The organism is Occallatibacter gabretensis (assembly GCF_001449115.1).
GTDB classification, from domain to species: Bacteria; Acidobacteriota; Terriglobia; order Terriglobales; family Acidobacteriaceae; genus Telmatobacter; species Telmatobacter gabretensis.
Genome location: NZ_LAIJ01000002.1, coordinates 1 through 57,671, shown reverse-complemented (window position 1 = coordinate 57,671; position 57,671 = coordinate 1). Strand labels below are relative to the sequence as shown.

Here is a 57,671-nt window from a genome sequence, read left to right as displayed (position 1 = left end):
CCCATGCCGGCAGCGGCGCGGCCGTTTTTGGGATCCTTCTGGAGCAAGGCGGTGAAGCGCTGTTCGGCTTCCGCGAGCTTTTTGGCGTTGAGCGCGGCGAAGGCTGCGCGCTCTTCGGGAGTGCGGGCGATGCCAGAGTTCATCTGAGCCAGCTTCTGCTCGGCGTCTTTGAGCTTGGCTGCCAGCTCGGTGTCGTTCGGATGCGTCTTGAGGTAGTCGTGCAGCTGTCCGGCGGAGTTGGGATTGTCTGACTCCCAGACAAGCGCCTGGCGGAGCGCTTCTGCGGCATCGGGGTCGGACTGGCGGGTCATGAGGATGCGGACGCCTTCGGCACGCGTTCCGGGATCGTAGGTGAGCATTTTGCCTAGAGCGATGGCGTAGCGGGGATCGCCGGGATTGCGCTGCATAAGGCCGCGCATGCCGGAGATGGCCGGCTGCTTGCCGGCGGTGGCGCCGTAGAGGGTTTGATAGTAGGCCATGGCGATGTCGCCGTCGGGTGGATGATCGCCATAGAGAGCGCGATAGACGCGCATGGAGTCATCGTTCTTCCCTGCCCTGGCAAGATCGCCGGCCTGGCGAAGCTGATCGCCCTGCGCGCGAACGCTGGAGAGCGCCTGGATTTTAGCGATATTGGGATCGTTGGGATAGGCGGCGCGGAGGCGGTCGAGTGCGGCGTTCGCCTCGTCGGTTTGGCCGAGGAGCTTGTAGTCGCGGGCCACACCGGCAAGGGCTTCCGCGTTCTTTGCATCGGAGAAGAGGACCTGCTGCCAGACCTGCACGGCCATGTCGGGGCGGCCGCGGCCTTCAAGTGCGTGAGCATTACTGATGAGCGTCTGGCGTGTCTTTTCCGGGCCTGTGACCGGTGCAGTACGCTGCGCCGCGGCGAAAGATATTGCGAACAACCACACCACGCAGAGCCATGCGGAAAGAAGGCGAAGGCCGATTGCCGGATTGCGCCGAAGTGTCATCAATATGTCCACTGTACCTTTAATTCGCCCTCCGGGCCGAAGCTGAACTTACTCTGATCAAATCCGGAGGCAAAGAGAATCAGGTTCTGATCGTAATACGCCGGGTCCTTGCCGTAGAGGCCGGTGGCCGGGTTCAACTGCGCGTCAATTCGCTGCTTCTGCTGCGCAGCAGACTTGCTCGCTTGCGGCAGTGCACGAAGATACGGTAACACCGCAGCGGAAAAGCCTATTGGTCCATCTTGAAGGATCGGAATGCCTTCGTCACTTACCTTTTCAGGCGGGGCACCATGATCAGCAAGATAACTCGCCATGGAGGGAACGGCGGCTAGCAACTGTGAGCGCATTGGTCCGGCAGGGTTTTCCATGCCTGCCCAGAGATAGACGCGAATGGCATCGTAGCCTCCGACTGCGGGCGGCGTGGGTTTGGTGGGGTCCGACGGCGCGGGACCGGAGGCTGGCTTGAATCCTGTGCCCGGTGTGTAGGTGACCCAATCCATGATGTATCCACTACGCGTGCTCTGCTTGAGGAAGCGGGGGGTGTTGGCGGCGATTGCGGGCCAGGGACCTGTGGGATCGACGACGGCAAAGCGCGCGAAGAGGAAGTGCGGCACGTAGCTTGGGTTGAGCGTGTAGGCCTGGCCGTGGATGAAGCTATCGCTGAGGCCGGGCATGAGCATGAGGCCAAAACCGGACAGATCTTCGACTTCGGCGTTGGCAATCTGGCCCAACATGGCCTGGCCAAGATGGGTGTACTGGTCGTTCTTCCAGAGCCGGCCGGCCTCGATGAGTGAGTAGGCAATCCAGCAGTCGGAATCCGCCGCTTGACCTTTATCGAGGAGCTTCCATTTTCCATCCGGCGCCTTACCCCACATCCAGCCGGGCAGGTGCGTGCTGAGATCGCCGGCAGCGAGGTTGGCTTGCGTCCATTTGAGCAGCAGGTCAAAGCGCGCGCGGTCATTGTTGATCAGCGCGAAGAAGAGCGCATAACTCTGGCCTTCCGATGTAGTGATGTCGCCGCGCATGGGATCAACAACACGGCCGTCGGCGCTGATAAATCGCCCGGCGTACTTTTCCCAGAGTGGCCAGGACTGCACGGCGGCGGATCTGCAGCCGTCGGCAGCCATCAGGAAAGGCAATATTGACAGCAGAATCCGAAGCCGCGACCGCGTCCACCACGCACTCATCGATCTGATTCTCCGCTAAGGGATTGCAGCTCTGGCCCGTTGGATGCCATGGAAAGCACAAGTGTAGGGTATCTGCCCCGGCTTTCCAAATACTGCGTTTTAACAGACCGACTTCTGCCAGCCGTAACAGATGCTTCGGACTAACCCATCTTCAAACGCCGGCGCGCGTGGTGACCCAGCCATTGCCTGACCCAGATCTCCATCAGGAACGCGAAGATCAGCACGATGAGGAAATTTAGCTTCGATTCTCAAGAATTCGAAATGATTTTTCCTAATTCGCAACCTATGTGCGTAAGCGAGCCAAAGCGGGCAGAGGGGGTGAAAATAGAGCACTGCCTGTGTTAGTTTAGAGATAATCGTAGTGTAACGAGCTCGTAGCTCAGTCGGTAGAGCAACGCACTTTTAATGCGTGGGTCCTGGGTTCGATTCCCAGCGAGCTCACCACAGCATTCAGCCCAATCCCACAACTTCAGACCAGGGATCTCTCATCGAAGCGACCGCACGTTCTGCGTGCAGTCGCGGTGAGTAGCACTGTTGATGGTCGCGGCGGGCATTTCTTCCCTTCCCGCTTTATTCTCTCGGCCAGAAATGGACTTCTGAGCAGTTGCGCAGCCGGTCGGCAGCGGCTTCGGGAGTGATGTCGCGCTGCGGCATTCCGAGCATTTCAAAACCCACCATGAATTTACGTACCGTGGCGGAGCGCAGCAGGGGCGGATAAAAGTGAATGTGGAAGTGCCACTCGGGATGGTTTTGACCATCTGTGGGCGACTGATGCAGGCCCATCGTATAGGGAAAGAGCGTTTCGAAGAGGTTGTCGTAGCGCGTGGTGGTGCGCTTGAGGATGTCGGCCAGGGCATCGCGTTCCTCTGAGGTGAGTTCCGGCAGCGCGCCCAGGTGGCGGCGGCTGAGGATCATGACCTCAAAGGGCCAGACGGCCCACCAGGGAACGAGGGCGAGGAAGTGATCGTTCTCAAAGAGAATGCGCTCGCCTGCGGCGCGCTCGGCTTCGACGTATTGGCAGAGCAGGCACTGGCCGGTTTTATGAAGGTGTTCGCGTTGCGCTTCGGTTTCAAGCGCTGGTTCATCGGGGACAAAACCTGTGGCCCAGATCTGGCCATGGGGATGCGGGTTGCTGGCTCCCATCATGGCGCCGCGATTTTCAAAGATCTGAACGTACTGAATCCAGCCGAGCGCGCTGAGTTCTTCGTACTGCTGCGTCCAGCCGTCGATAACCGGACGAATCTCTTCGCGCGTCATGCGGGCGAGGGTGAGGCTGTGATCGGGATGGAAGCAGAGAACCTTGCAGAGACCGCGCACGGCTTCGCCAGTGAGCAGCGAGCCAGGGGCTGATGGAGTTTCGGTTGAGGGCAACTCAGGCAGAAGTGCGGCGTAATCGTTTACAAAGGCGAAGACGCTTTTGTAGTCGGGGTTCACGGCTCCGCCGGCACGCGGATTTCCGGGGCAGAGATAGCACTGCGGATCGTGGTGAATTGCCGCGGGAAGCGTTTTTTCCGCGACCTCGCCTTGCCAGGGTCGCTGTGTGCGATGCGGCGAGACCATGACCCAGGATTTGCGAAGCGGATTCCAGCGCCGATGCGGGTATTGCCAGTTGTTCGACATTCTTGCCCCCGCGACAATTTTATCCGTGCGGGGGCATTGCGCATCAGATGAGTTTATTTGTTCCTGACAGTGAAGCTGTAGACAACGCCGTAGGAAAAGATGGGGTAAATGGTCGCTTCGCTGAGCGAGCGACGCCAGCGGGCTACTGCAGACTGAAGAGACTGTTGAAAGGCCGCGCCGACTGGATTGGTAGTATCGCCTACATCGCTGCACGTGGCTGGGGTTTCCGCAGCGGTAAGACAGGCTGTTCCGGAGACGTTGATGTTGAGTGATGGCGCGCCCATAAAGACGACCCCAAACTCCGATGGAAAGGACCAGTGGCGACCGGAGCGTGGAACGAAACGCCCGAAGCCGAAGCTGGCAGTAAAGGCCGGCTCATTGGTATGCAAGCCGACGACGCCGCTGCCGCCCACCGGATCTGAGTTCGACGAATAGTATGTCTGACCATCGAGCGTGAAGCTTGTTCCCGGCTGCTCAATTCCCTTTGCACTGATCTGATTTCCATTCCAGAGCAGCGCGCCGGCGCTGAGCCGCCAGATGCTGTTGCGCGGATAAAAATCGACCGCGGTCTGCAGCGAGGCGAGACGAAGGGTTCCAGTGGCTTTGGTTCCGTCTACGTCAAAATTGGGTGTGGTAAAGCTGAGGAAATTTCCCATCACCCGTGCATCGATGGTTCGCGTCAGGATGACCGCGCCCTTGATGCCGATACCGAGCGGTGAAATATCGGCGCCGATGCCGACGCGGGAAAGCGGCCCCCAGTGCTCCTCGCCTTGCCACGGAGCGCGATATTTTTCACCGCGCATGAGCGGAGGCGGATTCGGAGCGGGTACCGGGTAGGGGTTTTGATCCACCGGCGCTGCAGGTGACGGAGCAGCGGGCAACGGCTGCTGCGAAGTGCTGTCGATAGGAGGCTGCGGCTGTGTCGCGGGATTATCCGGCGCGGGTTGAGGCACAGGCGGCTGAGGATTGTCAGGCGAAGGCTTTTGCGGAGGCGCGGGCTGGGCTGGCGGTGGAGCGTCCTGTGCGAACGCTATGCTGCACGGAAATGCAAGTATTACTACGCACCAGAGAATAAACAGAGGCGCCAGACGGGAAAATTTCATGCACAGTCTCCATGGGCGCAGGAATTTTAAGGCATGAAATTCCGACGCCTGCAATTACACCGTGATTTAGAAGTACAAAAAAACCTACACACTGCGCCGGCATAGGCGAAGGGTCCGCCGCTGCCGTGATTTATCTATCGGCTCAAGAGCCGTTGTTGTTGGACTGATTTCAGTCCATTTGGCGCGCAAGATGTGCCGGCCTGTTGATTCAGGCAAGCACAGCTATGCTGTGGGTTTCTCTGGGGCTGGCATGGATGCCAGAAATAAACGCGCAAATTCTGCGCTATATGTGTCAACTAGTTCTTCCACCCGATCGGGTTCCTGTGAACGTACTATAAGCCCGGCGTGGTGGTGCTTTTTCATACGATGAACAATCTCCGGCGCGTTAAAGGCGCTTGTATCCGGATGTGATGTCTGCGCGAGGCAGAGAACACTACCGGCATACTCTGCATAATGCGCCGGGGGGTGATACGGGTTGCCTCGCAGCTGTTCGATTTCGATACGCGCCCACTCACGCCAGAGATTGACGCCTGTGGCGCTCGCGACTAAATCGGCAATAAAAGCTCCGCCGACGCGGGCGGCAACCTCGAGAAAATAGAAGCGCCCATCGGCGTGCGCTTTGATGTATTCGCCGTGCGTGACGCCTCGAACCATGCCGAGCGCGGGCACGAGACGCGCATTGAGGTCCGTCAGCTCCCGCCAGTCGCTACTGCCCCGGTCTACCGTGCGCGTGCTAAAGACACCGCCTTCATGCATGACCTGCATGGGCGGCTTGCCGTATTTGTGCGCAGCGGCGAAGACGATCTGGCGATCGCTGATGATGGAGTCGACGTGAAAGATCTCGCCGGGGACAAAGCGCTCGAGAACGAAGTGGCTTTGCTCGTCGCCAAGCTCGTCGAGCGCGCGCCAGAGCTGTTCCTCTTCCGCAATTTTGCGGATGCCGATGGCGGAGGCATTGGCGCGGGGCTTGAGCAGCCACGGTGCGGGAACGGTGGCCACGTAGCCACGCAGTTCGTCGTAGTTGATGACACGGGTAAATTCCGGGACAAGAAAGCCGGCTTCGCGGGCGCGCGTACGCATGGCGAGCTTGTCGCGAAAGGCATTGGCAAGTGTGATGCCCATGCCGGCAATTTGCATATGTTCGCGGAGATGCGCGCCCAGCTCCTGATCGAATTCATCGAGAGCGACAATGCGGTTAAAGTTGCGTCCGCGCGCCATCCAGCAAACGGTATTGGTGACCTGCTCTTTGGTCAGCCCCTCGGGCATGGTGGCCAGCTCTTCGAGAGCTTCGCGCGGCCAATCGCCATCGCGATGTTTTTCGAGCGTAAGCAGAGTGGTCTTTACGCCCATATCGGCGCACTGGAGCAGAAAGTCCTGCCCCTTCTCATATGTCGAAATACAGAGAATCCGATCTGCGTTATCGCTCATTGCGCCTTTCCCGGCATCGACCCGCGGATGAGATAGTTCTACCATAGACAATGCACTTCAAAAGTCTGATCAAAAATGAACAAGCGGGATGAAGCATTGAATTTTTCCGTAGCGCAAGTGATTACTATGCAGGACGAGCTGATCGCGATCTGGCACATGGCGCCGGATGCGGCTTTGTCGCTGGGAGATAAAATCGGGCAGCTCATTGGAGATCAGCATCGCGCGAACTTTGATCTGTGGCATACAGAGGACGAGGCGCGCACGCCAGGTGCGACTGACGCGCAGATTGCCGATGTGAAGCGGCGCATCGATACGACGAATCAGAAGCGAAACGATCTGTCCGAGCAGATCGATGCGTTTCTGCTGGAGGTTCTTGCCGAGCATGGGTTACCCGCGGAGAACGCTCCGCTGAATTCGGAGTCTCCGGGGCTGATGATTGACCGGCTTTCAATTCTGGCTCTGAAGATCTATCACACACGCGAAGAGTCTGAACGCACGGATGCACCGAACGGTCACGTGGAGCGGAATGTGGCTCGGCTTATGATTCTGGAAGACCAGCGGGCGGACCTGGCCTTGTGCCTGGACGCTCTGTGGAAGGAGACCATGGCAGGTACGCGGCGCTTCAAACTTTACCGGCAGCTGAAGATGTATAACGATCCCAGTCTCAATCCTGCGATTTACACCAAGCGCGTATAACGTACGCAGGGTATATTGAAGGCGCAGAGTGCCTGTCTTGACTCGTCGCGGCATTCTGCGTATAAAAGGTGGCTGAGCAAAGGACAACCAGGCAAGGACGCCCTTATGCCGCATTCGAATACGCGGCGCGTGGCTGGAGTGCCTCTCGAATCGGATAAAAACGAATGACGCAACAGGCCAGAAATGTTGTAGCAAGCCGCAAAAAAACTTCCGCGGAGCCTGCGAAATCGCAAGCGGCCAAAACAGCCGCGAATAACGCTGCCTATCAGCACTACCAGGCTGCCGTACAACTGGTGCAGCAGGGCAAGTATGAGAAGGCGCTTTCCGCTCTGCAAAAACTTCAGCCCGAGGCTCCGCACGAGATTGCAGAGCGCATTCGCATGTACATTGCCACCTGTCACCGGCAGCTGGAGCATGCGCGGATTACCTTTCAATCGGCGGAAGAACGGTACAACTATGCCGTGCTACAGCTGAACAACGGGCTGTACGAGGATGCGCGGGAGCACTTTCAGGGTGTGCTGGGCGATGTGCCGAAGGCAGACTATGCCTGGTACGGGCTGGCATTGCTGGAATGCATCACGAATCATCCGGAAGAGTGTCTGACGGCGCTGGAGAAGGCGATCCGCTTGAATTCGCGCAACCGCCTGCAGGCCAGGACGGACAATGATTTTCAGGCCATGGCAGACGATCCCCGCTTTACCGAGCTGCTCTACCCTGAGCCGTAGGGACCACGACGAGTCCCTGGAGAAACTTTTGCCAGTAGTTTCCTCTGTTGAAGAGATTCCCTCCGCCACGCGCCCCCTGCGCGTGGTTGCCATTGGCGGAGGCACAGGCCTCTCCACGCTGCTGCGCGGCCTTTGCAGCCATGTAACTTCGCCGGGCACGAGTGAGCCGGGACAGATTTCGGACCTGGCCGCCGTGGTGACGGTGACGGACGATGGAGGCTCCTCCGGGCGGCTTCGCAAAGACTTCAACATGCTTCCGCCGGGCGACCTGCGCAACTGCATGGTGGCGCTGAGCGAGGAGCACGACCTGCTGGCCAAGCTCTTCGATTATCGCTTTCGCTCTGGGACGAGCCTGGAAGGCCATAGCTTCGGAAATCTCTTTGTGGCCGCGCTGACGGACATCACCGGCGACTTCGGGCAGGCGATTCAGCTGGCCTCGAAGATTCTTGCCACGCGAGGCAAGATTTATCCCGTGACTACGGCGAATGCGACGCTGATTGCGCGCATGGATGACGGCTCCCTGGTGCGCGGCGAAACGAATATCACGGCAAGCAAGAGGCGCATTGAAGAGCTGATGCTGGAGCCGCCGGATGCCGCGGCGTTGCCGGAGACGCTGGAAGCAATTGCTCACGCGGACCTGATTACGGTGGGGCCGGGATCGCTCTATACTTCGCTCATTACCAACCTGCTGGTACAGGGGATTCCAACAGCGCTGGCATCGGCACGCGGTTTGCGTGTGTTTGTCTGCAACCTGATGACGCAGGCCAATGAGAGCCTGGGGCTCACGGCTTCACAGCATATTGAGCGCATCTACGAGCACACACGTGCGTCGATCTTTGATTATGCGCTGGTGAATGTCAGGCCATTTACGCCGGAGACGCTGGCCCGCTATGCGGCAGAAGGCGCTTCTCCGATTGAGGCAGATATTGAACGCGTCGAGGCGCTCGGTGTGAAGTGCATTGCCGGGGACTTCGCCACCGAAGAGACCTTTGTGCGCCACTCGGCATCGCGTGTCACGGGCGCATTGCTGGCGCTGGGACGGACTGCGCTGGTGCGGCAAAGCTAAGAATCTCTCCGCTGCTCGCGTAGAGTGGAAGCGCGCCGGCATCCCTTCTTCTGCTTGCCTGCCGCGCACACCCTGAGACAACAGGAGAATATTCATGCGTTCGATTCGAATTTCGGTGCTTCTGTGTTGCTGCCTTGCCGCTGCTATTGCTCTGGCGCAGGGCAGCAGAAAGCCCGGACTGTGGGAGATGACCACCTCGACAACCTGGCAGCAGCCGCCCATGCCTCCCGGCATGACCGCACCGGCTGGCTCTGCCTTCAGCGGTGCTCCGCACACCACGCAGATCTGCCTGACGCAGGCAATGATCGACAAATATGGCGCGCCCATGCCGCAATCGCATGGAGATTGCCAGGTTTCCAATGTGTCGATAGCCTCCGGCAGCATGTCTGCGGACTGGGTCTGCTCCGGCCAGATGAGCGGTAAAGGAACCATCGAGTCACATTGGACCGAAGACGGTCACGCCACTGGCAAGGTGCACTTTACCGGCACAATGCAGATGGGCTCCAGGTCCGCACCCATCGAATGGACTTCCGGTTCGACCTCTATGTACAAGGGGCCGGATTGCGGGAGCGTGAAACCGATGCCGATGCCGAACGGGAAGTAGGCGAAACTCTCCCCCTACCCCTCCACCGTCCGCTTGAGTTGTCCGCAGGCGGCGTAGATATCGCGGCCGCGCGGGCGGCGGAGGTAGGCTGTGATACCTTCAGCGGCCAGGGCGTTTTTGAAGGATTCAACGGCACCCTCGCGCGGCATTTGATACGCGATTCCCGGACCGGGATTCCAGGCGATCAGGTTGACTTTGGCTGCGAGGCCGGTGCGGCGAACGAGGCGGGCGACTTCATGAGCGTCCTGTGGGCGATCCGTGACTCCGCCCAGAAGAACGTACTCAAATGTGATACGCTCACGCGGGCGCAGGCGCACCTGCCGAACGGCGTCGATGAGCGCCTCAATGGGCCATTTGCGATTGATGGGCATGATCTCGCTTCGTACTTCGTCATTTGGCGCGTTGAGACTGATGGCCAGCTTGGGACGAACCGCATCCAGCTCCTGCGCGAAGCGTTCAATGCCGGGAACAATGCCGGAGGTGGAAACCGTCATTCTCTGCGGGCTTAAACCAGATTCTTCAACCAACAGTTTTACTGCGCCCATGAAGCTTTCGTAGTTCAGAAACGGCTCGCCCATGCCCATGAAGACGAGATTGATCCGATCGCGGCCCAGTTCCACGGCATGACGATCGAGCACGCTGATGACCTGCCCGGCGATTTCTCCGGCGGTGAGATTGCGCTGCAGACCCAGCTTGGCTGTAAGGCAGAACTGGCAGTTAACGGCGCAGCCTACCTGGCTGGAGACGCAGATGGTGGCGCGGTTCCAGTCTCGCTCTGGGCCCTTCCCCGTTTCTCCGGCTTCCGAGCCGTCGCCGGCCTCGCCACCGTCGCCCTCGGGCATCCAGACCGTCTCCACTGTGTCGCCTTTGGGAGTTTCAACAAGGTAGCGCTCGGTGCCGTCCACTGATTTGAAAACCTGCGCAATGCGCGCGCGAGCGATCGAAAACCCTTCGGTGCTGAGCCTTTCGCGGAGAGCTTTAGGGAATGTAGTAATTGCATCTAGTTCCGTAAGCCGCTGGCGATACATGGCTTCCGCCAGTTGACGGCTGCGCCATGCAGGTTCGCCGACGGTGGCCATGACTTCTGCCAGCCCAGCCGCATCTAATCCAAAAAGCGGCTTTGGCGCCGTTTCCTCCCCGGAAATCTGCACGAATTTGGCTTCGTTTTCGCCCACAGCCTTTTTCAAATAGCCGATAGTCAGCAACTTACGCCGAATCGGTCTCTCTGTTTCCCCCTGTCTTTTAGAATAAAGGTAAGACATGACGATTGAACGTAATCTCCGCCGCACCGTACTCCCGAATGGGCTCATTGTTCTCACTGAACGCATGGAGCATATGCGCTCCGTGGCAATGGGAGTGTGGATCAAATCCGGCTCCCGCGCTGAGGAAGCTGAAATCAACGGGATCTCGCACTTTGTGGAACACATGGTTTTCAAAGGCACCCGCAGCCGCTCCGCGCAGCACATTGCGCGCGAGATGGACTCGATCGGCGGCAATCTGGATGCCTTTACCGGCAAGGAAATGATTTGCTTCAACGTGAAGTCTCTGGCCGAGCATGTTCCGATTGCACTCGATGTGCTCTCAGACCTGGTGCTGAACCCCGTCTTCGCTTCGAACGACATTGAGCGCGAGCGCGGCGTGATTCTTGAAGAGATCAAGATTGACGAGGACAACCCGGACATTCTTGTCCACGAGCTGTTCACTCAGAACTTCTGGAAGGATCACCCGCTGGGCAAGCCGATCCTGGGCACTTCAACCACCGTGGCCAGGCTGGACCAGCAGCGGCTGCTGGACTACCACTTCGGCCGCTTCCACGCTGGGAACATGGTCTTCTCCGCAGCAGGTAATCTGCACCACGATGAGTTTGTGCAGGCAGTGACGGACAAGTTTGCAGGCTTGCATCCCGGCCAACCGACGACGGAGCTGCCCGCGCCGCTCTCGAGTGCGCGGATTCTGCTCAAGAACAAGAAGTCGCTGGAACAGGTGCAGATCTGCCTGGGTGTGCCTGCGCCGCCAGTAGCGGATGAGAGCCGCTTCACCACGCTGATTCTGAATACGGTGCTTGGCGGCGGCATGAGCTCGCGGCTCTTCCAGACCATCCGCGAAGAGCGCGGCATGGCTTACTCGGTCTACTCCGACATGACGCCTTACCGCGATACCGGCGCGTTTTGCGTCTATGCCGGAACTTCAGCGGGCAAGGCGCTGGAGTGCATCGACCTGATCATGACTGAGTTTGCCAAGCTGAAGCAGGAGCCGCTGAGCGCGGAAGAACTTACGCGCGCCAAGGACCAGCTCAAGGGCAATATCCTGATGGGGCTTGAAAGCTCGAACTCCCGCATGGCGAACCTGGCGCGGCAGGAGATTTATTTCGGGCACTTCTTCTCAAGTGACGAGATTATTGCGCGCGTGGAAGCCGTGCAGGCCGAGCAGGTACAGCGCATGGCGCAGCAGCTCTTTGATCCGGAGCGCATCGCGGTAACGCTGCTGGGCCGGCTGGATGGCATCAAGCTGAGCCGGTCAGGATTGGTCTGCTAACGAGATTGGCCTGCTAGCGCAAGGCCTTGCATCTTCCCACCCTGCCGTTGCATCCTTGCGTTGACATGAAAGCCATTCAGATTCGTGCTACGGGCGGACCGGAGGCGCTGGAGCTTGTGGAACTGCCGATTCCACAACCCGGCCCCGGGCAGGTGTTACTCCGCATTGAGGCCATCGGCGTCAACTTCCTTGAAGCCTACTTCCGCAGGGGACAATACAAGGCCACTCTGCCCATGACACCGGGCAGCGAGGCGGTGGGCGTGATTGAAGAGCTTGGTCCCGGCATATCAGGCTTTGCAGTAGGAGACACCGTCGTCTCGGTTGCCGTGATGGGCAGCTATGCGGAGTACGCGCTGGCCCCCGCCGCGCAGCTTGTGAAGGTGCCGGAAGGGCTGACGCCGGAGAAAGCCGCAGCCGTAATGCTGCAGGGCATCACGGCGCATTGCCTGGCTTACTCCACATGGCCGCTGAAAGCGGGCGAAACGGCACTGATCCATGCCGGCGCAGGTGGTGTGGGACTGCTGCTCACGCAAATGGCGACGCGCATCGGCGCAAAGGTGATTACGACTGTCTCCACAGCGGAGAAAGCAGAGATCTCACGCGAAGCCGGCGCGTCGGAAGTGATTCTCTATACAGAACAGGATTTCGTCGAGGAGACCAAGCGCATCACCGGCGGGCGTGGCGTGGATGTGGTGTATGACTCCGTGGGCAAGACGACATTTGAAGGCAGCCTGAACTGCTTGCGTCCACGGGGAATGCTGGCACTCTTTGGCGGGTCGAGCGGTGCGGTGCCACCGTTCGACATCATCCAGCTCAGCACAAAAGGATCGTTGTTTCTTACGCGGCCCTCGCTGTGGCATTACATCGCCACACGTGAGGAGCTGGAGTGGCGCGCAGGCGATGTGTTGAAATGGGCGGTCAGCGGCGAGCTCAAGCTGCGCACGGAACATGTGTATTCGCTGGAAGATGCGCCCAAGGCGCATGCCGATATGGAGAGCCGCAAGACGACAGGCAAGATTCTGCTGGAGCCGTAAATGCAGAGATCAGAAAGACAGAGTATGCCTGCGATTTCCATTCAACCTGATGATCGCGTTTTTGTGCTGACCGGCGCGGGCATCAGCGCGGAGAGCGGCCTGCCTACCTTTCGCGCATCGGATGGTTTGTGGGCCGGCCATCGCGTGGAAGAAATCTGTACGTCGGAGGCTCTTGAAGAGAATCCCTCATTGGTATGGGAGTTTTATTCAAAACGCCGTGCCGATTGCGCGAGGGCTAAGCCAAATGCGGCGCATAAGGCTCTTGCAGAGCTTGAAGCACAAATCGGCGACCGATTTTTTCTCTGCACGCAGAATGTGGATGACCTGCATGAACGGGCCGGCTCCGAGCGACTGGTGCATATGCACGGTGAGCTGGCAAAATCGCGCTGCTCGCAAGATTGCGGCGCGGCTCCAATCGAAGACCGAAGCGTGTATGCAAGTCTGAGCGAAGTGGGACATTGCGTCTGCGGGGCGCGGCTGCGGCCTCACATCGTCTTCTTTGGCGAAATGCCGCTGGAGATGCGACGCATTCAGCAAGAGATGAGCCGCTCCACGCAGATGTTCGTCATCGGCACGTCGGGTTCTGTTTATCCGGCGGCAAACTTCGTTCACTGGGCGCGGCAGGCCGGCGCAAAGACCATCTACATCGGCCCGGAACGCCCGCTGAATGCCGAGGCCTTTGACACAATTGTGGAAGGCAACGCCGGAGAGGTGCTGCCCGGCCTCTTTGCTGTCGAATCCACTTAGTTCCGCACTTTAAAAGTGAAAACGATACCGCACCTCCGCCGAAATCATGCGCGGATCGTTGTAGTGGAAGCCGCCAATGGTGAGGGAGTTGTCGAGCAGCACGCGATGATTGGTCACGTTGACAACATTCACTGCCGCTTTCCAGCGCTCGCCGAAGCTATGGCCTGCCGAAACATCGAAGGTTGTGTGCACGGGCAAGTATGGTCCCTGATACGGTCCCTGCCCTGAATCTGCAAGCCCATTTGCGAAGCCCGAGCCGTAGTAAACGTTACTCGAGAACCAGGTGCGGTAAGGCAGGCGCGCGGTAAAGCCGGTGTTGAGCGTATGCCGCTGGTCATGATCGACAGGCTCATAGCCCGGCCCATCGTCGCAGGCAGGATCGTCCGCCAACGTGCAGCTGTAGCCACCCACAATCGGCCCGCGCTGTTCGGCAATCTGGTTTGAGTACGCCAGGTGAAACTGCCCCCACTTGGCCGATGCGGGAGAACGCACTGCCAGCTCCCATGCGCGAATCAACGCACCCTGCACCGCAATGGGAAAGTACAGATTCGACGCTCCGAGATTCGCGTGATCGAGAAAGTTGTTGACGCGATTCTTGAAGTTATCGATGTCGAACGTCCAACCCTTCCACGGAATCTGTACGCCGAACTGATGCTCCTCATCGCGCTCAGAGGGCAGCGGCGTAAATGTGTTCTCTCCGGAAGGCTGGCCGTTCACATAATTCAGCGCACTTTGCGAGACGGTCTGAACCGGTGCTGGTTGAAAGAAGTGTCCGTAGAAACCGCGGAAGACCCAGTGCAGCCTCGGGATCATCACGGTTGCGCCAATGCGCGGATAGATCGCGGTCTCATCCAAGCCGGCGCGATAGATGGAAAATCTCTCTCCACCAAGCAGCGTGACATATTTGCCAAGACGCAGATGATCGGCGAGGTAGAACTCGACGAGACCCGCGTTGGTGCTAGAAGCGGTGTTCGGCAGGGAGGGCGTGCTGCCGTCATTCACTTGTATGCCGAAGAGATCGTTCTCAGCTTGAAAGAAACTATAAAGACCGCCGGAGAAGACATTTGGCCCGGCTTCGGCACGCGTATCGCCTTGTGCGCCGACGTAGTTCGACGCCTGATGCCATGTTGTAGCCACTGGTTGATCCGTATTCGGCGAATCGTAGTTGGCCTGATTGAAATGGTAGAAGGGCGCAACGTTCACCATCGACTTGGGCGAAATGGTGTGCACCCAGTTGGCAAGCACAAATGCATCGCGCTCACGCTGCACATCGCGCAGGCCGTAGGATTCGTAATAATCGCTCTGCTGCTCCCAGTCGTTCGGGTTGGGGTCATAAGGAATCTGGAAGAAATCCTCGCGGTACTGACCGTCGAAGCGAAGCTGATCTTTCGCTGTCTGGTTGCGAATCACGGAGACAAGCGCGCTCTGCGAGTTGGTTGCATCATGCAGAATCTGTGCGACAGGTGTGGCCAGGCCGTAGTTAGAGCGCGAGCCTGTTCCGCTGGCGTACCATGCTGTCTTATCGGAGTGATCACCGAAGGAGAGCTGCGCTTCTCCGCTGTAAGGGCTTCCGCCGGAGACGACGAGTTCAGCTTCGCGGTTGCGCTCGAATCCATTGCGCGGCAATACGTTGAAGACGCCATAAGTACGGTCGCCGACGTCGGCTGCGTAACTGCCGCGTTGTGTCTCCATCGAATCAATGTCGCCGGGATCGATCTGCGGGCCAACGTTGGACGCAATTTTCGTATTGGGAATCGCCACGCCATCAATGAGCCAACTGGTCTGGTGGCCGCCGCGCATGTGCAGCATGTCGTGCGTCATGTAGGCGCCGGGCACGTAGTCGGTGATCATCGCCATGCTCAGCGTGCGGCTCGCGCCGGGGGTCTCGTCGATCTGGGCGTGCGTGATGAGCGTGGTGGGCGTGGCCGTGTCAGCAGCAGAGTCAGCGCTTCCCTGCACCACCACGGTCTCTGACGCCGCATGAACAGCCAGCTCAATGTGCACGGCAGGATTGGTTCCGGAAGCAAGTGTGATCGGCTCACTCCATGTTGCAAATCCCGAAGCGATCACCTCAAGCCGGTAGAGGCCAATGGACGCCTCCGGCAGCGTGAATGCTCCATCCTGTCCGGAGGCGGCATGCACGGAGAAGTCTGAGTTTGTAGCGTGCAGCGTGATCGTGGCGCCGGCGACAGGTCTGTGCTGTGCGTCATGCACCACGCCGCGCACTACGGCAAAGACGGAAGCAAAAGCAGGAACAGCCGCGCAAATGAATGCAACGGCGAGCAGGCCAAGAGCTCGCATGAGTGAAAAGCCTCCCAAATGTTCTGTTCAGTTCTCGTTGTTTTTCTTGTGTCAGGCGAGAACGACAGTGGGAGGTCCGCGCACGGCGTGGGCGCTGGAGGAAGAAGAATCCGCGTAAGTGGCGGAGAACGCGTGAATGCGCTCAACGGTCTGCGACGCGGCAGGAACAAAATGCTGAGGCGCGGGCGCAAAGACCGGTGTGAGCGTGGCATGGAGCGCGCCGGGATAAAGCGGGCAGCGCGAAGGCGCGCCAACGGTTGCCGCAGGTCCAGAGTTTGTCCCGGAGTTTGCCCCGGAGCTTGCAGCGACGATGCGGGCCGCAGCGTCCTCCGGCATCTCGCCCATAGACGAGCAGTGATGCACTCCGCGCCGTCTACAGCAAACAGGAAGACGCGACGCATGGCTGCTCTGGACCAGCGGCGCAAAGGACGCAAAGCCAAAGATTGCTACGAGCAGTATGGAGAGTGCACGGCGCATCGATTCTCCATATTAGTACGCGTCCAGGGCCGTGGTGAGCAAATTGACAGGGGACGCATAAGGACTCAGGTATCATCGTGGCATAGCATCACATACCTTCGTATCAAAGGAATCCGCAGTGCCTGAAGTCCTTGCCGCTACGCCTGTCTCTGCCGAATCCACACGGCCTCTCCGCATTGCCATCTTCGGTTTCGGAACCGTTGGCAGCTCGGTGGCGCGCATCCTCACGGAGTCGCAGCCGCGGCAGCTTCAGTTGACGCATGTCTTCAATCGCAACGTGGCGCGCAAGAAGGCAGAGTGGGTACCGGAGAGTGTGACGTGGAGCGAAGACGCCGAGGCTGTGCTGGCTTCCGATGCCGATGTGATCGTGGAGCTGGCAGGTGGTCTGGACCCCGCAGGCGCATGGGTGCGCAAGGCTCTCGAAGCTGGTAAGTCCGTTGTAACCGCCAACAAAAAACTCATTGCCTTTCATGGCGTGGAGCTTGAACGGCTGGCCGCGGCGAAAGGCGGACATCTGAAGTATGGAGCCGCTGTTGCCGGCGGCATCCCCGTAATTCCCGGCATTGAGCAGGGGCTGGCCGGTGACAGCATTGAACGCGTTGAAGGCATCCTGAACGGCACCTGCAACTTCATCCTGAGCAAAATGGAAGAAGGCGCGGAGTACGCTGACGTGCTGAAGGATGCACAGGCCAAAGGCTTCGCCGAGGCTGACCCGACGGAGGATGTAGGCGGCTTCGATGCGCGCGCCAAGCTGTCCATTCTGATGCGGCTGGCTTTGCGCGTGGAGGTCGATCCGGAGCAGATTGTTCCCTCAGCCATCACAGAGGTCTCAGCTATCGACTTCGCCTATGCACGCGAGCTTGGCTGCACCATACGCCAGATTGCACGCGCGGACAAGGCAAACGGCATATTGGCCGCCAGCGTCGGGCCCACTCTCGTTGGTCTGCGTTCTCCGCTGGCCTGGTCCCGTGGAACGGAAAATATGGTTGTACTGAGCGGCAAGTACGGCGGCGACGTGGTCTTCTCAGGTCATGGAGCGGGCGGGCATCCTACGGCTGTGGCCGTCGTCAGCGATCTGCTATCGCTGGCTGCCGGATCGCGGCGCGTGCAGCTTCCCACGGAGAAGGCTCAGATAGGCGGCGAGCTGGAAACGGCACACTATATCCGCTTCCTGGTGAATGACCGGCCCGGCATTGTGGCTGAGATTACCGCAGGTCTGGCCCGCGAGCAGATCAATATTCGCGCCATTGCACAGAAAGGCGGCTACCCGGCCAATGGCCTGCCCTTTGTGGTCACTGTAGAGCCGTGCAAGCCATCCACGCTGAAGCGAGCGCTCGAAGGAATCCGCTGCTTGAATTGCATGATTGCGCCGCCACTTGATCTGCAAATTTTAGAGTAGGGCCTGAAGTTGAAAATCGGCCCGTCGTGAAGGATCACTATTGCTGCCGCTCTCTATAGGCGCAATGTGTCTCGTGAGCCATCTGCAAACCTTCTTCGGTAGGAATTACCCACGCGTCAAGGCGAGATTTCGAAGTAGATAATTTGCCTTCTATATCAATCAGTCTTTCATTGGCATCACTATCCATCTCAAGCCCGAAGCCGCGCAGCCCTTCGCAGACATACTTCCGAACAAATTGTGAGTTCTCTCCAATGCCGCCGCCAAAGATCACTGCATCGACAGTCCCAAGCGCCGCGATGTAAGCGCCTACGGCTTTTCTTACGCGATATGCGAATACATCCATGGCAAGCTTCGCCTTGGGATTCGAGTCATACACCTTCATCAGAACTCGCGTATCAAGAGAGATTCCAGACATTGCCTTGAGGCCCGATTCTTTGTTGAGAAGCGTCATGACATCATCGACAGTCATGTGCTCCTCGTGCATAAGCAGTGCGACAACGGACGGATCGATATCTCCGGAACGAGTGCCCATCATTAGCCCTTCGAGCGGCGTAACTCCCATCGTATTGTCTACCGACTTTCCTCGCTCAATTGCCGTTACCGAACAGCCGCTCTCAAGATGCGTGGACACGATGTTGCATTGCTCTGGCTTTTTTCCCGCGAGAAACGCATAACGCTCCAGCAGATAACGATGTGAGATTCCATGAAATCCATATCGCCTGATCTGATGCTTTTCGGCTAGCTCTGTTGGAATGCCATATAGCGATGCATAGTCCGGCATGGTCCGGTGAAAAGCAGTATCGAAGACTGCAAACATTGGCACTCTCGAGAATTGATGCTCGGCTGGCTCCAGGATCTCGATTGAACTCTTGTTATGAAGCGGAGCAAGTTTTTCAAACTCGACAATTCTGGCTTTTACATGCGAATTGATGAGCGCCGGCTTTGTGAACTCGTGCGCTCCGTGAACAACGCGAACCGCGATCACGTCTACATCCGACATTTGAGGAAAATCATTGTTTCGTGATTGATTCTTCCACCATTTCAGCAAACTGCTCATGGCTTGCGAATAGCTCTCCGCAGGAATGGTCTCGGTGGCTGCTTTCTTCTTGTCCTGCATGATGGAGAGCTGCGGGCTCTTGCCGATGTCCTCGATGCTGACGCTGAGACGACTTTTTCCTTCAAATGCATATCGTTGTGCGTTATGACATGCAATGAAATCGGCCTTGAGAGAATTGCCGCCGGGATTGAGTGTCAGAACATTCATTCACGAGCCTAGATGCCGACGAAGCCAGAGGCGTTGCCGGTTGCGTCAATCCTGCGTATCATCTGCACAAACAGCAGCCGCGCACAAATAAATTGCCTTCCGGCAGTTGCAACAGCGATACTATGTATCATCATTGTGAGCGCAGTTTGTTGAACGCCGTGGGATTTGGAACACCGTTCTCCGAGTTCAGCAATTCTTCATCAAAGCGATTTCCAACAATCTTCTGCACTGAAGAAAAAAACCTATGATCGATACGATATTCCGATGTGAGATCTGTGGCACGGAGAGCGATAACCCTGTCCGATGGGTGGTTATCGACTGCACCAGCACGCATCTTACGGTGCACCGCTGGTCGAACGATGCGGCGTTGTCACCAGGCGCGCGGCACTATTGCGGCGAGGCTCATGCGCAGGTGTACATCAGCCGCTGGTTTCAGAACTACTGCGGATAAAACGAGGCGAAGAGACTACTTCTTCGCAGCTCCCGTGGACTCGCGCACGATGAGCTCCGGAGCCATGGTGATTTCCACGGCGTACTCCCGGTCTTTATGCGCAATGCGCTCCAGCAGCAGCTGAGCACCGCGCCGTCCCATCTCCGTAAGCGGCTGGCGCACAGTAGTGAGCGATGGCGTGGAGAATGCGGCTGACTGAATATCGTCGAAGCCCACCACTGAGACGTCATCCGGCACTCCCAGACCCACATCCTTGAGCGCGCGAATGGCTCCGATGGCAGCGATGTCATTGAAGCAGAAGATGGCGGTAAAGTCGCGGCTTCTCTCGAGCAGCGCCTTCATGGGCCGGTAGCCGATCTCCGGCGCCATCGTATGTTGCCCCGCCTTCATCGACCACCCTTCGGCATCCATCCGGACGACATGCGAGGGATCGATCTTGAGGCCCATGCCGCGTGCTACTTTCTGAATGCTCTCCCAGCGGAACTCCGAATCCGGAATGGCGCGCGGGCCGCGCATGAAGGCGATGTTGCGATGGCCAAGACTGTAAAGATGGGTCAGCGCCTGGTTCGCCGCAGATTCGTGGTCAAGGACGATGTTCGTCACATTCGACCCCGACGAGTGGGCGGAGATGGCCACTACCGGCACCGGCACCTGAATCGTTTCCGCCGGCGTGTTGAGCAGCAGAAAGCCGTCCACAGCGCGCTCCACCAGCATGCGCGGATACTGCTCTATCAGCTCCTTATTCCAGTCGTGGCAGGCGGTGAAGTAAAAGTAATGCGCTGCGGTCAGTTCCGCCACCACGCCGCTCATAACGCGGGTAAAGTAGCCTTCGCTAAGGTCGGGGGCCAGCACCCCTACGCTCATGGAGCGACTCTGGCGCAGCGAACGCGCAAAATAATTCGGCCGATAGTTCAAATCACGCGCAGCCTTGCGGACGCGCTCGCGGGTCTCATTGGGAATCGACCGCGCGGACGGCGAGTTATTCAGCACCAGCGAGATGGTGGTCTGCGAAAGGCCAAGGTGCTCGGCCAGCATACGAAGATTAATGTGGCCCGGCTCTGCTGTGCCGTTCCCGGCGGACTTGCCATCGGTTTCGGCGTCTTTACCCTTAGCCATGCGGCAGTTGTATCACGCTAAGGCTAGAAAAATGAAGGGCCGAAGCGATACTAGCGCTCCGGCCCTCGTGTCGTCTTACTTACAGCTTACTGTGCGGCTACAGGCTCATCCTCTACCTCATGCTCGCAATCTTCCGGAGCCAGATCAAAACGATCCAGATCCATCACCTTGGTCCAGGCTTCGGCAAAGTCCTCAATAAACTTCTCCTGGGAATCGCTCGAACCATAAACCTCGGCCAGCGCCCGAAGCTGTGAGTTCGAACCGAAGACAAGGTCCGCCACCGTCGCCGTCCACTTCAGCTCGCCGGTTGTGCGGTCGCGCCCTTCCAGAACGCCCTCTGTCGCAGACTGCTGCCATTTTGTGTTCATGTCGAGCAGGTTGACGAAGAAGTCGTTGGTGAGAGTCTCGGGCTTTTTGGTGAAGACACCGTAGCCGGTCTTGCCGTAGTTGGCGCCTAGCACACGCAGGCCGCCAATCAGCACCGTCATTTCAGGAGCCGTCAGCGTAAGAAGCTGCGCCTTGTCGATGAGGAGGTTGGCTGCGTATTTTTCGCCACCCTTGACGATGTAATTGCGGAAACCGTCTGCCTTCGGTTGCAGCGGAGCGAACGAAGCCACATCGGTCTGATCCTGCGAAGCATCGGTGCGCCCCGGCGCAAAGGGCAGCTCAATTTCGTAGCCGGCCTTCTCCGCGGCAGCCTCGATGGCCGCCGTGCCCGCAAGCACGATCAGGTCAGCAATGGAAATCTTCTTGTTTGTGTCTGTGTGCGCGTCGTTAAACTCCTTCTGAATGCCTTCCAGAACGCCGAGAACCTTCGCCAATTCCGCAGGCTGGTTCACTTCCCAGTCCTTCTGCGGAGCCAGGCGAACGCGAGCGCCATTTGCGCCGCCACGCTTGTCGCTGCCACGGAAGGTGGACGCGGATGCCCATGCGGTACTGACAAGCTCGGAGATAGATAATCCGGAAGCCAGCACCTTCTCTTTCAGCACCTCAAAATCTTCGTCATTGACCAGCTCATGATCCACTGCGGGGATCGGATCCTGCCAGATGAGCACATCCGTCGGAACCAGCTTGCCCAGGTAGCGCGAGCGCGGGCCCATATCGCGGTGCGTCAGCTTGAACCACGCCTTTGCAAAGGCTTCTGCAAACTCGTGCGGATTTTCCTTGAAGCGGCGCGAGACCTTCTCGTACTCCGGGTCAAAGCGCAGCGCTAGATCGGTGGTCAGCATCGTCGGCAGACGCTTCTTCGCTGGGTCAAATGGATCCGGCACCATATCGGTGAGATCAACATTGCCCTTGGGCTGCCACTGGTTCGCGCCCGCGGGACTCTTCGTTAGCTCCCACTCGTAGCTGAAGAGATTGTCGAAGAAGTCGCTGTTCCATTTCGTCGGTGTAGAGGTCCAGATGACTTCCAGGCCGCTGGTGATGGCATCTTTGCCAACTCCGGTTCCGAACTTGTTTGCCCAGCCCAGCCCTTGCGATTCAATTGCCGCAGCCTCCGGCTCCAGGTCCACGTTGTCGGCAGGCGCCGCGCCGTGAGTCTTTCCAAAAGTGTGGCCACCGGCAATCAGCGCCACTGTCTCTTCATCATTCATGGCCATGCGGGCAAAAGTCTCGCGAATGTCGCGCGCTGAAGCCACGGGATCAGGATTGCCGTTCGGGCCCTCCGGGTTCACGTAAATCAAACCCATCTGCACCGCGCCCAGCGGATTATCGAGCTGGCGATCGCCTGTGTACCGCTCGTCGCCGAGCCAGGTCTTTTCCGGCCCAAAGTCCACGTCAATCTCCGGCTCCCAGATGTCCTCGCGTCCGCCGGCGAACCCGAATGTCTTGAAGCCCATCGAATCAAGAGCTACGTTGCCGGTGAGAATGATCAGGTCAGCCCAGGAAAGCTTGCGGCCATATTTCTGCTTGATGGGCCAGAGAAGGCGGCGCGCCTTATCCAGGCTCACGTTGTCAGGCCAGCTGTTCAGCGGCGCAAAGCGCTGCGAACCACGTCCGCCGCCGCCGCGTCCATCGTAGATGCGATAAGTGCCGGCCGAGTGCCACGCCATGCGGATGAAGAACGGACCATAGTGTCCGAAGTCGGCGGGCCACCAGCTCTGTGAATCCGTCATCAGCGCGTGCAGGTCGGCAACAACAGCATCAAGATCAAGGGTCTTGAACTCTTCGGCGTAATCGAAATCCCAGTCCATGGGATTGGACAACGAAGAACGCTGATGCAGGATGTTCAGGTTCAGCTGATTTGGCCACCACTCTTCATTGGCCTGGCCTGTGAACGTTGTGTGCTTGATGATGCCGCCCGAAAAAGGGCACTTCGATCCATTCGATTCCGACATGCTATTTCTCCTATGGCCGTATGCAATTGGGGTCTGGCCAGGCCAACTTGTTCATTATCCTACTCAGCGTATTATCGCAGGATGAATAAATACAATCGATTGTTCTGAAGATAACGATTGATATTGACTATCATTGAATAAGAAATGAACCTGCAGGATCTACGATATCTCGTCGCCCTCGCCGAACACCGCCATTTTGGCCGCGCCGCCGAATCATGCAACGTAAGCCAACCCACGCTCAGCAGCCAGATTCGCAAGCTGGAAGACGGCCTTGGCGTAAAGCTGCTGGAACGCACGAACAAGCGCGTCGATCTAACGCCCGTAGGCAGCCAGATTGTGCAGCATGCACGCCAGGCTCTGGCCGCGGCGCGCGAGATGGAAACTGTCGCATCTGCTTCGCGCGATCCGCTCGTCGGTCCGCTGCGTCTCGGCGTCATTCCCACGCTTGCGCCGTACCTGATGCCGCTGATTCTGCAGCCGCTGCGCCGCGACTATCCGGAACTGATGATTGAACTCTGGGAAGACCAGACACGCGCGTTGATTGAAGGTCTTCGCGGCCACAAGCTTGACGCAGCCCTGCTGGCCACCGCCGCCGGAGCACCGGAGATCACGGAGATCGAGTTGTTCCGCGAACCGCTGCTGGCTGCGCTGCCCCCAAACCACCGGCTCGCCCGTGCGAAGACAGTGAAAGAAGAATCCATCACTGCCGAGCTGATGGTGCTCGCCGAAGGCCATTGCCTTGCCAACCAGGCGCTGGCCGCATGTGGCCATAAATCGAATGCGCTGCGTAGCCCACTGCAAAACAGCATGCAGGCCGCTACGCTGGAAACGCTTGTAAATCTCGTTGCCGCGGGCTATGGTGCAACACTCATCCCTGCGCTCGCTGTCAGCTCTCTCAGCCATCGCGAGATCGTCATCCGCCCGCTCGCCGGCGATTCCGCGCGAACCATCCGCCTGGCCAGTCGACCGGGTTATGCACGCCCGCAGGCGTTGCGCGCCATTGAAAAAGTGATTCGCGGGGCGGTAGAACCTATTCTTTCCCCGTTACCAAACAGGCACCCGTGAAGTGGAGCCGAAATGGGCTAAATCTGTTGAAAAACGGGCCGAAATTCTCCCAGAAAACCAGAAAATAACCGGAAAAGCCTCCTATTTTTACCTAAGTGGAATTACGGCCTCTCTTATCCACAAAAACCGGCTCCGCAGCCGTTGACCCCACCCCTTGGGCTCCGTAGAGTCTGAAACAAAGGCATAGCTTTCTGCCCGACAATCGCACCTGGAGTTGACATGCTCAAACTGAAAAAGATCCACATTCTCGGCTTTAAGAGCTTCTGCGACCGGACGGAGATTTCCGTTGCGGGACAAGGCCTGGCCGTAGTGGTGGGTCCCAATGGATGCGGCAAGTCCAACATCCTGGACGGCGTAAGCTGGGTGCTCGGTGAACAGAGCGCCAAGAGCCTTCGCGGCACGCACATGTCAGACGTGATCTTTGCAGGCACACGCGACCGCAAGCCGCTCGGCATGGCTGAAGTTACGCTGACTCTCGTCGATCCCGAAGCCTATGACGGCCCCATCCCCGTTGAACCGCTGGTCGAAGTCGATCCCGAAGGACCGGCAGACTGGGACGAAGAGGCTCTTCGTAAGGAACGCGCTGAGGAAGCCGAAGAGATCATGGCGTTCGAGCAGCCGGGACAGGTTCTCGAAGGTGAAGAAGCGGCCTCTGCACAGTCTGAAGCCAAGCCTGCGGCTCCCGCCGAGCCCACCGCCGCCGAAGCCGCACACGGTGGTCCGGTTCCTGTCGTACTCAAGATCCGCCGCCGCAAGTTTCAGCGCAGCTTCCAGAGGGGCGAAATCGTCATCACACGACGCCTCTTCCGCACCGGCGAAAGTGAATACCTGCTGAACGGCAAGCTCTGCCGCCTGCGCGATATTCAGGACATCTTCATGGGCACGGGCCTTGGCCCTGAGAGCTACGCCATCATTGGCCAGGAGCGCATTGGACAGCTGCTCAGCTCCAAGCCGCATGACCGCCGCGCCATCATTGAAGAAGCCGCCGGCATTACGCGCTTCAAGACCAAGAAGCGCCTTGCTGAGCTACGCCTTGAATCCGCAAAGCAGAACCTGGCCCGCGTCGATGACATCTTTGAGGAAGTTACGCGCCAGATGAACTCGTTGAAGCGGCAGGCTGCCAAGGCCGAGCGCTATGCCGAGGTTCGCAACGACCTGCGCACGCGTCTGCGCGTGGTGCTGGCCAGCCGCATGGCGCTCATGGATGCCGAACAGGCCGGCTTGAATACGGAAATCAACGCGCTCTCCGAGCAGATCAACGAATCAGCGGCCCGCATCGGGACCATGGAAACCAGCCAGCACTCGTTCACCGAGCGCGGCTACGATCTCGATCGCGCACAGAAGGAAGCGCAGACGCAGGCCAATACTTCCACCGTCGAACTGGAGCGCGCAGCAGCCCGCGAGCGCGGCAACACGGAGCGCGTAGCGGAGCTTGAGGCTCGCATTGCTGCAACCGCAGCGGAGATTGAGCAGACGCGCACGCAGCTTAGCGGCATTGCCGAGGAGCGCACCCAGCAGAAGAGTTTTCTTGAAACCGCAGCCGGCGAGGCACGCGAGTTTCGCCAGAAGGTGGAGGCTCGCCAGCAGCAGGCCCGGGCAGCGCAGGAAGAGGTCTTTACCGCCGAGCGCAATCTGGAATCGCAGCGCCGTTCTGCCATGCAGCTGCTCACGCAGGCCGGCAATGCGCGCAACAGCACCGCGCAGGCTGAGGAAAGCCTTGCCGCACTCGAACGCGAAGCCGAGCGGCTGGAAGCAGAGATGCGCCAGTCGCGCAACGAGCTTGAAGAGCTTGGAGTGCGCCGGGGTCAGGCACGCTTGAGCTTTGACTCCGCTACCGAGTCGCTCAAGAGCCTTGAATCAGAGATCGCCGCTCTTCGCGCGAGCCTGCAGACCAAGCGGGCCGAAGAAGCTGAGTTACGAAAGACCGCAAACCAGCTTCGCGCCGAGGCAGCCACGCTGACCGGTCGCCGCGATTCGCTTCAGTCGCTCATCCGCAACCACAGCTACTCCACGGAAACAGTGCGACGGCTGCTCAAGCCCGGCGCGCTAAGTAATGGCATGGCGCCTGTCGGCACGCTGGCGGACTTTGTCGAAGTCAGTGGCGAGCATGAAGGCGTTGTCGATGAATTTCTGCGCGAAGAGCTGAACTATCTCGTAGTGCATAGCTGGTCCGCCGCTGAGCAGGGTGTAAATCTGCTGAAGTCCGGCGTGGATGGCCGCGCAACCTTCCTGATTCATGACGAGGCACAGCGCAATCTCTTCGCCGCAAGTGACGAGCAGATTGCCGGCGCCGGCATCACTCCGCTCAAAGACACGATCAAGGTGCTCAACGGCTTTGGCCGCTCACTTGAAGCAATCCTGCCTAAGCTGCGTGACGGCTACATCGTCGAAGATTCTGCAGTTGCACAGAAACTGGCTGAACAGCACACGCACGCATATTTCCTCACCCCCAGCGGCGAGTGCTTCCATAACACCACCGTCACCGGTGGCAAGCCCGCCACCGAAGGCCCCCTCGCACTCAAGCGCGATCTGCGTGAGACCGAGCGCAAGCTCGATGGGCTGGAATCGCGTCTCTCAGAAGCCGAAACGCAAGCCGCTTCCCTTGCCCGCAGCATTGAAGAGATGGCCGCGCAGCTTGAGGCCCGCAGTGAGGAACGCCGCCAGGCCGAGCGTGACACCGCCAACCAGGGCGCTGCGCTCAAGCAGATGGAGTCCGAAGTTCAGCGCATCGATCGCCGCGTGCAGGAGTGGACTGTGCAGGCCGCGCGCAACAAGGATGTACGCGAGCTGAAGCGCTCAACCATTGAGCAGAAGCGCGCCGAAGCCGAAAAGCTCGAAGCCGAGCACAAGACCGCTGAAATTGCGCTTGAGACCAAGCAAAATGAACTGACGGAGATGCGCCGCAACCGCGAGAGCATTCAGCAGGAGGCCGCGCAGCTTACCGCGGAGCTTGCCGGTCTTGAAGAACGCCGCCGTGGGGCCGAAGCAGCATTCCAGCGCATCGACCGCCTGCACGCCGATCTCGAGCGCCGCATTCTAGCCATCGAACAGCAGCGCGCCTCCGCGGAAGCCGAGCGCACACAGCGTCAGAACGAGAACACAGCGCTGGTTGCACAGCAGACAGAACTGACCGCCGCGCGCGATGCTGCGCTGGCGCAGGTGCAACACCTTACCGCGGAAGCGAAAACGGTGCGCGAAGAGCTGGCCGTGCTTGAAACCGATCTCAAGGCGATCCGCGCCGCACTCGACCTGCTCCGCGAAGACCGTACAGGAAAACTGAGCGCCGTGGCCAAACTGCGCTCCGATCTCGAACACATTGAAGCCGGCACGCTTACGGAAGTCAATGAAGAAGCCGCCACTCTGCGTGCCGATGAATCTATCGTTCGCATCGTGGACGAGCCCCTGGTTGCCGAAGAAGAAACCTGCCGCACTCTTCGTCAAAAAATGGAGCAGATGGGCCCCGTCAACATGATGGCGCTTGAGGAATATAAGGAGACCGCCGACAGGCACACCTTCCTTGAAGCTCAACGCAAGGATCTTATCGACTCCATTGAGAACACCCAGGAGACGATCAAGGAGATCGATCAGATCTCGCGCACCAAGTTCGATGAAGCCTTTGCGCGGATCAACGAGAACTTCGGCCAGGTCTTCACACGTCTCTTTAATGGCGGCCAGGCCTTCCTGCGGCTCACAGATGCCGAGAACCAGGCGGAGAGCGGCCTCGACATCGTGGCTTCACCGCCGGGCAAGAAGCTGCAGAATGTGCTGCTGCTCTCGGGCGGCGAAAAAGCTCTCACTGCCATCTCACTGCTCGTCGGCATCTTCCAGTTCCAGCCCAGCCCGTTCTGCGTACTGGACGAAGTGGATGCCGCGCTCGATGAAACCAACGTTGGCCGTCTCGCTGACCTGCTCCATACACTCGGCAAAGAGACGCAGTTCCTCATCGTCACGCACTCCAAGCGCATGATGCACAACGCCGACATGATCTACGGCGTCACCATGCAGGAGCCCGGCGTATCGAAGGTGGTCAGCGTGAAGCTAGGTGGGAATGCGGCAAATCAGGAGATGCAGCGGGCCACGGCGTAGCGCTGCAAAGGCAGTTCTACGGCTTCCCCGTCCACAGTAACCTCTCGTATCAACGGTTCGCAGGGAAAGTTTGGATTTCGCGCGAACCGTATTGACGAATCTAGTCTCTCGCGGCTCCACAACTGCGTCTGTGACGCACATCACACCTGCATGACAACGCCACTCGCTCGCCGCCCGCATTGACACTCCGCCATCCGCGCCTCGAGAATCAATCTTTTGATCCCCCGCTGGAAGGCCCTTCTGTGACTGCACTCCTTACCACGAATCTTGGCTCCATTCCGCTGCTTGGCCACGGCAAGGTGCGCGACCTTTACGCCATCGACGACCATCTTCTGCTCGTCGCCACTGATCGTATCTCGGCTTTCGACCATGTCCTGGCCACAGGCATTCCCGGCAAAGGCAAGATTCTCACGCAAATTTCGCTTTTCTGGTTCGATCTGTTCTCCGACATCGTGCCCAACCACCTCATCACCGCCGATGTGCGCGAGTTCCCTGCTGAATTGCAGCCGTATGCTGATCAGCTTGAGGGCCGGTCGATGCTGGTCAAGCGCGCCAATATGTTTCCCGTGGAGTGCGTAGCGCGTGGCTATCTCGCCGGCTCCGGCTGGAAAGACTACCAGGCCACGCAGAGCCTCTGCGGCATTCCACTTCCCGCAGGCTTGCAGGATGGCTCACGACTGCGAGAACCTATTTTCACGCCGGCCACCAAGAGCCAGGATGGCGCGCACGATGAAAACATCTCCTACGCTCACGTTGAGGATGTCATCGGCTCCGCAGACGCTGCGGAACTGAAGCGTCTCACGCTGGCCATCTACGCCAGAGCCTCCGCGCATGCCGAGTCACGCGGTCTTATTCTCGCTGACACCAAATTCGAGTTCGGCCGCATCGGCAATGGCGTCGGCAACGGCATTATTCTTGCCGATGAAGTGCTTACGCCGGACTCCTCGCGCTTCTGGGATGCGGCCAACTGGAAGCCCGGCGGTGCTCAGCCATCTTTTGACAAGCAGTTTGTGCGCGATTATCTGGAATCGGTCCGCTGGAATAAGCAGGCTCCTGCCCCCGCTTTGCCGGACGATGTGGCGGAGCGTACACAGGCAAAATATCTTGAGGCCTTCCGTCTGCTCACAGGGCGCATCTTACACCTCTAGGATGTATTTATTTTTATCTATCGGAGAGCATCTCTATGGTTCTGACACCCATTGACTGGGGCGTAATTGTAATTCTGATCATTTCCGTCATCTGCGGCTTTGCACAAGGATTTTTCCGCTCCGCCTGCGGCCTGTTCGGGCTGCTCATAGGCCTCTCAGTTGCCTCATGGAATTACCATCGCGTAGCCGGCTCACTCTTGCGCTTTATCACCATAGAATCCGTAGCGAACATCCTCGCGTTTCTGCTGATCTTCATCCTGGTGGTCGCCATTGCCGGTTTAATTGGTCATCTGCTGGCGAAAGCCTTCCATCTCATCGGCCTCGGCTGGCTTGACAGTCTCGCCGGTGGTGTATTCGGAATCTTTCAGGGCGCAGTCATCATTACCATCATCATCATGGTCTGCGTGGCTTTCTTCCCGCTGCAATCGCAATGGATCACCGACGCGCAGCTTCCGCGACAGTTCTTTTCCTTCGCGCACGTGAGCAGCCACATGACGCCTTCGGAGCTGGGAGACCGCATGCGCTCCGGCCTTCACGAGTGGGAAAACAAGTCATCTGAATGGCTGCACCAGGCTCAGCATTAGAGAGAAAAAATCGCGCTGCGTCAATACCACAGAAAGAAGAAAAAAATTGCCTGCGCAGTCTGCCGGGATGTGGCAATCTAGTGAGAACGTAATAATTCGCAAGAGGTGGTAAGTTGAAACGAGAACTGGACAGCCTGGTGACGCAAATGCATTCCAGCGGCATCCGTTATGAAGATGCGGTGAAGGAATTTAAAAGACAGTACCTGCGTGAAGTGCTTATTGCGAACCGTGGTAACCAGTGTAAGGCAGCCGAAGAGCTTGGAATGCACAGGAACACGCTCAGCCGCTGCATGGCAGAGCTTGGGCTGAGCCTGACAGAAGTTCGTGCCGGCCTCAAGCGTCCGCCGCGTGTTGAACGTCCTGTATTTAGCGCCATCCGTCAGGGCTATCGCCAGGGTTAAGCTGTATCGGCCTGCGGAGGCGCGCCACATCATGCGCCAAACTACATTATTGCGCTTTACGGTTTTGTTGCTGGCCGCCACTCTTGCGGCCTCGCAGCAGCCGCAGTCTGCGCCTGTAAATACGAATCCAGCCCCAAGTCAAACTCCGAATGGTCCCCTTACTCCGGGGCAAAAGCCCGCGCCGCCGCCAGTTTCTTCTAAAAATGCACGCCGTGCGGCAAAGCTATTTCTTTCCGCGGCCAAACTCTATGAGGCTGCGCAGTTTGAGCCTGCGCTGAAAGAGTATCAAGAGGCCGCGGCGCTCGATCCATCGAATCCAAATTACGGTGCAGCCGTTGAGCTCGCGCGCAGCCACGCAGTTACCGCACTGGTCCAGGCCGCTGCAAAGGCGCGCGCGCAGAGCAATCCGGATGCGGCCCACGCCGCGCTGGCGCACGCGCTTGAGCTCGATCCGAACAACGCCTCCGTCGCAGAGCGCCTGCGGGAGGTTGCGGATGAAGCCATCTCCGAGAATGCGCCGCGAAAGCCGGCCCAGCCACGCTATGAGCTTGCCGCGCCCGTTGATCTTGAGCCCAAGGATGGCACGCACAGCTTCCACGTCCGCATCGGCGCGCAACAACTCATCCGGCAGGTTTATACGGCGTACGGCATCGATGCCGCAATCGATGCCACTGTTCCGACTACGACCGTTCGCTTCGATATCGACGACGCCAGCTTTGCTGAAGCCACGCATGCGCTTTCGCTGGCTACGAACTCCTTCGCCGAGCCCCTTGATCCTCATCGCGTGATCGTGGCGCGCGATACGCCGCAAATGCGCAACCAGTACCAGCACAGCGCGTATGAAAGCATTTCCCTCATGGGCCTCTCGGGCGCCTCATCGAACAGCTCATCGAATGAAATGAATGATATTCAGGCCGTCGCCAAGAATATCTTCGATATTCAGAGAATGAATCTGGATACCAGCGCGGCCACGCTCTCCCTTCGGGCTGCTCCCAGCACTCTCACCGCCTTCAATAACACCTGGCTTAGCATCTCCGAAGGCCGTCCAGAGGTTTTGATCGACGTCAAAGTCATCCAGCTGGCCCACAATTACGAACGCAACGTCGGTATTCAAACGCCGCAGCAGCTGGGCGTCTTCAATGTGCTTGCTGAGGCCCAATCTGTCCTGCAGTCCAATCAGGCGCTGGTGCAGGAGATCATCTCTTCCGGTCTTGCGAGTCCCAATGACTATGCCACCATTCTCGCCATTCTTCTTGCCTCCGGCCAGGTCACCAATTCTCCCTTCAACAATGGATTTGCCATCTTTGGCGGCAACTGCAGCCTCGCCAGCGGCACCTGCAGTCCTACCGCATTCGGGCTTTCGCCTGGCGCCACCACGTTGAACCTGAGCGTCAACACTTCCGACAGTCGCCAGTTGGATAACTACCAGTTTCGATTGCAGGACGGCGACGAAGGCACGCTCAAGAGCGGCATGCGCTACCCGATCACCACTTCGACCTACGGCAGCTCTTTATCCAGCTCAGTCAACATTGCCGGTCTAAGCTCAGCCGGCAACTCCGGCGCGCTTTCCGGCATTCTCTCTCAGCTCGCCAGCACGCCCACCGTTCCACAGATTCAGTATGAGGACCTCGGCCTCACCTTCAAAGCCACGGCACGCATCCTGCGCTCAGGCAATGTAGCGCTCAGCGTGGACATGAAGATCCTTTCGCTGGGCGCCACCTCGATCAACGGTATTCCTGTGCTGAACAATCGCGCCTACACCGGCACGGCCATTGTGAGCGCCGGAGAAGCCGCAGTGGTTGCCAGCGAAGTCGACAGCGCGGAGGTACGCGCCATCAGCGGTATGCCCGGCCTGAGTGAGATTCCCGGCCTCGACAATGCCACCGACAAGGATACGCAGAAGAGCGAATCTTCGCTGCTCATCGTGATGACGCCCCACGTCGTGCGCTTCCCTTATGGCAATTACTCATCGCCGATGCAGATACTGCAGCGCACCGCACAGGCGCGTTAAAGCTAAACAAACCGGCCTCCGCACTTGCATGCGAAGGCCGTCTTTGTTCCTATCAGCCGTGCTTACTTCTGAATCCCGTCAATCTTCATCTGGAAGTCAATAATCTGCTTCAGCGTCTGGTAAGGCACGTTCGCCGGAACCAGGCGTCCGTTGATCGACAGCGTCGGTGTCTCGTTCACGTTTGCATCGCGCGCCAGCTTGGCTGAAGCATCCACAGCGGTAGCCGTCGCGGGCAGCGCAGCACAAGCCGCAGTCTTCGCCGGATCCTGTCCGGCCTTGGTCACCGCCGCGTTCAGTGTCAGTGTCGCACCGTCGGGAGTATTCAGGCCATCCTGCCCGTCGAAGACGGAAGCCGCATAAGTAAAGAAGGCGCTGCTGCCGCCTTGCTTCGCCACGCACACTCCGAACTCCGCTGCGCGCTTGGCTTCAGCATGCATGGGCAGAGGATAGTGCTGGAAGACGAAGCGCGCCTTCGGATAATCCGCCAATAGCTGATCCATATTCGCCTGCGCAGCCTTGCAATGCGGGCACTGCAGATCTGCGAACTCCACAATCTCCAGATCCTTTGTCGCCGATCCGCGGTACGGGCCGTCTGCGCGCTCCTGCATCATCGTGCGAAGTTCAGCATACGGATGCTCGCCAAACGGGAAAAGCTCTTCGCCGTAAAATATCCACTTGCCGCCCGGCACCACAATAAATGGGAAGCGGAACGGCTTATCCTTGCCCGTCTTGTCACCCACAAACACAATGACTTTGCTGTAGCCTTCTGCCTGCGTCTTCAAAATGGCTTCTACCTGCCAGATGCGGTTCTCGTCGTAACCCCAGCTCGCGGTCAGAAAGGCATTTACCTCTTCCTTGGTCGGCGAAGTCGCTGTAAAGTTCTCCTTCTGCGGCACAGGAAAAGTCGGCGGGGCTGTGGGATTAGGCGCTGCCGGAGCCTGCTCGGGCTGTGCGGGCGGAACCTGCTGCTGAGCAGCTGCAATAACGGCAGATGAGGACAGAACAACCAGCGAGGCAAGGCTGGCAAAACGGCCAATGGAACGAGTCAAACGAATTCTCCTTAAGGCTGCAACTACAGACGCTTCAAATACGTTTTAGTCGGCTGCAAGTAATTATCGCCGCTCAGGGCTATCACCGGCCAGAGTTACACCTGGACTTTTACCGCGATAGGAAGTCTTCGTCCCGAACCAAACGACTTCGCCGTAACCTTCAGCACCGGTGCAGCCTGCTGGCGCTTGTACTCGGAGCGCTCCACCAGCTTCACCACCTTCTGTACTAACTCGCGCTCCACGCCTAGCGTCTGTGCAATCTCCTCCGGCGTCTCATAGCGCTCCACATACGCTTCCAGAATCGGATCGAGCACATCGTATGGCGGCAGCGAATCTGTGTCCTTCTGGTCCGGCCGCAGCTCCGCCGATGGCGGCTTTTCCAGAATCGCCGCGGGAATCACTTCTGTCTCGCGATTGAGCCAATGGCAGACGGCATAGATCCGCGTCTTCACCAGGTCGCCAATCACTGCCAGCGCACCCACCATATCGCCGTACAGCGTGCAATATCCCACCGCCATCTCGGATTTATTCCCCGTCGTCAGCACCAGCGAGCCGAACTTGTTGGAGAGCGCCATCAACAGATTGCCGCGAATGCGCGACTGAATATTTTCTTCCGTAATATCCGGCGTTCGCCCCGTAAACAGCGGCTCAAGTGCCTTATTGAACTCCGCAAAGAGCCCGCTGATCCCAATCGTCTCAAATCGTATGCCAAGATTCGCTGCAAGCTGGTGGCTGTCGTCTATCGACCCCTGAGAGGAGTACGGGCTCGGCATGCCCACGCCCAGCACGTTCTCCGCACCCAGCGCCTCGGCGGCAATCGCCGCCACCAGGGCCGAATCGATGCCCCCACTTAGGCCGACAATCACCTGCCGAAAGCCGCACTTGCGCACATAATCTCTCGTACCCAGCACCAGCGCCTGAAACGCAGCCTCTGTTTCGCCCTCAGCTCCAATCTGGTCAGGAGGCTCCGGCAGCGGCACAGCGTCAAACGGATCCACAAGAACCAGATCTTCCGTAAACGAAGCTGCCTGTGCAATCAGTTCTCCACGCCCATTCATGGCCAGCGACGAGCCGTCAAAAACAATGCTGTCGTTGCCGCCCACCTGGTTGCACATCAGCACTGGAATCCCATCCCGCTGCGCAATGGCGGCCAACATCTCGCGTCGCACTGCGCGCTTCCCGTGCCAGAACGGAGACGACGAAAGGTTCACATGCAGGTGCGGCTGCTGACGCATCAGCTCCTCCATTGGATCAATGGAGTAAAGCCGGCTCGGCCAGAAGTTTTTATCATTCCAGGCATCTTCGCAGATGCTCACCGCCAGCCGCACGCCATCCAGCTCCACCACTTGCTGCGATTTCGCCGCTTGAAAATAGCGTTGCTCATCGAATATGTCGTAGAAGGGCAGCAAGCGCTTATGCTGCTCCAGCAGTACCTTGCCGCGGTCCAACAGAATCGCCGCATTCACTGCAGGCTTGCCGCCGCCATTGGGGGCAGGCAAAGCCGTGCCCACCAGAACCGCTGCGGGCAGCTCGCGCGTTGCCTCGGCCAGCTCCTCCACCGCGCTTCTGCAGCGAAGCAAAAAGCTTGGCTTCTCCAGAAAATCTGCCGGCGGATAACCGCAGATGCACAGCTCTGAAAACACCACAAGCCGCGCGCCTTGTTCGGCTGCGCGGTGGCTTGCGGCAATGATTTTCGAAAGATTTCCGGTGAAATCCCCTACCGTGGGGTTTATCTGGACTATGGCGATCTTCACAATTTCAGTGTAATCCGAGAGACGGACTAGGTGCCTGTACCCGCAAAGACCACGGCCACCGTGCGAAGGATGATCTTGATATCCAGCCAGATGCTCCAGTTCTCAATGTAGGCCACATCGAGCGAAACATAACTGTCAAACGAGGGATCCTGACGGCCCTGCACCTGCCACAGACCGGTTATGCCGGGGGTCACATCCAATCGGCGCAGATGGCTCAGCTTGTACTCGCGCACTTCGCTGGCAATCGGCGGACGAGGGCCCACCACGCTCATGTGGCCTTTCAGCACATTGAAGAACTGCGGCAGCTCATCCAGTGAATACTTGCGGAGCAGGGTGCCTACCTTGGTGATGCGCGGATCGTTGCTGATCTTGAACAGCACTCCGTCGCGCTCGTTCATGTGCATGATCTCGGCGCGGCGATTCTCCGCGTCCTGAACCATGGTGCGGAACTTGAGGCACTTGAAGACGCGAGCCTTTTTACCAATGCGCTCCGAGGCATAAAAGACCGGTCCCTTTGAATCCAGCTTGATGGCAATCGCAATCGCCAGAAGAACTGGTGAGAGCATAGCGAGCGCAGCGGTCGAGAAGACGATGTCCAGCAGACGCTTGAACATCAGTTCCACCTCGGGCACCCTGCCCGTGTGCAGCGGAATCGTCGGGAACTGACCGATGTATTCTATGGGACTATTCCACGCCAGCCCGTCGTACATATCCGGCACCACGCGCAGATCAATGCAGTTGGCGCGAGCCTTCTCCAGCACCTCCTGCACCATCCCGCGTTCGCACGGCATGGTGAAGAAGATTTCGTCCACAAACTGCTGCCGCGCACACTCAAAGAGCGATCCGAGGCTGCCGACCACATCGCCAGAGCTGGTCGCAAAACGTGACCGGGATCCGGGAAGGTCGATAAAGCCCTTAAATGTATATCCCAGGTGCCGAATGCTTTCCAGATGGTGCCGAAGTGCGTGAGCCTCAGGTCCTGTACCAACAATCAGAACATTTCGCGTGCCCATGCCATGTTCGTAGCGGCGGTAGAGGAGCATGCGGTAGGTAAGCCGGCGAATGCTCTGAGCCACCAGAACCAGACCGAGGGTAATGAAGACGATGCTGCGTGGGATGTTGGTCGCCTGGATGACGTAGATGGTGCCTGTAAGCAGGAGCCCCGCTGTGAAACATGCCTGCAGCGTGAGACGCTGCTCGTGCAGGAAGCCATTAAGCCTCGCGGGGGTATACAGATGCAACTGGCGGCTGATAAGAATAAGTGCAACTATGAATCCACCCAGGAGCGCGAGCAGCAGGCCCATGGAACGGCCTTCAATCAGGGTTCCGTGCCAGAACTCTTTGACGCCGACAATGGGGCCAATTCCGAAATAGAATAATGTCGATAAAATCGCTGCCAGGAGCACGGTCACGACATCCAGGAACATCCAGAGGCGCGATGTGCCGCCCGCATACTGGTGTCCAGGAGCAGTCGTTCCAGCGCTCCACTCCGGCGCTGAGACCGAAGAGGAGACTTTCTGCCAAAAATCCGATGTCGCCATAAGCGTCCGCCTGTCCTCAGGAGTCTCTACCTCGACCAGTGAATGGCTCTCCGGCCCATTTCACTTATCAGGGATGAAAGATCATGAATTCGGTTCCATCGGGCCCGCTGTCTATCTTTGAGCTGATTGCAGGGCCTGGGCATTCATGGACAAGATGTAGCCATGGAACGCCCGGTTATTATGAGCAGTGCTTGCCGCGGAATGCGGCCGCACCAAAAGCGTTATTCAGCACAATTGCAACGAGAAGCAACTAAAGTACGGCTCGGGCTATTCACCCGAAAAATAAATACAGGTACGTCAGGGACGGCTCCCTATAGAGCGCGTAAACCAGCGAATACAAAAGAATTATAACAGAACAACCAGCACTCGCCGCAGAAGGGAAAAGTACAGTTACATTAAAAATAAATTTGTAGCAGCCATGCGTATCTGGCATCGTACGTTACTAACAACTCAACATCCCTAGGATTGCTCGAAACAGGTCTCGATTGCAAGTGAATTTTTACCGAATTGCAGTTCGCTGCCAGGCACATCCCTACCCCGTGGGTAGTAAATAAGCGTCCAGTGTCAGGAACTGCTTAATCTCTGGATCGTTAGATGCAAGAAATTCGTTCAGCGGGCCGAAAAACTGTGCTCGCCCCTGATGCAGGAACAAAACCGAGTCTGCCAGGCTTTTCGCAAACCGCATGTCATGGGTCACCACAATGCTGGTGAACCCCAGCTGCTTCTTCAGGCGCTGGATAATGCTGCCCAGCCTCCGCGCAATGATGGGATCCACCATTGTCGTCGGCTCGTCGTACAACACCACCTCCGGCTGCGACGCCAGCGCGCGCGCAATCGCCACAGCGCGCCTCCGTCCCGTCGAAAGGCTGGCCGGTAGGTGATCCGTCACGTCTTCGGCGCCCACCAGGCTGAGCAGCCTGTCTACCGTTCCGTTCAGGTGCGACTCATCCATTTCGCCGCGCTCGCGCAGCGGAAATGCCACGTTCTCATGGACGGAAAGCGAGTCAAAGAGCGCGCCATTCTGAAAAACCATCGTCACGCGCTTACGAATCTCCTGCATCCCCGCTTCATCAAGGGTAGTAATCTCCTGCCCTGTCACACGGATCGAGCCGCCATCCGGCCGCAGGAAACCCATCAGCATGCGCAAGGAAACCGACTTGCCTACACCGCTCCTGCCCAGGATGCACAGCGTCTTGCCCCGCTCCACAAAAAAGCTCACATCCTTGAGAGTCGGATTTTCCCCAAAAGAGATTGAGATATTTGAGAAAGAGATGATCGGCTCTTCATCCGCCGTATCCAGCTCACCGGTCGGACCCGCGCCGCAGACCGAATCCGGCCCCGGCACCGCACACAGGTCCGCGCTCAGGCTCGGATTCAGATTCGAATCCGGATTCCTGCCTATTTCCTGAGGCGTACCCTCGTCGCGTTGAGAAAGATCACTCCGCATCGCAGTCCCTATAGCTTACGCGATTTTCGAGCAGCGTCATTCACTTTCCTGCTTCCTCCAGAAATCCGATCACCGACTCAATCCCCAGCCGGAAGTTCTCCAGGTTGAACTTCTCATTCGGAGCATGCAGATTGTCATCCGGCAACCCAAAGCCCATCATCACGCTCGGCAACCCCAAATGCCGGTCCAGATCGCCCACAATCGGAATCGACCCGCCGCTGCGGATAAACACCGTGTCCTTGCCCCACACCGCATGAAGCGCCTTCGTGGCCGCCTGAATGTATGGATTGTCCACCGGAATCAAACACGGATCGCCCTGGTGGATCAGCCTTACGCTCACGTCCACCCCGGCGGGAGCAATCTCCTCCACAAACGCCTTGTACTGTGCAAACGCCTTCGCCGGCGTCATATTCGGCACCAGCCGCATGGAGATTTTGGCCGTGGCTTTAGCGGGGATCACAGTTTTAGCTCCCGCTCCAATAAAGCCGCCAGGCATTCCGTGAACTTCCAGCGTCGGCCTTGCCCATGTACGCTCCAGCACGCTGTAGCCGGCCTCGCCCACAAGCTGTTTCGATCCCACTTCCGTCTCGCGATAGTGCTCCTCGTCAAACGGCAAACTCTTCCATGCCGCCAGTTCTTCCGCACTCGGCGCTTCCACATTGTCATAGAAGCCCGGAATCAGAATCTTTCCCTCGCGGTCCTTCAATCCCGCGATGATCTGCGCCAGCGCCACAAAGGGATTCGGCGCCGCGCCGCCATACATGCCCGAGTGTAAATCGGTCTTCGCACCGCGTACTTCCAACTCCGTATAGATCATTCCCCGTAGTCCAACGCACAGCGTCGGCAGTCCCGGCGCAAACAGCTCCGTATCCGAGATCAGAGCGAAGTCCGCCTTGAGGTCCGCAGGCTTCGTCGCCACATACGCCGCAATCCCCTCCCCGCCAACCTCTTCCTCGCCTTCCAAAAGCACCCGCACATTGAGGGGCAGCTTGCCATCGGCAGCCAGCAGGCTCTCCAGTGCCTTCACATGCATGTACATCTGGCCCTTGTCATCCACCGCGCCGCGCGCATACAGGTTGCCATTACGCTCAGTCGGCTCAAAGGGCGGCGTGTGCCACTCGTCCAGCGGATCAGCCGGCTGCACATCGTAGTGCCCATACATCAGCACCGTCGGCTTGCCCGCAGCATGCAGCCAGTCGGCATACACAAGCGGGTGGCCTTTGGTTTCAATCAGCCGCACATGTTCCATGCCGATCCGCTTCAACTCAGCAGCCAGCTTTTCGGCTGTTTTCCGGCAATCCGCAGCATGTTCCGGCAGCGTGGAAATCGAAGGAATCCTCAGCAGTTCCTTCAGCTCCTCCAGAAAGCGCGGGTGATTTTCAGCAGCAAAGGCAACAGCGGGTGACGGCATAGCGAAACTCCAGTCCAACGAGAGAAAATAACGACCAAAGCGAAAGTATAGGTTCTCTGGCCAAAGTTTTTACGTCAAGGAGTCTTCGTTGCTCAACGCTCGCCTGTTGCTCTTCTGCTGCCTGCCTCTCCTTGCCGCATCCACCATCGCTGCCGCACAGAAAGAAGTCCCGCCGCAAACCCCGCTCTATGGCCGCACCAACTCCTTCGGCCTTCTCTTCGCGTACTCCAACGACTCCAGCCACATCATCATGGGCTATGCCGAGCAGCGCAAGCTCCTGCAGATCGGCGCCGACTACAGCCGCAGGCTCATCCTCAATCGCTACCTGAACTGGCAATACGACGCTGAGATTCTCCCAGTAGCGCTCGAAAGCGATCCACTCACCAAGTCTGTCAACGTGCAGACCTCGCCCACCCAGGCGACCGCCGTTGTTACCGGGCTCCAACCCATGATCAGTTGCGCGCCCTACGTCAATCAGTACAATTTCGTCATCAACGAAGTCACGTACGCAGGCACAGATACCTTCACCTGCTCCGGTCGCCAATGGACCATCGGTGAGGCCTTCTCACCCGTTGGCTTCCGCTGGAACTTCCGCCCGACGCATCCCATTCAGCCGTTCTTCGTAGGCCACGGTGGCTACATGTACTCCACGCATCCCATCCCGATCGCCGAAGCCGGTTCCTTTAACTTCACCTTTGACTTCGGCGCAGGCATCGAGTGGTATCGCACGCCGCACCAATCGATGCGCTTCGAGTGGCGCTATCACCATATCTCGGACCACGACACCACAGACGTAAACCCCGGCATCGACAACGGTCTTTTCCAGGTAACTTACGTCTTTGGCCGCTGATATTTTAGTACCGCGGTACCTTCGGATCGATTTCCGCCGACCACGCATCGATCCCGCCCCGCAGACTCTGCGCCTGCTCAAAGCCCTGGTTCCGCAGCCATACCGTCGTATTCATGCTCCGCATCCCGTGATGGCACAGCACCACCAGCCGCTCCTCAGGGTCCAGCTCCTGGTGCGCGCGTGAAGGCACATCGCCCATCGGCATCAGCTCAGAGCCTTCAATCTTCGCCGTGGCAAACTCCCACGGCTCGCGGACATCAATGAAACGGGCCTTCTTTTCCTTCAGCAGTTCCGCGGCTTCAGCGGCAGATATCTCGTAATCCAGCATGGATTCAGTTTAGAGCGTCAAACCGATCGCTCGGGAAATGTCACTAAGCGCCGCTGCAATCAAGTCCGAATCGCCATCCTCGAAAGCCGCCTCCAGATACGCCGCTATCTCCTCCGGACTGTCGAGATATTCGGACGGGTCCCACCGCATTGTTTTAAGAGCCATCGATTCCTCGTTTGTGAATTGTAGTGCACAACTAGCAATTTTTCTTTGCCCCCTGCCCCTTGTTCCTTTGTCCCTGCCCGCCCCATATAATTTCCGCGAAGGATTCCATCGCTCATGCCCAGTTTTTTGCGTCTCGCTTCTCTTGTCGCCGTCTGCGCCCTCGTCGCCTCATCGCTCGCGTCCTCCCAGCAGCCCGTCAACCCGCACGCCACACCCGAAGCCCGCGCGCTTCTTGCGCTGCTCTCTTCCATCTCCGGGAAAGGCATCGTCACCGGCCAGCACAACTTCCCCAATGACGGCTCCAAATGGACCGACCGCGCCTACGACATCACCGGCAAATATCCCGGCCTCTTCGGCGAGGACTTCGGCTTCTCCGGTGGCGAAGACAAGGACTCCACACTCGCCCGTCCCGCTATCGTGGAAGAAATCAAGCGCCAGTACAAAAACGGCTCCATCATCGCGCTCACCTGGCATGCCGTGCGTCCCACGGACGATGAGCCCGTCACCTTCCGCGATTCCGTGCAAGGCAAGCTCACCGACTACGAGTTTCAGCAGCTTCTCACCCCCGGCACGCCCATTTACAACCGCTGGTGCGCGCAGGTCGACGTAATCGTAGGCTTCCTCCGCCAGCTGCGCGATGCCAATGTTCCGGTTCTCTTCCGTGCCTATCACGAAGTCAACGGCAACTGGTTCTGGTGGGGATACCGGCCCGGCCCAAACGGCTCCGCCGCTCTCTATCGCCAGCTCTATGACCGCTTCGTCAACGTGCATCATCTCGACAACCTTGTCTGGGTCTGGAACGTGAACGCCCCCGGCGGCGCAGCCGGTCCCAGCGCGGACTACTACCCTGGCGCAGCCTACGCTGATGTCGTCACCATGGATATCTACGGCGAGTTCAAGCAGGAGTATTACGACGATATGCTGCGCATTGCTGCCGGCAAGCCCATTGCACTCGGTGAAGTCGGCGGCCTTCCCTCTCTGGATGTTCTGGCCGTACAGCCAAAGTGGACCTATTTCATGGCATGGTCCGGTCTGCTCGAATCAAGCAGCCCCGCCGACCGCATCCAGGCTGTCTATCACTCACCCGTCTCCATCAACCGCGACGACCCACGCATAGCGCCCGCTATGGAAGCCATGCGGAAGAGCTTCAACGACGCGCCTCCCCAACCGGTTTCGCCGGAATCAACAGCAGAAGCACGAAGGCTGCTTGCAAAGCTTGCCGCCGCGCCGGGCAAAGCCCCGCTGGGTGGAATTCGCGGCGATGCAACGGGGTTCACCCCTGCTATCCTCGCCGCGGACTTCGACGGTATGAGGCCTCAAATCGCCGGGATCATCGATTCCGTCAAACAGAGGCACACTGCCGTCTCCCTCACCTACGCTCCACTGCGCCCCACGGACAACGGTCCCGCCAAATCCGCCCTTACCGATTACGAATGGAACGATCTCATCACGCCCGGTACAGCTCTCAACAAGCTCTGGACCGCACAAGTCGACTCCGCCGCCGAAGCTCTCCGCGAATTTCAGAAGGCCGGCATCCCCGTCCTCTTCAACGCCTATCCTGACTCCACGGGCCCGGCCTCTTCAGAAAAACCCTTCTGGTGGGCTGGCCGCAAAGGCTTTCGCGGCTCTGCGCATCTCTACCGCATGCTTTTTGACCGCCTCGTCCGGCAGGACGGCATCCGCAATCTTCTCTGGGTCTGGCAACAAGGTCCGCCGTCCTTCGCGCCCGGTGCAGGAACTCCCTCCGACTACTTCCCCGGCCTGCTTTACGTCGATGCCGTGCAGATGAAAGCTCCAGCCCTCAATGGCCGTTTCCCAATGGATCGCTACCTTGCGCAATCCACCGCAGGCAAACCCATCGGCATTGAAATCACCGGCAATCCGCCACCGCCCGAAGCCTTCGGGCCGCATTCGCTGTGGTCCTGGTTCGTCGTTCAAGGCTCACCCGCACAGGCAGAAGCCCTCAAAAAGCTCTTTGCCGCCGGAAACGTCGGTGCCGGAACGGATTGAGCACCGCAGCGCCGCCATATTAAAATGCCCGCCGGCGTGTGCATAATAGATAAACACTGAGTTCTATATATGGCTAATGCAGTAAAGGTTTTAATCGTCGAAGACGAGCCCCACGCCCTGACCGGCCTTGCCGAGCTGATCTCCGGCTGGGGCTACCGAACCGAAACCGCCGTTGACGGCATGGATGGTTGGGAAAAAATTCTCGCCTGGGAACCGGCCATCGTCGTCACCGACCTCAAGATGCCGCGCCTGGACGGTCTGGGCCTGCTAGCCCGCCTCGCCGACGCCAACAATGGCGTCGATTCCAGCATCGCCGTCGTCCTGCTCACTGCCCAGGGCACCATCCAGACCGCCGTAGAGGCCATGAAGCTCGGGGCATACGACTTTGTCCTCAAACCGGTTGACGCCACGCGTCTCCGCGCCATTCTCGGCAACGCCACCCGCCAGCGCGAAACCGCCATCGAGCTCGAAGTCGCCCGCCGCCGCCTGCGTGAAACCGGTGTTCTCGGCTCCATGGTCGGCAGTTCCAAATCCATGCGGGAAATCTTCACCCTCATCGAGCAGATCGCCCCATCCAATGTCTCCGTCCTCATCACTGGCGAAAGCGGCACCGGCAAAGAACTCGTCGCCCGTACGCTTCACGATCTCAGTCCGCGCAAGCAGCGGCCTTTCGTCGCCGTCAACTGCGCGGCCATTCCGGAAACCCTCATCGAAAGCGAGATCTTCGGCCATGAAAAAGGCTCCTTCACCGGAGCACTCGAGCGCCGCGTCGGCTGCTTTGAGCTGGCCTCCAATGGCACCCTTCTCCTCGATGAACTCGCCGAAATGCCCATCGGCACCCAGGCCAAGCTCCTCCGCGTCCTCGAAGAACGCAAGTTGCGCCGCCTCGGCGCAAAATCCGAAATCGACGTCGACGTTCGCGTTCTGGCTGCCACCAACCGCGACCCCGAACAGGCCATTGAGCAGAGCAGCCTCCGCTCTGACCTCTTCTATCGCCTCAACGTCTTCCACATCCACCTGCCGCCGCTCCGCTCGCACATGGAAGACCTCCCTACTATGGCGGAGGCCATGCTGGATGAGATGAACAAGAAGCACGGGCGCAAAGTCTCCGGTCTCGCGCCCTCCATCGTGGACCGCATGATGGCCTGGAGCTGGCCCGGCAACGGCCGCGAGTTGCGCAACACCATCGAGCGTGCCGTCATTCTCTGCCCCGACGGAGCGCCGCTCGACGCCGGTCATCTCCCCCCCGCCTTCGGCAGGTCACCTGTGGCTGCGCACGCAGCCAATGACTCCAGCCTCGTGCCCGTCCGCGTCGGCACCACCGTCGATGAAGCTGAACGCCTCCTCATCCTCCGGACACTCGAAGCCACGGGACAAAATAAGACGCGTGCCGCGGAGATCCTTGGCGTAAGCCTAAAAACGTTGCACAATAAGCTTAAGGAATACAGTCAAAACCGCGAGGCTCAATCCGCCTGAAGGCCCTTTCGATGCGCCTGAAGACCAAACTTGTGCTGGCCATTACGGCCCTGGTGATGTGTATCGCCGGGACGCTGTCGCTGGTCTACGTCAGCCAGATTCTGCACACCTCCATCGAGCAGTCCCACGAAAACAACCGCATGGTCGCCGAACAGGTGCGGTTCTCCCTGCAGAACGCGCTGGAATCCGGCCTCAGAGACCGCACCCTCGATCCTGCTCACCCAGAGCAGCTCCATGACCTCGCGCTCGAAGCCGTCCGCAACAATCAGCCTCTCCAGGCCGTCATTGATTCCGTAAACCGTTACTCATTCACCGTTTATGACATCAACATTGGCGACTACACTGGGCAGATTCTTCTCAGCACGAATCCGCTGAACCTCGACAAGCCGCTACCCGCCCGTCCCAACTACGACCAGCTCCTCAACGCGGGTCCCGTCCAACTCGCCCAGGTGGTCTTCGGCGCTCCCCAGATCTATGACGTCGTCGTTCCGCTTGAACGCAACAACAGGCCGTTCGTCAGCGTGCATGTTGGCGTCAGTACCACCTTCCTCCGCGCCGTTTACAAGCCCTGGCTCAAGGAATCCAGCCATCTCATGGGTTTTGTCCTCGGCGCGGCACTCGTCGTTGCTCTTCTCCTCGGCAACTTCGCCCTCCGCCCCATTGAAGAAATCTCCATGCAGCTCGACTACTGGGTCACGCCCTCAGATGGAGAGGATCAGGCCCAGGTCGTCACCCCCGTTGATCCTGCCATCCGTGTCTCTCATCAGATCGAGCGTATCGGCCAGCGCATGCGAGATGTCCAGGAGGTCTTCTCCAACCTCAAGGGCAATCTCGATCAGCTTCTCGGCAATCTTCAGGATGGCCTGCTTCTCTTCACTGCCGACAACCGCGTCGTCCTCATCTCAGATGCCGCGCGCCGCTTCCTCCACGTCGATCCCGACCTCATCCACGGCCTCCATGCCTCGGAGATCTTCGACCGCTCCACCGTCCTCGGCAAAACCCTCCGTGACGCATTTGACTCCCGTACTGCGCTTATTCAGGAAGAGATCTTCACTGAGACAGGCGGCCGCATCCAGGCCTCCGTCCATTTCATCCACGATGACGAAACCTCACAGGGCCTCGGCTCGCTCGTAACCCTCCGGGATCTCGAATCCGTCGAAGCCATTGAGTCCGGCATTGAGCTTTCCAGCCGCATGTCCGCCATCGGCCGTCTCACCTCCGGCGTCGCACACGAGGTCAAGAACCCCATCAACGCCATCGTCGTGCACCTCGAGCTGCTCAAAAACAAACTCGGAGACACCAGCCCGCCGGCCATGCGTCACCTCGACATCATCGAGTCGGAAATCCACCGTCTCGATCGCGTCGTCCAATCCCTCATCGATTTCTCCCGTCCCGTCGAACTGCACCTCCAGGAGAACGATCTCCGCGTCGTCGTCGCCCAGGTCGGCGCCCTGGCCTTCGACGAACTATCCACTCGCGGTGTCCATCTCCTCAACCACCTGCCCCCCAAGTCCGTTGTGGTCAACAGTGACCCCGACCTGCTCAAGCAGGCGCTCCTCAACGTCATCCTCAACGGCGCGCAAGCCATGCCGGAGGGCGGCAGACTCGACGTGGTCGTCGAATCCGACCGCAAGACCGCACTCATACGGGTGCAGGATGAAGGCGTCGGAATTCCTGACGATATCCGCGAAAAGATTTTCGACCTCTACTTCACTACCAAGAGCGGAGGCAGTGGCATTGGTCTTGCTATGACGTACCGCATCCTCCAGTTACATCACGGCAGTGTGGAGGTACAATCAAGAGAAGTACGGGGGACGGAGTTTTGCCTCTGCATTCCGCTGGCCTACCCTGAACGTACTGGCCGATACCGTCTGCAAACCGCAGGCGTTGAGCCTCATAAGGGGACGGAATGAAGTTGTATCTCACACGCATTGCGTGCTTGTTGTCTTTGGTTCTTACTTCCTGTGTACACAAAAACCAGGCGGCGAACCAGCTACCACTTGCGCCTCCAATCGAAGACGCTCCTCTCCCCAAGCCTGACGTCGCGCAGAAAGATCAACTGCCTCCGACGGTGGTAACTCCTGCGCAGCCCGAGCAGCCTGCTACCGCCTCGCAAACAGACCAGCCAAAACCTCCGCCCAGGCGCAAGAAGCCCGTCCCCAAGCCTGCAAACGGCACGTCTTCACAGGCCTCCAATTCCAGCTCCGCTCCTGGTGCGACGTCGCCTTCCCAGCCTGCGCCGAATAGCCCACCCCCAACACTGCAAGCCGCAAACGGCACTCCAGACGAGACATCTGCCATCGGCAAGCTATCCTCCGGCGAACCCGCCGATCTGCGTGCGCAAACGGTCTCTTCGCTCAATGGCACCGAGCACGGCCTCAACACGCTCAATCGCAAGCTCAGCGACACAGAAGAGAAGACCTCTGCCCAGATCAAGGAATACATCAAGCAGGCTCGCACCGCTCTCGCCTCCAATGATCTCGACGGCGCCAATACCCTCGCCACAAAAGCCCAGCTTCTCCTGAACGAGCTCAAGCAAGACCAATAGGAATATTTTCGGGTTACCCAGACGGTAACGGGCCCGCCAGACAGTCTTCGTCCGTGGGATGGATAGGCTCGTCTCGGTGAACCATCTTCCCTGCGCCCTCGTTCCCCCCGTATCACTTCGCCTGAATCGCTGCCTCCACCGACCCCGCACGTCCCGCCGTCAGATCATGCACCGCGGCGCGCAAAAACCCCGGCCCGGCTGGCATATCAAGCTCCATTCGGATCGGCAATCCATGCGCCAGCGCCTGCCTGTACCGGTCCTCAGCCAGCGACAAACTGAATCCGCGGTCAAGGTAATTCACGCGGCCGCCCTCGCTGTTATAGCCCACCAGCAGCAATTCGATCTTCGCCTCTTGCCCGCCCTTCTCATTCGGCGTAAAAACAATCCCTCGCGGATCAATCGCAAGATCCACCACGTAGCGCACTGTCGGCTGCTTCAGGTGCGCCGACATCTCGCCCACCGGCCCCGCCGCAAGTTTCGCGTCTTTCAGCGACAAATCTGTCGCAGGCAGCATGCGCGCCTTAAACAGAATGCCTGTATCCGGTGGCGCGCCATGCACCGCCACCGCGTTAATCAGGCTTGTCTGCTCAATCGCGCGCGGGCCTGGTTTGCCCGGCGAATCCGTGTAGTAGCCTGTACGGAACTCCAGCTTGTAGTCGCTGCCGTCAAGCCGCACCTGAATCTTGCGAAACTCTCCATGAAAATCCTTCTTCAGCGGCACATACCCAATCGTGTAATAGCTGGAGCCATTCTCAACAGCATTTGCGACAGCCTCCTTCAGCCCATTCGTGTTCATGTACGCCTTGCCGCCCGTGTCTTCTGCAATCTCCCGCATGGAGGCCTGCTCAGCCTGCGTCTGTTGCAGAAACTTCGCATCGTCGTTACCCACACTCGGTCGATTCACTGAGCTTGTCGTCGAGCCTCCGCTACGGCTTCGCCTTCCGCCCCCGACGGATGGGCTGCCGGACGTGACGCTGGAAATATTCGTCGAAGGTGTGTGCGACGCATCGCCACTCGGCAGCGTCATCAGCCCGCGCGCATCCACGGGATACACCGCCACGCGCGCGGCCGCCAGCATTCGGCTCGTCTCCTGCACTTCTTCCGTGTAATCCCGCATCGGGTCAAATGAGCTTTGCACACCGGGATCTGGCGCAATGTTGATCGGAAACGAGCCCGAAAACCAGATCAGATTCTTCCGGCCAGGCACAGCGCTCAGATACCGCGCCAGTTGCTGCATCGCCTCCAGCGTCATCTTCACGCGCAGGTCAGTCTGATACGAGATCAGGTCTGCCTGAAACTGCTGCATCGCGCTCAGTGCCGTCGAGCTCGCGCCCACTGAGGCCATACCGCCGATGAATGAATCAATCGCCTGATCTCCCGCCGGATCCAGAATCACGGACGACTGCGGAGTCGCTTTCCCGCTCTGCATCGCGTGCGTCAGTTCACCCACATTTGCTGTAAACCCCTGCACCATGCGCAGCCGCGACGCCAGCGTAAAGATCGCCAGCTGCGTGCCCGGCTCAATCTTCGTCAGGTATCGCAGCATCTGCTGCCGCACCTGCACCTGGTTCGTAAGCGGAGTATTCAACCCATCCAGCAGCAGCACATTCACCGCCGTTGAAGGCGGCGCATCCGGAATATTCGTGTATACATTTGGCTCGGTGCGCGCGGACTGCGCTGCGTTCGCCGCGGTTCCTGCCAGCTTGGGCACATGCTCATCAAACGAACTGACCACCTGCTCACGCCCGTCCTCAAAGATATGGAACCGGTGCGGATCAATCGCATGAATCGCCTTGTCATGCTCAGTCACCACCACATCCACCAGCACCATGGTGGCGTGTGCCTCCAGCACAGGCGTATCCTGCGGCGTCACGGCCATCGCAGGCGCAGTATTCTGCACAGCCTGTCCTGTCATTGTTGAAGCACCACCGGCAATCAACAAAAGAACAATCACGCAGCGAGCAGCCATCCCTCGAACCTCATAAGCTAAAAAGCTATCTACCTTTATACCGCCACCCGTGTAGAACCACACGGTCATGTGTGTAGTGACCTCTATGGTTTCGATTCTTCAGTGCGCCTATTGTCAATTCAGAAGTGGAGAGCTTCAGCAGACGCCACGCAAGACTCCACCAATATCTATCTCCACAGTGGTGGAAGAAATGGGAAGTTCTATGAAGCGTTTTATGCAGTCAATTCTTGTGGCCTTCGCCCTGATGGGCAGCTCGATGATCGCCATGGCCGGCGATGTGCACACCGACTACGATCACACCATCAAGTTCTCGCAGTACAAAACCTACTCGTGGGGCAAGGTGCAGACCACCGACCCGTTTTACGTCTCTCGCATCCAGCAGGCAGTCGATGAGCAGCTTCAGTCCAAAGGATGGCAGTTGCAGCCCAGCGGCGGCTCCATCACCGTCTTCGCCACGGACAACATCCATAACCAGCAGGAAGTTCAGACCATGTATGACAATCTCGGCGCTGGCTGGGGTTGGGGATGGGGATGGGGCGGCTGGGGTTGGGGAGGCGGCTGGCCTGGTCCTTCGTTAGGTGTAGGCACCTCTACAACGGCAACGGTCGACCAGCCTGTTGCGAGCCTCGTGATCGATCTCTTCGACGGCAGCACTAAGAAACTGCTCTGGAGAGGCCTGTCGACAGAGGATCTTTCCTCCAAAGCGGACAAGAACACCAGGATGGTCGATGGCGACGTCCACCACATGTTCAAGGACTTTCCGAAAGCCGGAAAGTAAATAGGTAAATTACAAACTACAGTCGTGCTATCTAAATACGTTCATACCAATAAATACATTCGTTCACTAAAACCGAAGGGCCTGTTCAATCGATCAGGCCCTTCCTATATCTGCATTCGATAACGACAAGGAGGGTGCTATGGAATCAACAGAGATGGCAATCAGGCAGGCAGAGCTCGTGCTCAAACTCTACGAACTCCGGCGAGAACCCGTGATGCGTCAGGCGCGGAGTTACATCGGCGGCGCATTCCTTCCCGCTTCAGCAGATGAGATGGTCGCACTCGTCGCCTCAGGCAAACAGGATGGAGCCTACATCCTGCAGGTCTATGGCTACTGGGACATGGTTGCCGCATTCGCACTCCACGGCGCTCTTAATCCCGCGCTACTCTACGATGTCTGCCAGGAAATGTACTTTCAGTACGCAAAGATTCAGCCATACTTATCCGCCTTTCGCGAAAAGATGAACCTGCCCGAATGGATGCGGAACATCGAGCGCGTAGTCGAAGGAACACCCGAGGGCCGTTCCCGGCTTGTCATCATGCGTAAGAACATCGAAGAAATGGCCCGGCTCCGCACGCCGCCATCAAATGCCTGAGCAGTCAGGAGTACGATCCACTGCACTAAAGCGATACGCCGTTACTTTGAAACCGGTAACAAATCGACAGCTTACTCAAGTCCGTCATGGCGCAAACTTGCGATACATTGGGGAGAACCATGTGAAGGGGCTGTCAAAGGATGACGAGGTTTAGTCGGACAGGGCGGCTTTGGAATGCCGCATTAGCGGGAATGATCGCATTCGCCGTCATCGCACAGTTGATGCTTCTAATCACCGGTGGTGCGGACGCAAACTCCGGCATACTGGAACCCACTCTTGGTCTCGGCGGCAAACTCGTCCGCTTCTTCAGCTACTTCACCATTCAAAGCAACCTGCTCGTCATGATAGATGCAACACTCCTCGCCCTCTATCCGGATCGTGACAACAGATGGCGGCGAATCCTGAGGCTCGATGCATTGACAAGCATCGTAGTCACGGGTCTTGTTTTCACATTCGTACTCGCAAAGATAGTGCACCTCACAGGTCTCGCATACGGAATTACGGTTTGCCTTCACTACATCTCTCCAGTCATAGCCCCGCTCTGTTGGCTGCTCTTCGGACCGCGCCCGCGCATCACATGGTCGGTCCTCGCATTGACATTTGTTTGGCCTGTGCTCTGGATCCTCTACACCTTCACACACGGCGCAATGACCGGCTGGTATCCCTACCCTTTTCTCAATCCGGACAAGCTTGGATACCCTGCCGCCGTAGCGAACACCATGCTCGTCCTGATAGCAGCAGCGATTCTTGGCCTCATCTTCAAGGCGCTTGACCATTGGCTCCCGGCGAATCCGTCTGCAGAATCAAGTGTCAAACGGAGCTAGGCTCTGGTCATGGGCTAAGATACCCCTCGTGGACACTCTCGCTTGGTTGCTCGACGCCGATCGGCACTGCCTGCCAGGCCGATTCCAATCCGGTGTTTCCCCGAACACTGGCTTTCCGCTAAACCAAGGAGATCTACATGACGGTGCAGAAACAAATCAAGGAGTACATTGCTACACAACCGGAACCAAAATGCAGCGAAATGCAAGAGCTACATGACATCCTGTTGGCATTGATGCCAACAGGTAAGTTGTGGTTCTTAGATGGAAAAGACGAGAAAGGTAAAATCGTTTCCAACCCAAACATTGGATATGGATTCCAAACCATTCCATATGCCAATGGAAAAACCAGGGAGTTCTATCAAATAGGTTTAAGCGCCAATACAACCGGCATTTCCGTCTACATTATGGGAATAGAGGACAAGAAGTACCTGGCGCAGACATTTGGACGCGATCTCGGCAAAGCAAGCGTGACAGGGTATTGCATCAAATTCAAAACATTAGCCGATATAAAAGTCGACGTTCTCAAAGCAGCAATACAGTACGGGATTGGGCAGACAAGCATTCAACATTGATTCAACTTGAGTAAACGAACTGCCATTCCTGGCAATGGATGTACATCTGCCGTTCTCAGCCCGGCCCCGCCATTGCAGACTCGTCAGCATCAAGGTTCGGATGAGTACCGAGATGTCGCCATCTCGTAGCTAAGATCACTTCCGCTAACGGCGTTTATCGGGAGTATTCTGAAGCTGGGATGGTATTGTCCGATCTTAGCCTGCCAAAGGCAGGAACTTGGGGCAATCTTAGGTCTAAGTCTTGGAGAAAGTTGTTGGAATGCCGATCATGAGATCTGGCTAGACGCCGACGCGGTGAACGACTCTGATTCGCGCCGTCGCAGCCCTGAGCACATACAAGATCTGAAATGTGACCCACTCGCCCAACTTGTCGTCACAACAAGGCTCAATGAATAAGACAAACGATATTATTCCGGATTATCAAGCCGAAAGCGCCATCGAGTTTTGGGAGTTTCTTTCTCCACTTCGGTATATTCTCTGGCCCGGTGAAAGGCTGATCTTTCGAGGCCAAGCTGATTCTACTTGGCATCTCGAACCATCGATCCTTCGGGGCAAGAACCACCCCGTTTACTCGCAACCATTGATGAAGTCCGATCCCTCCAATTCGGATTATCAGATCATCGCAGAGGTGGGTGCACTCAAGACCTTTACAGACCATTGTGACTCGTCCGGCCTACAAATCCCGGGCATCACTACGAGGTTTAAGCGCGAACACTTGGATCAACCAAACGCAATATTCAGCAAGACCACGTTGTCCCGCGAATCGCCTTGGCCTCTGGAGGAGTATTTTGACCTTATGTCAATGGCCCAACACTTTGGGCTGCCAACACGACTCTTGGACTGGACAAGAGATCCATACGTGGCAGCATTCTTCGCCGCATCAGAACTAGCCTTGAAACCTGAAACTGCGAACAAGTTACGGCTCGCTGTTTGGGCGCTCGATATTCAAGAACTTCCGAAGCAGGTTGAGCTTATTCGGGTGCCGAGTTCGGGCAATCAGAATATCGCAGCACAGCGCGGGGTCTTTACGCTGCTGCGGCAGCCTTATCGAATGGGAAAGGGCTTTGAGGGAACTCACTTGCTCGATCAACACGTGCGTAATCTTGTCACAGTGCACGGCAAGCAGAGATTGATCAAGATTACGCTGCCGCAAAGCGAGTGCTTTAAAATAATGGACCTATGCAGCAAGCATAGCGTGACCGCTGCTACCCTACATCCCGACTTCTACGGGGCGGCCAAAGCGACGCAAATAGATCTTGCGGTCACTTCGAAATGCACTATCTCAGATGGCTCGGATGTGAAGATTAAGAAACAATCCGCGCTTAAGACAGGAAGGCGCAAGTGAGCCCTGTACCATATTCTCACCTTTGAAGACGTGGGATCAAGTTAATCATGGCAACAACTCTTGCCACTTGATGCATACTCGCGGATGCGCTCATCGAAGACGGATAGGTCCTCAAAAGTCGGCTTGTAGGAATAGATCTAAGAGCTCTCTGGAGGCTGCATGTTTCAAGTTATCTTTACTCTGATTGCGGTTGTGGGCGCATCTGTTCACCTTGCATTCTCACCCAAACGCCGGAGCAGTGGACCAGCAATTGCCGGAACATACCTGCTGTATCTGCTCTTCTTCTATGTTGGCCTGATGGGAGTGCTCACCGCCTATGCACACGTCTTCCGTCCCGTTGAGACATCGGCGTCCATAGGATGGTCAACAAGCCCTTACGAATACGAAGTCGGGATGGCCGACCTCACCGTTGGCGTTTTAGGCATTTTGTGTCTGAAGTTTTGGGCCGATTTCTGGTTGGCGACCGCAATCGCAAACGCAGTCTGGTTGCTGGGCGACGCGGTCGGGCACGTTCGGCAGATGACACTTAACAACAATCATGCTTCCAACAACTCAGGCATCTTCTTAGTCACCGAAATCATCATGCCGCTCGTGATTCTCTCTTTAACTCTCTATCACCGTCGTCGGGAGGGCAACGTCACCTGACAGGATCATTCGCGCTAAATCGCCTATGCACTTATTGAACAAGATTTGTACCGACAAATGGAATGAGCAGGTGCTCCGAAGGAGAAGCAGACTGTTCCCATGAAGAAGCTAGCGCAGCACCCGATCGCTGAAGTTCCACGCATTGATCAAGCAGGTAGCGGCGTGCTTGTGGAAATCTTGTCAAGCCCTTTTCTGAAAAATATTTTCTAAATCGCTCATTCTAAAAGGTAAAAAACTTCGCGCACTTTGCACATTATTTATTCAAATCTGCCATACTTATTACAGGTAGAAAAAACCAAGGCCCGAATCCCTCCGGATTCGGGCCTTTTGCTTTTCTGATCTCTGACATCTGATCTCTGCTTCAAAGGAGCCTTTCCATGCGCAACTTGACAGTCAAAGTCCCGGACGACGTATATCAGGCAGCTCGCCTCTACTCTGCACGAAACAAAACCTCCATCGCCACCGTTTTCGCGGAATTCCTCGGCATCCTGTACAACGCCGACAGGATCGCTCCCATCTTCCTCCGAGAGGAATCCCCGGAGTTCTATCGCGAGATGCTGAAGAACCACCCCGCCTGTTCAGACCGCCTCCCCTACGTCCTCTGGCAGTCTGTCCTGGCCGTCCGGGAATTTATGCGCGCCACCCAATCGTCATCGGAAACCGATGGGACGGGAGCATGACCACCGGGGAGCAAAACGAAGGACGCAAAATTGCACAGTCCCGAAATGAAGATCGCATAAAGATTTCTCCAGAAACTGTGCAAACTCCCACAACCAACACAAAATACATCACTTCAAAATCTGTGCTGCACAGGATAACTCACGAAAATCTCTACCGCTCACCCCAGCTCAACTTGTTCCGCAGTGCTTCAAAGAACCCACCTTCAGTCAGCCGCACCAGGTTCACCGTGTGTTTTGACTTAACACACCGAACCTCGTCGTCCCGCTCCAGTTCCACAGCCGTCTGCCCGTCCACGGTCAGCAGCGTACGCGTGGGAATTCCCTCGATCCGCACCAGCAGCTCAGCATCTCCACGCACTACGATCGGCCTCAGCGTCAACAGATGCGGACAAATCGGCGTTACCACCATCGCATCCACATCCGGCGTAAGAATCGGACCATTCGCAGCCAGCGTGTACGCCGTCGATCCCGTTGAAGTCGAAACAATCACGCCGTCTGCCCGGAACCGCGCCACAAAATGCCCATCCAGTTCCACTGCAAAATCGCCCATGCGAGCAATTTCGCCCTTGGTAACCACGATGTCATTCAGCGCCTCAAAGCTCGCACATGCCTCACCCTTGCGAACCAGTTCCGCATGGAGCATCGCTCGCGCCTCGATAATATGGCAGTTCGCGCACCAGCCCTCAAGCGTTGCGTACAGCTCGCTCAGCCTCACCTCGGTAAGAAAACCAAGATGTCCAAGATTTACGCTGAGAAGCGGCGTACCGGAAGCCGCAAAAATGCGCGCAACAGAAAGCAGCGTTCCATCGCCGCCAAGCACAATCACCAATAGCGGCTCATATTGCGGAAGATCTGAACGGTCTACTGTCGGCGCAGCGTCCGTGTAGCGGGCCGCCTCATGGTCCAGCAGCGGCTCAAACCCTCGATCCCGCAGCCAGTCAATCAGCTCAGGCAGCAGACGGCTGAGCTCTTCCTTCTGCGGTTTGCAAACAATAGCAATGCGCTTCATGCGGTCTTCAGTTTAATCGACCAGAACAGAATTTCTTCTAGTGATTTACCGCCGCGGTGCTGGAGCTCAACTTGTTTTTGAAGAAACCCAAAGACTTCTCCAGTCCTTCTCGGAGAGAAATCTTAGGCTCCCAACCCAGAATCGTCTGAGCCTTGGTAATGTCCGGCTTGCGGCGAGTTGGATCGTCAGTCGGCAGCGGCTCAAAGCGTAACTCGCTCTTCGATCCCGTAACCTCAAGAACAGCCTGCGCACATTCGAGAATGGTGAACTCATTAGGATTGCCGATATTCACCGGCAGCGCCTCATTGGAGCGCGACAAACGCACAATGCCATCGATCAGATCGTCAACATAACAGAAGCTGCGAGTCTGGCCGCCGTCGCCATATACCGTCAGAGGTTCGCCGCGCAGCGCCTGCATCAAAAAGTTTGAGATCACTCGCCCATCATCCGGATGTAGCCGCGGTCCGTAAGTATTAAAGATCCGCACCATGTGTGTATTCACACCGCGATAGCGATGGTATGCCATCACCAGAGCCTCGGCATAACGCTTGGACTCATCGTATACAGAGCGCGGCCCCACCGGGTTCACATTGCCCCAATAGCTCTCAGACTGCGGATGCTGAAGCGGATCGCCATAGCATTCCGAAGTAGACGCATGAAGGAAGCCCGCGTTATAGCGTGACGCAACTTCTAATGCATTCTCGACGCCAATCGAACCGACCCGAAGCGTTTCGATTCCGAGCTTAAGGTATCCCGGAGGGCTGGCCGGAGAAGCGAAATTGAAGACGTAATCGACAGGACCCAGGTCAAAGGGCTTGCAGATATCCCACTCTTCAAAGCGGAAGCGAGACTCGTTGGAAAGATGAGCCAGGTTGCCAGCGTTGCCGGTGGAAAAATTATCAACACCAATCACCGTATGACCTTCGCTCAGCAGACGGTCACTAAGGTGGGAACCCAGAAACCCCGCGGCTCCTGTAATAAGTACGTGCATACTCAAGCGATCATCCTCCGGGATTCGTAAAGAATAGGAACTGCTGTTGAATGACACCGCGCTAAGATAACTGCGAAACAATTCCTATTTTTCTTCTGACCTTCAGCTCTACATATCTTAGTTACTGAGCAGAGGCCTTTCGTTTCTCAAATATCTTTGCATCCACCAAAAAACGGAACCAGAAAGTTTGTAAAGTCCAAAAAATAAAACCTTCTTTTCCATCCAGAAACCCTAACCGGAAAAAATATCGGTAGAAAAATAAAGCAAATGGTCGAACAAACAGTGGAAGCTGATTATATCGTTTTCGCCAATATCTCTTGCGCTGGGCCGGATTGCCCTGCTTATCTGCTTCAACCCTGTTTCCATCTTCGGCAGCATACATCTCAGCCACTTCGCCGTCTGCCCACCGGTTGTGCCGGGCCGTCCATTCTGTGAGCGGCATGCGAATGTCGTCAATCATCTCCCCCGACAGTTGCGCGGTATCGCCGCCCTTAAGAAGAAAATGCTGATCATATCTGCGCTCTTCGCAACGTCCTATGCCACTGCGAAATAAACGCAGGTGCCAGGTCGGGCTCATTGCTCCATGCCGCATCACCCGGCCTAAAAAACGCACATACCGCGCAATGAAATAACCGTTAATAGTGGTATCTTCCGGTAATTTTCGAATTACATCCACTAATTTGTCGTCCATTACCTCATCGGCATCCAGATGCAATTGCCAATGACTCGTAATGGCGAGGTTATCGATAGCCCAATTTCTCTGTGCGCCGTAGTGCTCGAATGGGTGCTGAACAACCTTTGCTCCAAATGATTCGGCCAGGACTACAGTCCCATCCTTGGAAAACGAATCCACTACAAAAATCTCATTCGATATTTCCCGTGCCTTGCTTAAGGTAGCGCCGAGCGTATCCTCTGAATTAAAGGAAAGCACAATGATTGCAGGTTGCATGAAATATCCGATTCCGTAGGGTTATGCTTCATAGTCGCGGCCAAATGCGACAAAGCCTGCGATTGAGACAACGAGGTGTGAGTTGTATGTAGCCTGCGAGAAACTTCGTGTCTTGGAGTCAGCGTATCACACTCGAAATGCTCGCTCAATCGTCGCTGCGCATGATGAAGCACGATTGATCTGCCGCGTCTTCTATGCTAATCTTTCGCCAGTAATATGCCTTTTTAGCCGGGATTGATTGTTGATATTGGCTTATCGATTGACTTGATTTGATTTATTTTTTTGATCTGACCTTACTTTCAGATTTTCATTTTCTATCGTATTCATTGCTGAGTATCTAGTAGTAGAGCAATTAGTAGTAGCGCAAGAGAACCCAACTACAA

Annotated in this window: 50 protein-coding genes and 1 tRNA gene (1 of these 51 running past the window's edge); 28 read left to right on the top strand and 23 right to left on the bottom strand. The window is 57.6% G+C overall.

Translation table 11 applies throughout. The features are described 5' to 3' along the window. On the bottom strand, positions 1-968 hold the 5' end (the start) of the coding sequence (locus VO84_RS02035; protein WP_058185627.1) for a cellulose synthase subunit BcsC-related outer membrane protein. Its footprint begins 4,189 nt before the window's first position; the window shows 968 of its 5,157 coding nt (coding positions 1-968); its start codon is at positions 966-968; its stop codon lies beyond the left edge, outside the window. Next, positions 968-2,152, bottom strand: coding sequence for a cellulose synthase complex periplasmic endoglucanase BcsZ (gene bcsZ, locus VO84_RS02030; protein ID WP_058185626.1), 1,185 nt, complete (start codon positions 2,150-2,152; stop codon positions 968-970). The genes VO84_RS02035 and bcsZ overlap by 1 nt, the downstream gene beginning before the upstream one ends. 368 nt (positions 2,153-2,520) lie before the next feature. Between bcsZ and VO84_RS02025 the strand changes: the two genes are divergently transcribed. Continuing rightward, positions 2,521-2,596 (top strand) — tRNA-Lys (locus VO84_RS02025). A gap of 126 nt (positions 2,597-2,722) precedes the next feature. On the opposite strand, the gene VO84_RS02020 is transcribed toward VO84_RS02025, so the two are convergent. From VO84_RS02020 to VO84_RS02010, 3 genes are all read right to left on the bottom strand, one after another. Beyond that, positions 2,723-3,772, bottom strand: coding sequence for a UDP-glucose--hexose-1-phosphate uridylyltransferase (locus tag VO84_RS02020; RefSeq protein WP_058185625.1), 1,050 nt, complete (start codon positions 3,770-3,772; stop codon positions 2,723-2,725). 53 nt (positions 3,773-3,825) lie between these two features. Then, positions 3,826-4,875: a hypothetical protein gene (locus VO84_RS02015; RefSeq protein WP_058185624.1), complete on the bottom strand. Its 1,050-nt coding sequence runs from the start codon at positions 4,873-4,875 to the stop codon at positions 3,826-3,828. Between the two features lie 222 nt (positions 4,876-5,097). After that, positions 5,098-6,303, bottom strand: a complete 1,206-nt coding sequence (locus VO84_RS02010) for an ATP-grasp domain-containing protein (protein WP_058185623.1) — start codon at positions 6,301-6,303, stop codon at positions 5,098-5,100. Between the two features lie 96 nt (positions 6,304-6,399). Here VO84_RS02010 and VO84_RS02005 point away from each other — a divergent pair, with 96 nt between their 5' ends. From VO84_RS02005 to VO84_RS01990, 4 genes are all read left to right on the top strand, one after another. Further along, on the top strand, positions 6,400-6,999 hold the full coding sequence (locus VO84_RS02005; RefSeq protein ID WP_231737739.1) for a DUF4254 domain-containing protein: 600 nt from the start codon (positions 6,400-6,402) through the stop codon (positions 6,997-6,999). Positions 7,000-7,163: 164 nt separating this feature from the next. Beyond that, positions 7,164-7,724, top strand: a complete 561-nt coding sequence (locus VO84_RS02000; protein WP_058185621.1) for a tetratricopeptide repeat protein — start codon at positions 7,164-7,166, stop codon at positions 7,722-7,724. Between the two features lie 28 nt (positions 7,725-7,752). Beyond that, a complete protein-coding gene (locus VO84_RS01995) occupies positions 7,753-8,790 on the top strand; it encodes a gluconeogenesis factor YvcK family protein (protein WP_058185620.1) in 1,038 nt (345 codons plus the stop codon). Between the two features lie 94 nt (positions 8,791-8,884). Then, complete coding sequence (locus VO84_RS01990) at positions 8,885-9,394, top strand: DUF3617 domain-containing protein (RefSeq protein ID WP_058185619.1); 510 nt, start codon at positions 8,885-8,887, stop codon at positions 9,392-9,394. A gap of 14 nt (positions 9,395-9,408) precedes the next feature. Here VO84_RS01990 and rlmN read toward each other — a convergent pair whose 3' ends face one another. Beyond that, positions 9,409-10,545: a 23S rRNA (adenine(2503)-C(2))-methyltransferase RlmN gene (gene rlmN / locus VO84_RS01985; RefSeq protein ID WP_231737738.1), complete on the bottom strand. Its 1,137-nt coding sequence runs from the start codon at positions 10,543-10,545 to the stop codon at positions 9,409-9,411. 109 nt (positions 10,546-10,654) lie between these two features. Here rlmN and VO84_RS01980 point away from each other — a divergent pair, with 109 nt between their 5' ends. The 3 genes from VO84_RS01980 to VO84_RS01970 all read left to right on the top strand — a co-directional run bounded on the left by VO84_RS01980 (position 10,655) and on the right by VO84_RS01970 (position 13,710). Next, positions 10,655-11,929, top strand: coding sequence for a M16 family metallopeptidase (locus VO84_RS01980; RefSeq protein ID WP_058185618.1), 1,275 nt, complete (start codon positions 10,655-10,657; stop codon positions 11,927-11,929). A gap of 65 nt (positions 11,930-11,994) precedes the next feature. Further along, the gene (locus VO84_RS01975) at positions 11,995-12,963 is read left to right on the top strand and encodes a quinone oxidoreductase family protein (protein ID WP_058185617.1); all 969 of its coding nucleotides are present in this window, start codon (positions 11,995-11,997) and stop codon (positions 12,961-12,963) included. A gap of 24 nt (positions 12,964-12,987) precedes the next feature. Continuing rightward, on the top strand, positions 12,988-13,710 hold the full coding sequence (locus tag VO84_RS01970) for an SIR2 family NAD-dependent protein deacylase (RefSeq protein WP_157439677.1): 723 nt from the start codon (positions 12,988-12,990) through the stop codon (positions 13,708-13,710). 9 nt (positions 13,711-13,719) lie between these two features. On the opposite strand, the gene VO84_RS01965 is transcribed toward VO84_RS01970, so the two are convergent. Then, entirely contained in the window at positions 13,720-16,011 is a 2,292-nt protein-coding gene (locus tag VO84_RS01965; RefSeq protein WP_058185615.1) for a TonB-dependent receptor, read from the bottom strand. Between the two features lie 51 nt (positions 16,012-16,062). Beyond that, the gene (locus VO84_RS01960) at positions 16,063-16,488 is read right to left on the bottom strand and encodes a hypothetical protein (RefSeq protein WP_058185614.1); all 426 of its coding nucleotides are present in this window, start codon (positions 16,486-16,488) and stop codon (positions 16,063-16,065) included. 118 nt (positions 16,489-16,606) lie between these two features. On the opposite strand from VO84_RS01960, the gene VO84_RS01955 reads away from it, so the two are divergent. Further along, positions 16,607-17,887 (top strand): homoserine dehydrogenase, encoded by a 1,281-nt coding sequence (locus VO84_RS01955; RefSeq protein ID WP_058185613.1) that lies wholly within the window; start codon positions 16,607-16,609, stop codon positions 17,885-17,887. 37 nt (positions 17,888-17,924) lie between these two features. Here the strand turns inward: VO84_RS01955 and VO84_RS01950 are convergent, their stop codons facing one another. Together VO84_RS01950 and VO84_RS23120 are read right to left on the bottom strand one after the other, a co-directional pair. Continuing rightward, positions 17,925-19,151, bottom strand: coding sequence for an acetate/propionate family kinase (locus VO84_RS01950; protein WP_058185612.1), 1,227 nt, complete (start codon positions 19,149-19,151; stop codon positions 17,925-17,927). Between the two features lie 8 nt (positions 19,152-19,159). Beyond that, a complete protein-coding gene (locus VO84_RS23120; protein WP_269431399.1) occupies positions 19,160-19,285 on the bottom strand; it encodes a hypothetical protein in 126 nt (41 codons plus the stop codon). A gap of 110 nt (positions 19,286-19,395) precedes the next feature. On the opposite strand from VO84_RS23120, the gene VO84_RS01945 reads away from it, so the two are divergent. Next, positions 19,396-19,602 (top strand): hypothetical protein, encoded by a 207-nt coding sequence (locus VO84_RS01945; protein WP_058185611.1) that lies wholly within the window; start codon positions 19,396-19,398, stop codon positions 19,600-19,602. 15 nt (positions 19,603-19,617) lie between these two features. On the opposite strand, the gene VO84_RS01940 is transcribed toward VO84_RS01945, so the two are convergent. Then, the gene (locus tag VO84_RS01940; RefSeq protein WP_082661616.1) at positions 19,618-20,718 is read right to left on the bottom strand and encodes a LacI family DNA-binding transcriptional regulator; all 1,101 of its coding nucleotides are present in this window, start codon (positions 20,716-20,718) and stop codon (positions 19,618-19,620) included. 86 nt (positions 20,719-20,804) lie between these two features. Then, positions 20,805-23,057, bottom strand: coding sequence for a catalase/peroxidase HPI (gene katG, locus VO84_RS01935; protein ID WP_058185610.1), 2,253 nt, complete (start codon positions 23,055-23,057; stop codon positions 20,805-20,807). 144 nt (positions 23,058-23,201) lie between these two features. Between katG and VO84_RS01930 the strand changes: the two genes are divergently transcribed. From VO84_RS01930 to VO84_RS01905, 6 genes are all read left to right on the top strand, one after another. After that, positions 23,202-24,122, top strand: coding sequence for a LysR substrate-binding domain-containing protein (locus VO84_RS01930; RefSeq protein WP_058185609.1), 921 nt, complete (start codon positions 23,202-23,204; stop codon positions 24,120-24,122). Between the two features lie 219 nt (positions 24,123-24,341). Further along, the gene (gene smc, locus VO84_RS01925) at positions 24,342-28,208 is read left to right on the top strand and encodes a chromosome segregation protein SMC (RefSeq protein WP_058185608.1); all 3,867 of its coding nucleotides are present in this window, start codon (positions 24,342-24,344) and stop codon (positions 28,206-28,208) included. Between the two features lie 242 nt (positions 28,209-28,450). Further along, positions 28,451-29,356 carry a phosphoribosylaminoimidazolesuccinocarboxamide synthase gene (locus tag VO84_RS01920; RefSeq protein WP_058185607.1) on the top strand — a complete coding sequence of 302 codons (906 nt, stop codon included), beginning with the start codon at positions 28,451-28,453 and terminating at the stop codon, positions 29,354-29,356. Positions 29,357-29,391: 35 nt separating this feature from the next. Continuing rightward, positions 29,392-29,940 carry a CvpA family protein gene (locus VO84_RS01915; protein ID WP_058185606.1) on the top strand — a complete coding sequence of 183 codons (549 nt, stop codon included), beginning with the start codon at positions 29,392-29,394 and terminating at the stop codon, positions 29,938-29,940. Between the two features lie 113 nt (positions 29,941-30,053). After that, positions 30,054-30,341, top strand: coding sequence for a helix-turn-helix domain-containing protein (locus VO84_RS01910; protein ID WP_058185605.1), 288 nt, complete (start codon positions 30,054-30,056; stop codon positions 30,339-30,341). A gap of 31 nt (positions 30,342-30,372) precedes the next feature. After that, the gene (locus VO84_RS01905) at positions 30,373-32,352 is read left to right on the top strand and encodes a hypothetical protein (protein WP_082661615.1); all 1,980 of its coding nucleotides are present in this window, start codon (positions 30,373-30,375) and stop codon (positions 32,350-32,352) included. A gap of 62 nt (positions 32,353-32,414) precedes the next feature. On the opposite strand, the gene VO84_RS01900 is transcribed toward VO84_RS01905, so the two are convergent. From VO84_RS01900 to VO84_RS01880, 5 genes are all read right to left on the bottom strand, one after another. Then, the gene (locus VO84_RS01900) at positions 32,415-33,401 is read right to left on the bottom strand and encodes a DsbA family protein (RefSeq protein WP_058185603.1); all 987 of its coding nucleotides are present in this window, start codon (positions 33,399-33,401) and stop codon (positions 32,415-32,417) included. 95 nt (positions 33,402-33,496) lie between these two features. Continuing rightward, positions 33,497-35,155: an NAD+ synthase gene (locus tag VO84_RS01895; protein ID WP_058185602.1), complete on the bottom strand. Its 1,659-nt coding sequence runs from the start codon at positions 35,153-35,155 to the stop codon at positions 33,497-33,499. A gap of 26 nt (positions 35,156-35,181) precedes the next feature. Continuing rightward, complete coding sequence (locus VO84_RS01890) at positions 35,182-36,696, bottom strand: sugar transferase (protein ID WP_058185601.1); 1,515 nt, start codon at positions 36,694-36,696, stop codon at positions 35,182-35,184. A 532-nt stretch (positions 36,697-37,228) separates the two neighbouring features. Further along, the gene (locus VO84_RS01885) at positions 37,229-38,143 is read right to left on the bottom strand and encodes an ABC transporter ATP-binding protein (protein ID WP_082661614.1); all 915 of its coding nucleotides are present in this window, start codon (positions 38,141-38,143) and stop codon (positions 37,229-37,231) included. A gap of 40 nt (positions 38,144-38,183) precedes the next feature. Then, positions 38,184-39,554 (bottom strand): dipeptidase, encoded by a 1,371-nt coding sequence (locus VO84_RS01880; RefSeq protein WP_058185600.1) that lies wholly within the window; start codon positions 39,552-39,554, stop codon positions 38,184-38,186. Positions 39,555-39,642: 88 nt separating this feature from the next. Here VO84_RS01880 and VO84_RS01875 point away from each other — a divergent pair, with 88 nt between their 5' ends. Continuing rightward, entirely contained in the window at positions 39,643-40,404 is a 762-nt protein-coding gene (locus VO84_RS01875; protein WP_058185599.1) for an acyloxyacyl hydrolase, read from the top strand. Positions 40,405-40,408: 4 nt separating this feature from the next. On the opposite strand, the gene VO84_RS01870 is transcribed toward VO84_RS01875, so the two are convergent. Then, a complete protein-coding gene (locus tag VO84_RS01870; RefSeq protein ID WP_058185598.1) occupies positions 40,409-40,732 on the bottom strand; it encodes a rhodanese-like domain-containing protein in 324 nt (107 codons plus the stop codon). A gap of 9 nt (positions 40,733-40,741) precedes the next feature. Next, positions 40,742-40,897, bottom strand: coding sequence for a helix-turn-helix domain-containing transcriptional regulator (locus VO84_RS22360; protein WP_157439676.1), 156 nt, complete (start codon positions 40,895-40,897; stop codon positions 40,742-40,744). A 114-nt stretch (positions 40,898-41,011) separates the two neighbouring features. Here VO84_RS22360 and VO84_RS01865 point away from each other — a divergent pair, with 114 nt between their 5' ends. The 4 genes from VO84_RS01865 to VO84_RS01850 all read left to right on the top strand — a co-directional run bounded on the left by VO84_RS01865 (position 41,012) and on the right by VO84_RS01850 (position 46,931). Next, positions 41,012-42,907, top strand: a complete 1,896-nt coding sequence (locus VO84_RS01865) for a glycosyl hydrolase (protein ID WP_058185597.1) — start codon at positions 41,012-41,014, stop codon at positions 42,905-42,907. Between the two features lie 69 nt (positions 42,908-42,976). Beyond that, the gene (locus VO84_RS01860) at positions 42,977-44,383 is read left to right on the top strand and encodes a sigma-54-dependent transcriptional regulator (RefSeq protein WP_058185596.1); all 1,407 of its coding nucleotides are present in this window, start codon (positions 42,977-42,979) and stop codon (positions 44,381-44,383) included. Positions 44,384-44,394: 11 nt separating this feature from the next. Further along, positions 44,395-46,296 carry an ATP-binding protein gene (locus VO84_RS01855; RefSeq protein ID WP_058185595.1) on the top strand — a complete coding sequence of 634 codons (1,902 nt, stop codon included), beginning with the start codon at positions 44,395-44,397 and terminating at the stop codon, positions 46,294-46,296. Next, positions 46,293-46,931, top strand: coding sequence for a hypothetical protein (locus VO84_RS01850; protein ID WP_058185594.1), 639 nt, complete (start codon positions 46,293-46,295; stop codon positions 46,929-46,931). The genes VO84_RS01855 and VO84_RS01850 overlap by 4 nt, the downstream gene beginning before the upstream one ends. Positions 46,932-47,043: 112 nt before the next feature. On the opposite strand, the gene VO84_RS01845 is transcribed toward VO84_RS01850, so the two are convergent. Beyond that, on the bottom strand, positions 47,044-48,900 hold the full coding sequence (locus VO84_RS01845; protein ID WP_058185593.1) for a VWA domain-containing protein: 1,857 nt from the start codon (positions 48,898-48,900) through the stop codon (positions 47,044-47,046). 202 nt (positions 48,901-49,102) lie between these two features. On the opposite strand from VO84_RS01845, the gene VO84_RS01840 reads away from it, so the two are divergent. From VO84_RS01840 to VO84_RS01810, 7 genes are all read left to right on the top strand, one after another. Beyond that, positions 49,103-49,678: a DUF4136 domain-containing protein gene (locus VO84_RS01840; protein WP_058185592.1), complete on the top strand. Its 576-nt coding sequence runs from the start codon at positions 49,103-49,105 to the stop codon at positions 49,676-49,678. Between the two features lie 139 nt (positions 49,679-49,817). After that, entirely contained in the window at positions 49,818-50,273 is a 456-nt protein-coding gene (locus VO84_RS01835; RefSeq protein ID WP_058185591.1) for a DUF4760 domain-containing protein, read from the top strand. A 191-nt stretch (positions 50,274-50,464) separates the two neighbouring features. After that, a complete protein-coding gene (locus tag VO84_RS01830; RefSeq protein ID WP_197413862.1) occupies positions 50,465-51,097 on the top strand; it encodes a Pr6Pr family membrane protein in 633 nt (210 codons plus the stop codon). Positions 51,098-51,234: 137 nt separating this feature from the next. Next, on the top strand, positions 51,235-51,669 hold the full coding sequence (locus VO84_RS01825) for a DUF1801 domain-containing protein (RefSeq protein ID WP_058185589.1): 435 nt from the start codon (positions 51,235-51,237) through the stop codon (positions 51,667-51,669). Positions 51,670-52,057: 388 nt separating this feature from the next. Beyond that, positions 52,058-53,014 carry an FRG domain-containing protein gene (locus VO84_RS01820; RefSeq protein WP_058185588.1) on the top strand — a complete coding sequence of 319 codons (957 nt, stop codon included), beginning with the start codon at positions 52,058-52,060 and terminating at the stop codon, positions 53,012-53,014. 159 nt (positions 53,015-53,173) lie between these two features. Next, complete coding sequence (locus tag VO84_RS01815; protein WP_058185587.1) at positions 53,174-53,659, top strand: DUF6790 family protein; 486 nt, start codon at positions 53,174-53,176, stop codon at positions 53,657-53,659. A 377-nt stretch (positions 53,660-54,036) separates the two neighbouring features. Beyond that, entirely contained in the window at positions 54,037-54,339 is a 303-nt protein-coding gene (locus tag VO84_RS01810) for a hypothetical protein (RefSeq protein WP_058185586.1), read from the top strand. 151 nt (positions 54,340-54,490) lie between these two features. Here the strand turns inward: VO84_RS01810 and VO84_RS01805 are convergent, their stop codons facing one another. The 3 genes from VO84_RS01805 to VO84_RS01795 all read right to left on the bottom strand — a co-directional run bounded on the left by VO84_RS01805 (position 54,491) and on the right by VO84_RS01795 (position 57,288). Then, positions 54,491-55,348, bottom strand: a complete 858-nt coding sequence (locus VO84_RS01805) for an NAD(+)/NADH kinase (protein WP_058185585.1) — start codon at positions 55,346-55,348, stop codon at positions 54,491-54,493. Positions 55,349-55,385: 37 nt separating this feature from the next. After that, complete coding sequence (locus VO84_RS01800) at positions 55,386-56,339, bottom strand: UDP-glucuronic acid decarboxylase family protein (RefSeq protein WP_058185584.1); 954 nt, start codon at positions 56,337-56,339, stop codon at positions 55,386-55,388. Between the two features lie 121 nt (positions 56,340-56,460). Further along, positions 56,461-57,288, bottom strand: a complete 828-nt coding sequence (locus VO84_RS01795) for a glycosyltransferase family 2 protein (protein WP_058185583.1) — start codon at positions 57,286-57,288, stop codon at positions 56,461-56,463. Positions 57,289-57,671 lie beyond the last annotated feature (383 nt).

Excerpts from the sequence above, each read along its gene's own strand:
- VO84_RS01945 (WP_058185611.1), top strand. The coding sequence starts at position 19,396 with ATGATCGATACGATATTCCGATGTGAGATCTGTGGCACGGAGAGCGAT.
- VO84_RS01860 (WP_058185596.1), top strand. The coding sequence starts at position 42,977 with ATGGCTAATGCAGTAAAGGTTTTAATCGTCGAAGACGAGCCCCACGCC.
- VO84_RS01940 (WP_082661616.1), bottom strand. The coding sequence starts at position 20,718 with ATGGCTAAGGGTAAAGACGCCGAAACCGATGGCAAGTCCGCCGGGAAC.
- VO84_RS01840 (WP_058185592.1), top strand. The coding sequence starts at position 49,103 with ATGAAGCGTTTTATGCAGTCAATTCTTGTGGCCTTCGCCCTGATGGGC.
- bcsZ (WP_058185626.1), bottom strand. The coding sequence starts at position 2,152 with ATGAGTGCGTGGTGGACGCGGTCGCGGCTTCGGATTCTGCTGTCAATA.
- VO84_RS01795 (WP_058185583.1), bottom strand. The coding sequence starts at position 57,288 with ATGCAACCTGCAATCATTGTGCTTTCCTTTAATTCAGAGGATACGCTC.
- VO84_RS01915 (WP_058185606.1), top strand. The coding sequence starts at position 29,392 with ATGGTTCTGACACCCATTGACTGGGGCGTAATTGTAATTCTGATCATT.
- VO84_RS01980 (WP_058185618.1), top strand. The coding sequence starts at position 10,655 with ATGACGATTGAACGTAATCTCCGCCGCACCGTACTCCCGAATGGGCTC.
- VO84_RS01885 (WP_082661614.1), bottom strand. The coding sequence starts at position 38,143 with ATGCGGAGTGATCTTTCTCAACGCGACGAGGGTACGCCTCAGGAAATA.
- smc (WP_058185608.1), top strand. The coding sequence starts at position 24,342 with ATGCTCAAACTGAAAAAGATCCACATTCTCGGCTTTAAGAGCTTCTGC.
- VO84_RS22360 (WP_157439676.1), bottom strand. The coding sequence starts at position 40,897 with ATGGCTCTTAAAACAATGCGGTGGGACCCGTCCGAATATCTCGACAGT.
- VO84_RS01950 (WP_058185612.1), bottom strand. The coding sequence starts at position 19,151 with ATGAATGTTCTGACACTCAATCCCGGCGGCAATTCTCTCAAGGCCGAT.
- VO84_RS23120 (WP_269431399.1), bottom strand. The coding sequence starts at position 19,285 with ATGATGATACATAGTATCGCTGTTGCAACTGCCGGAAGGCAATTTATT.
- VO84_RS01845 (WP_058185593.1), bottom strand. The coding sequence starts at position 48,900 with ATGGCTGCTCGCTGCGTGATTGTTCTTTTGTTGATTGCCGGTGGTGCT.
- VO84_RS01810 (WP_058185586.1), top strand. The coding sequence starts at position 54,037 with ATGCGCAACTTGACAGTCAAAGTCCCGGACGACGTATATCAGGCAGCT.
- VO84_RS01815 (WP_058185587.1), top strand. The coding sequence starts at position 53,174 with ATGTTTCAAGTTATCTTTACTCTGATTGCGGTTGTGGGCGCATCTGTT.
- VO84_RS01825 (WP_058185589.1), top strand. The coding sequence starts at position 51,235 with ATGACGGTGCAGAAACAAATCAAGGAGTACATTGCTACACAACCGGAA.
- VO84_RS01800 (WP_058185584.1), bottom strand. The coding sequence starts at position 56,339 with ATGCACGTACTTATTACAGGAGCCGCGGGGTTTCTGGGTTCCCACCTT.
- VO84_RS01805 (WP_058185585.1), bottom strand. The coding sequence starts at position 55,348 with ATGAAGCGCATTGCTATTGTTTGCAAACCGCAGAAGGAAGAGCTCAGC.
- VO84_RS01855 (WP_058185595.1), top strand. The coding sequence starts at position 44,395 with ATGCGCCTGAAGACCAAACTTGTGCTGGCCATTACGGCCCTGGTGATG.
- VO84_RS01930 (WP_058185609.1), top strand. The coding sequence starts at position 23,202 with ATGAACCTGCAGGATCTACGATATCTCGTCGCCCTCGCCGAACACCGC.
- VO84_RS02020 (WP_058185625.1), bottom strand. The coding sequence starts at position 3,772 with ATGTCGAACAACTGGCAATACCCGCATCGGCGCTGGAATCCGCTTCGC.
- VO84_RS01965 (WP_058185615.1), bottom strand. The coding sequence starts at position 16,011 with ATGCGAGCTCTTGGCCTGCTCGCCGTTGCATTCATTTGCGCGGCTGTT.
- VO84_RS01905 (WP_082661615.1), top strand. The coding sequence starts at position 30,373 with ATGCGCCAAACTACATTATTGCGCTTTACGGTTTTGTTGCTGGCCGCC.
- VO84_RS02015 (WP_058185624.1), bottom strand. The coding sequence starts at position 4,875 with ATGAAATTTTCCCGTCTGGCGCCTCTGTTTATTCTCTGGTGCGTAGTA.
- VO84_RS01880 (WP_058185600.1), bottom strand. The coding sequence starts at position 39,554 with ATGCCGTCACCCGCTGTTGCCTTTGCTGCTGAAAATCACCCGCGCTTT.
- katG (WP_058185610.1), bottom strand. The coding sequence starts at position 23,057 with ATGTCGGAATCGAATGGATCGAAGTGCCCTTTTTCGGGCGGCATCATC.
- VO84_RS02010 (WP_058185623.1), bottom strand. The coding sequence starts at position 6,303 with ATGAGCGATAACGCAGATCGGATTCTCTGTATTTCGACATATGAGAAG.
- VO84_RS01865 (WP_058185597.1), top strand. The coding sequence starts at position 41,012 with ATGCCCAGTTTTTTGCGTCTCGCTTCTCTTGTCGCCGTCTGCGCCCTC.
- VO84_RS01820 (WP_058185588.1), top strand. The coding sequence starts at position 52,058 with ATGAATAAGACAAACGATATTATTCCGGATTATCAAGCCGAAAGCGCC.
- VO84_RS01990 (WP_058185619.1), top strand. The coding sequence starts at position 8,885 with ATGCGTTCGATTCGAATTTCGGTGCTTCTGTGTTGCTGCCTTGCCGCT.
- VO84_RS01960 (WP_058185614.1), bottom strand. The coding sequence starts at position 16,488 with ATGCGCCGTGCACTCTCCATACTGCTCGTAGCAATCTTTGGCTTTGCG.
- VO84_RS01850 (WP_058185594.1), top strand. The coding sequence starts at position 46,293 with ATGAAGTTGTATCTCACACGCATTGCGTGCTTGTTGTCTTTGGTTCTT.
- VO84_RS01975 (WP_058185617.1), top strand. The coding sequence starts at position 11,995 with ATGAAAGCCATTCAGATTCGTGCTACGGGCGGACCGGAGGCGCTGGAG.
- VO84_RS01870 (WP_058185598.1), bottom strand. The coding sequence starts at position 40,732 with ATGCTGGATTACGAGATATCTGCCGCTGAAGCCGCGGAACTGCTGAAG.
- VO84_RS01830 (WP_197413862.1), top strand. The coding sequence starts at position 50,465 with ATGATCGCATTCGCCGTCATCGCACAGTTGATGCTTCTAATCACCGGT.
- VO84_RS01970 (WP_157439677.1), top strand. The coding sequence starts at position 12,988 with ATGCCTGCGATTTCCATTCAACCTGATGATCGCGTTTTTGTGCTGACC.
- VO84_RS01890 (WP_058185601.1), bottom strand. The coding sequence starts at position 36,696 with ATGGCGACATCGGATTTTTGGCAGAAAGTCTCCTCTTCGGTCTCAGCG.
- VO84_RS01835 (WP_058185591.1), top strand. The coding sequence starts at position 49,818 with ATGGAATCAACAGAGATGGCAATCAGGCAGGCAGAGCTCGTGCTCAAA.
- VO84_RS02000 (WP_058185621.1), top strand. The coding sequence starts at position 7,164 with ATGACGCAACAGGCCAGAAATGTTGTAGCAAGCCGCAAAAAAACTTCC.